The organism is Pedobacter sp. KH_004 (genome assembly GCF_057840755.1).
In genome coordinates this window covers 2,940,160-2,997,830 of the sequence record NZ_CM174519.1, presented here as the reverse complement: position 1 = coordinate 2,997,830, position 57,671 = coordinate 2,940,160, and the positions used below count along the sequence as shown (strand labels likewise).

Below are 57,671 nucleotides of genomic sequence, written 5' to 3'. Positions count from 1 at the left end.
GTTTTAAAAATTTCAATTGTACCTGGCCTGTCTGGATCACTCAGGTCCCAATGTTTTAGCATATTTTCAGCGAGCGAAAGCAATACAAAGGGGATAAGCAAAGCAAGTCTGCATTCTAGCTCGCAATGGAGTAGGACATGAGAATCTGCTTTATTGATTTGGTAATACTCAGTAGATTTTCAACCTGTTCAATTTCAATGTTAATGTTGATTTTCTGTGGTCCACGTTCACTGGATAGGGCATACCTGAGCAGCTTAGAGAGATAACGAACAGTCTCAGCTATCACTGGTGCGGATTTTCGAGTATTGTCGTAAATGTAACTTAAGCTAGTGAGCATGAAATGTGGATTAATCTGCGCCTGAAGATATGCATTTCGGGCATTTGCGAGTTCGAGAGAGAGCTAGATTAGGCTTTTGCATTTTTGATTCTGATGCCTTCTTTTGCATATCTGCCCTTTGTTTCAACATGCTGATTCGGTTTTGAAAAAGAAAAATTGTAATGCCGATTCCCATAAAATATATTCCCCGCCAGATTGTAACCGCTATAAAGATTTTATCCAAACCGCCAGTTGCAAAAAAATCTACCTCACTGACAAAGTTGAGAAGCCGGTCAGCGAAGTTGCTGGCCATTAGAAAAAGCATTATCAAGAAGGCCAGCGAGATGCATAATACAAAAATTCTTCGGTTATTACCACCAACACTGTAGGGAAACATCCAACTTGAGAGGGTATAGGCGAGGGAGATATTTAAAACGTAATGCACAACATAGTTTCCATATTGGCCATTACCCCATGTACGGTATAAAGTGAGATAATTTCGTAGGCTGCAAACAATATCCAAAATAAAGGATGCCAGCGATAAGAGTGAACTTTTATCGGAATTTAAGGAAAATAATTTTGGATACTTAAGTTAAAGTCTTCCTTTTTTGAGACGGAATTTGTAGCATTGATTTTGTTAAGCATAATAGAATCGTGAACGATATTCCAAGTTCAGCATTCTTATTTCTGTATAACATTATTTATTTTGCCAATTGAGAAAAAAAAAGGCGCTTGGAAAAGTTGAGTGAATATTCACAGAAAGAATTTACGTTTTCCTTCGGAAACGATTTTTTGGAGGCCTGTAATATTTTAATGATTTTGGAAGCTTGTCTTTCAGATAGATTATTATACTGTTTTGAATTAGTATAGCTTTCGAAGTGATGCTATTTCACTATAAAAATCTGTGCTAATTTTTCATTCAATAATTCACCTCTTAAATCTTTTGCAATTATTTTTCCTGATGGGTCGATGAGGTAACTGGCTGGAATACTGCGAACTCCATACACCTTTGATGCCTGATTATCCCAACCTCTAAGGTCGGAAACCTGTGGCCAGATAAGCCCATCATCCAAGATTGCTTTTTTCCAGCGATCCGCCTGTCCTGAATTGTCAAGCGATACGCCTAGAATTTCAAATCCATTGTTCTTATAATTCCTATAAGCAGCAACTAAGTTTGGATTTTCGTCTCTACATGGTGTACACCAGCTAGCCCAAAAATCTATCAGAAGATATTTGCCCTTAAAATCTGATAACTTGATTATTTTTCCAACCGGGTTCTGTTGCTCGAAATATGGTGCATTTTTTCCAATTTCTGTAGCCGTATGTGACATCAATATTATAGGGATAGTTTTCGCTGTTGGCGTATTCTTAAGTCGTTCCGGTAGTCTATGATAGGCTTTTTCAACGGCGTCTGTTAATCCGGATTGTGATGAAGCATGAGCCAAACTGATGACACTTAGATATGAATTTATGTTTTTATTGGCGAAATCAAGGTGAATTTTATACGATTCATCGAGCAGCTTTTGCTCTCTTAAAATAAAACCTGCCAATATGGATGAATCGACTTTTTTTTCTTTAGGCAATTTATCATATTCTTTTCTCAAGGTTGTGAACTCATCCTCATTGCTCTTTAGCATATGTCTTAAATTGGCATAAATGATATTTGATTTTGAGCCAGTGACGATCATTTTTTTTAGCGAATCAGTTGATTCCATAGTGATCTTTGAGGATTCGAGGTAAAACCGCATATAATCTAATACTTCACCTTTTTGCATTTTGACTACGTAAGGATTTCTGTTTAGATAAAGACTTGCTAGAGCAGGATATTGAATATTCCCCCGGAAACTAAATCTACCATTTTGGATGGTAGAAGAATCAGTAATTTGATTTCCCTCTACTTGATAGGTAAGGTATATTTTATCTCCATCTTTTAGTTTGTTAACATGTGCATTTACCTCATAGCTTGTTTGAGCAATACTTAAAATTGGTATCAGGCAAATAAAAGCAAAGAAAAAGAGTTTCATATAACACAATTCGAAGGTTATTTAGTTACAATAAATTAAGCAAAAAAATATTGCAATTACAAATGAAGATGCGATCTTGAAGATTAATGAATTTCTGTGTTAATATATTAAGCTTTAATGTTATACCAGGAGATTTGTTAAAAGTGCTTTTATACCAGAGAGGAAATATATTAGTAGGCACTGCAAATTATATACTTCCTTTAACAGCTTCTAGGTCTATATTTCTTTGTTTTTTGAGACGAGATCTTTAACAGTCTTGAACCGCATTACCAATCCATCATTTTAGTATCCTCGGCATGGTTACAAAAGTCGATATAAAAACTCGAGTTTAGGTCAAAAGATAAAAATGGTAATGATCCAATAAATTATAAATAACATTTGCAAGCGCTAAAAAGTCACTTGAAGCAAATTTCAGATTCTTAAACCAAATGAAAAATAGATAGAAATTTATTTATTAAACTCTTTTAATTCTTCGGGAAGCCAAACAGAATAATTTTTCTCTTTTACCAATGCTACTGCTGATGCTGAAACCGGAATCTGCCATATTCTAAAGAAATCAGATAAATCGGTCCTGGACACCTGGCTTATTGTTTTAAACCATAAATCTATTTTTTCGTCATTAGTTTTGGGATATTGATTCCTTGGCAAATCCACATAAACTTTGTTTGCGGTTTTGATCACATCCCAACCAAACTGTTCAATGATCTCGATATACATGCTGAGCGCGATCCAGGGGTTCTGTTTAAATTTATCATAACTGGGCTTGCTCCTCATATATTGCTTGATTTTATCAATCACCCCCTCTTTGCTGGGTATATTGTCCTGGTTATGATACTTGCCCAGATTTAATACCTGATCATAAATATACATGCTGTAGAGATTTACGGTTACTTCGCGGAGACCATCGAAATCAAGGTTGAGAAACTGGTGTCTGTGGCCAAGCTCATGGAAAAGTCCCCAAGATCCTTTTGTTTCTATCAGGTCTTTGTTAAGCATAATACCGGTACTTTCATCATCATTGGGTGCCACAATTTTGGCAGGCGAAGTAAATAATGCGCCAAAAGCTACTTGCTGATCAATAATGATTCTTTCTGGATAAACCCTTTTTCGATCGATCATCCTAAGATCTGCATCAGCATCCATCACCGTATCATAGAACCTCATAAGCGCGGTGGGGTTTTTGAGCTGCCTGATTCGCACCGCCGGAACAGAAAATATGATTTTATCAGTGGCCAGTTCTGCCCACGGTGCCGGGTAGTTTTTAACTGTTTCGTTCCAGGAACTGTCATTCGTAACGCCAAGCTTGAAATAAGGAACATTTACTGCTCCGATAACTTTTAACGGAATAGATTTTAATTTCGTTGTATCCGAAATGTTGACCATTAATAGCCCGCCGTAGGGAGAATAGATCTTTGTGGTATCCTGATTCATTTCGAAAGTTCTGGTCAGGTCGAATCCGATCCTTACCAGCTGATCAGCTCCACTTGCCAGGTCATCATCATGAAGACCGATCTGGGCTTTAAGTTTCTGCGATCGATATTTTTTATCTAAAATTATTTTTACTACTTCTCCGGCAGGAATATACAAACCAGTGCTATGTGGACGATAATAGATTGAATTGGGTTCAAAAAGGCCCTGAGTGCCTACTTTTACTTCAATGTTTAGCATTTTGGTAATTCTTGAAGCCGTATCTGAGACCTTTCCAGGGAAGTCTGTATATCCAGCAACTTTAGCTTTAGCTCCATATCTCTTTTTTAACTGTGATTCCTGAATATTGCCAGAAATAAGGTATGCCAGTTTTTTCTTTGGAGAAGATAACTCCAGAGGTGTTTTGGGTGTCGGGCGATAGAAGTTATCGGGAATCTGGTAGAATTGCTTTAGTCGTTTCACAATCACAGCAGTTTCATTATTGTATTCGGTACTAAAATATAAAGTAGGTTTAACGAACCAGATAAACGAGTAGTAATCTTGTGGATTCTCATTGTATCTAAGACCTAAGGAGTATTCGGGTAGGGTATTAATATGAAGATAGGGTGGAGCCTTATCCATAGAAACAAGTTTGTTGTTCCAGCTGGATCGAAGGACCATGTTGAGATTAATTATTCCAGCTTTGGCTAACAAAGCATTTATTTTTGGAAAAACTTCAGAATTGGCTTGCTCTTTTGTTCTTCCACTGGTAATACTTTCAATTGGGGAAGCAACCACAAGCATTCCACCTCCTCTAACAAATTTTTCCAAAACCAGCAATTGTAGGGAGTCTTCGAGGTTTGCTGAAAGAAAAAGGGTCCTGATATCCTTTGTTAGTTTAAGGCTTTGTATATTCTTTACCTGATAGTTATTTCCCTTCAAGTAATCTACCAGATCATGATTTTTTTGATTAAAAACGGCAATGGTTCCTGTTGCCGGTGCCAGGGTATTTTGAATCAGTTTTCTAACTGAACGATTCTCCAGAAGATGTTTTTCAAAATATGCCGGAGAACCAAGTGCCAATATCTTTCCGCTACCCAAAGTGGAAGCAACGATGGCATTTGCTTTTAGGTCGAATATGCCCAGAGCCATTGTTCCTATAATTTCAGGTTTTTCGTCAATAGCTAAAAAAGTAGAAACAAACCTTGTTGAATCTGGGAGCGGCAGATTCGATATGTCTTTTATGACGAACGATTTCAGTGTAGGTGATGTCTGGCAAATCCCTGCGGCCAGGTTTAAGTTAAATAATAGGCTTAACAGAAAATAGGAGCGTTTCATTAGTTGATTTTTTTTCTAAAATACTAATAATAAAACCTTTTAGTAAAAATCAAATAACCAATTAACGATTTTTAACATTCGATTTAGACTTCAAGTATAAATTCTCTTTAATGGTCAAATGAGAATTTTAAAACTTAAACTGACATTTTTGAGAAACATTGTTTTTGTGAGACGTTTTTCTCTTGGCTGCAATAATTTAGATAGTTTATAGCCAAAGAACTGTAAGTAGTGCTTAGACACTTTTTTCCATCCTGATAAACCAAATTATTTGGTTCCACATCCCGGATTTTATCGTAACCCAGCTTGAAAATATAACCTCTTCACCGGATACGCTAATATTAGTTGTATTTAGCTGGTGCCCGGAGAGCGGGGGAAGCGGGTCATTGGACTTCAGACTAAAAGCGCTTGTTTCGGCTATAGTTAGGGAAGACGCCGAAATATAACTTGATGTTTATAATAAAGGCTTTTTTATAAAAGCGTCCCAAAAAGCGGGCATTATATCATTATCTATGACCATAGCCCGGAGCGCTGATTTTATCGAACCAATGGTGTAATGCCTTAAAACTTTCAGCCAGTTTCTGTGGTTGTAACACCATGCAGATTTTATCATCCACGGCTGCGAACGGGTCAGCAAAAAAATTATATCCCTATCAGCAGTATGCGATAGACACTTTATTCGAAAAAATGCAGACCGGCACCGATCAGCTACGTTTGCTATTCCAGTTGCCTACGGGTGGAGGCAAAACGGTTATCTTTTCTGAAATTGCCGATCGTTTTATAAGGCAATATGGAAAAAAGGTCATTGTGCTCACGCACCGACAAGAACTATGCAAACAAACGTCGCTGGCGATGAAAAATGCTGGCGTTTTCAATAAAGTAGTAGACAGCAAAGTTAAGCGGATAGCCAAAAAAGATTATTATCACTGTTATGTAGCCATGGTCGAAACCCTTAAACACAGGATCGATGATGGTTTGATTGACACTAAAGGGGTGGGTCTTGTGATTGTAGATGAAGCTCATCACAATTCTTTTCATAAACTGCTCAATAAATTTCCGGGTGCCAGAGTAATCGGGGTAACTGCCACACCTTTTTCAGCAGATGTTTCGCGCCCGATGAAAAGCTTATACAGTGAGCTGGTGCTAGGGGAGCAGATCAATTCGCTTATCGAACAAGGCTTTTTGGCAAAGCCAAAGGGTTTTGCTTATGAGGTGGAACTAAACACGCTAAACAGGGGCATACATGGCGATTATACGGTGAGTAGCTCAGATGAGCTATATTCGTCTAAAATAATGCTCGATCTTTTGGTACACGCCTATAAGGAACATGCATCTGGTAAAAAAACATTGATTTTCAATAACGGTATATTTACCTCCCGAAAGGTATTGGAAGTTTTTCAGCAGGCGGGTTATCCCATCCGCCATCTAGATAACAGAACCGAAAGTACAGAGCGGCTTGAAATATTAAAATGGTTTAAAAAAACAAAGGGAGCGATATTAACATCGGTATCCATATTAACTACTGGGTTTGATGAGCCGTCTGTGCAGTCAGTTATCCTCAACCGTGCTACTACCTCTCTTACCCTTTATCACCAGATGATTGGCAGAGGAGCGAGACGTTTGCCCGGTAAAAAGACTTTTACTATAATAGACCTGGGCAATAATGCAGAAAGGTTTGGAGAATGGGATGCACCAGTTGATTGGCAAAATATATTTGAAAATCCCGAAATCTTTCACCAGATCTTGGCAAAGGCCAGCGATGATATCCACCAGATGCCTGCCGAAATGCGAAACAGGTTTGCCAACAGCACTGAGATATCTTTCGATGTGCTTGCCGTTTATCAAACAGCCATGGATAAAGGGGAAAAGGCAAAAACCGTGCTCCGGGATTCCATCAGGCAACATGCAATGATGTGCGCTGAAAATGCTGATACGGTGAGCCAAGCATTTCAGCTGGAACATGAACTTGATAAAGAAATCAACTGGAGGATAAAACAATACAGCAAATGCCTGGGTTCGGTAACCAAAAACTATATCAAGTGGTTGGGTAGCGACTATCGGAGCCGGTTGCACGGCCTTATTGAGAAAATCATGTCGAGGCGGGCGGCAATGCGTGCAGCAGTTTAATTTAAAGTCAAAGATAGTAAGTGGGACGATGTTTTTAAACTTAGAGTTTAAAGCTGATTAAAAGAAATTTGTACTTTTTGAAATGCTCTAAATTAATCAAAGCTATTTTTGCTCTTTTATTGTATGGGATGACTGAATTTATTGGTGTCAATTTTTTTATGCGACAAATTTTTTCAAGAAAGCGGATATGCGGATATAGTGCTTTTTTCCAAATCGTTGTAACTATCGGAATAATATTGATATAGCAATCGTTCAGAAATTGAATCGAAGATAGTGTCCCTCTTATTTGTACGTAAGTATGCTACATTCGCGATCCATGGTGTATTAGCTCTTGAAATAATATGACTGGAAATTGTGGAATTAAATCTCTGCTTTCACCTGGATTAAAACGTAAATCGATGATGATTGCTTTTGTATCGCGAAAAGTGGTAAATATCGAATCAATATAATCTTTCAGCCCAATCACATTATCAAAACTATACATTTCTGGTAAAGAAATTAGACCAATATTTCCTTTGAGTAAGGTAGCCATATGGCTAAACTCTCCCTTTGAAATTGCAGCAGCGTTCAAGGAGGATTTAAGTTCCAACTTAGAAAAATAGCGAAACTGTCTGTCTTGCAGCTGAATCGTAGTGGTAGAGTCTGTTTTACCATTGGTAAAAACAATTTGTAAATGCTCCGGTAACTTTAAATTATTTATAAGATAAAGCCTTCCCAGTTTTTGTATTTCTGAGAGACCGATATCAAACTTAGCCTCTTTTGGAGCCTTCTTTGATTTATAGACTAAAGAATCAATCATTTTGTCAATAGGAATACTATTTATAGATTTTAGAAAAGGGAAATTGCGATTGTAATACTCATAGGATTTCGCATTTTCAACACTTTTAATTACAGTTGCTTTCTCGCCTAATGGCGCGAGAGACAACGGCAACTGCGATTGGCAATTATTAACGAATATAATCTAAAATTAAAGTTTTTGCATTTGAACTTAATTTCAGTGTTGATACATCCGGTTTATTAAAAGAACACAACAAAAGAACAAATAATGGTTCTCGTATTTGGATGAATTCATTATGGCCATCGCTTAGTGGGGCTCATAATGATGATAAAGCTGTTGAAGAAAATAAACCAGATGAAACATGGGGCTGGCTAATAGCACATGGCGCAACTATTATACAAACTGATAGACTACAACAATTGCTGGAATATTTAAGATCAAAACATTTGCATCAATAATCCTAGAATAGTTTAATTAATTATATACATGCTTCGAGACAGTGGGTACATTGCATCTAAGTCAGAAGAACAATCTGTAAAAAGACATTTTGTATATAACTAAAAATATAATCATTCTCTTAATAACTTAGTAGTGTAAATTGAAATTGTGCTACTAAGTATCAGGAAAGGTTTTCTATTCGATTTAAAAAATGGCTGGTCAGGTGTGCAGTCTGTGCTCTTAATGACGATTATTTCAATAAACAAGCATTCCAAAAATGGAGCCTAGAAGTCAGGAGCAGCACATTTCGGATAATAAGTTTTTGATAAAAAGGTATTAAGTAAAATATTCGTTTTAGGAGATTTTACTTGTTTTTAAAATAGCTGAGGAGATAAGTTCACAAAGTTAATACCGAGGGGACGCCTTATCTCAATGTAGCGAATTCCAAATTCAAAGCCCCAAAACTCGCTAGAAAACCACGCGTGAGTATAATCATATGAGGTTTCAATAGTAATTCTCTTCAAACGATACTCAGCTTTGGATTGTCTTAAAGTATAATCAAATTTTTGATTTCTAACTTACTGGCAATGGTTAACACTTTCTTTGCCGTGGTTCATCTTTTTCGAACAGCATTAAATTTAGGGACGATTTTAGTCACATAGCTATTCACTACAATAATGGGAGCAGAACTAAATTATAACTTTAACGAACTTTGGACGTCCTTTTTAAAGGATTTGCCTATTGGGGCAAGCGTGTTATTGGACAGTGCAACCATTTCCTGAGTAATCCGGATGATTTTCACTCTGTTCACGATGTAGGAGCGGTGAATTTGTATAAAAAGGCGAGGGTCAAGTCTTTCTAACATGGACTTTAAGGTATGATAGATAACATATTCTCTTTCTGAGGTAGTGACCTTGATGTAATCTTTCATGCCTTCAATGGAAATGATGTCATTCTGCCTCAGATTTACAGTTCCCTTTTCATCTTTTATTGCGATGGTTTGATCACTTATTGTCTTGTTCAACAGGCCTGTCTTTTCGATTGCCTTCTGAAAACGTTCAAAGGAGAAAGGTTTCAATAGATAATCAACAGCATTTAGTTCGAAACCTTCAAATGCATACTCCTTATATGCTGTGGTAAATATTGTAGCAGGAGGCTGCTTGACTGCGTTCAAAAAAGTGAGTCCGTTGACCAGAGGCATCTCAATATCCAGAAACAGCAGATCTGCGCTGCTCTTTTCCAAAAATTCAAATGCTTCCACCGAATTCCTGAATTTTGCTTTGAGAACCAGTTCGGGAACCTGTGAAATATAATGTTCCAATACCTGATGTGCAAAAGGCTCATCATCAAGAATAATGCACGTGATCATAAGTTGATTGTTAGTTTGGCGTTGTAGGATTGATCGCTTTCATTAAGCAAAAGTTCATGCCGTTCAGGATAATACAGTTCCAGTCGTTTCTTGATGTTCACCAGACCTATTCCACCAGGCAGAGTTTTCCTTGGGAAAGATGTTATGGCCACCTTGTCGTTTTTGATCTGGAATTCAAGTTTATTGTTTTTAACGGTTAATTCCGCCCGGACCGTGCTGTCGTTTTGGATTTTATGCCTGCCATGTTTGAAACTGTTTTCAATCAGTGGCAATATAAGCATAGCAGGGAGCTGAATCTCCTGAGGGATGTTGTGCACAAAAAAAGATATTGAAGCCTCCGGATATTTTTTTTGCTCCAACTCGAAATAGCCCTCCATAAACCGTACTTCACCTTGAAGAGATACCATTTGACGATCACATTCATACAGGATATATTGCATCATATTGGAAAGCAACAAGATGAATCTGGGCGTCTCCTTCGATCCTGCAAGGCTCATGCCGTAAAGGCTGTTAAGGGTGTTGAATAAAAAGTGGGGCTGAAGCTGATTTTTTAGCAAGGTAAGTTGTAATTTTAGATGGTCACGCTCAATCTGGTGTCTTTCCTGCTGGTTTTGATAGGAGAAACGCGCAAAGGCAATGCTCGAAAAGGCAATGAAATCCGTCATGATCATGTTCCAGTCCATAAAGAATCCTGCTGATTCCCGGTCAAAAAAAATGCCAGTGGGATGATTTTGATTAAACTGAAAAAAAATCCAGGAAACGCCAATGTTATTATAAGTGGTGATAAAAATGAAAACGACCAGGGTCAGAAGGAAAAGTGCGATATAGCGTTTATTGTATAGCAGCTGTGGAACCGCCCAGCGGTAGTATGGAATCAGGTAAAGTGTAGACACAATTGCATAGAGACCTATTTCAGGAAATGGAAAAACTGCCTTTCCTACTGCCGGAAGTCTTGCATGATCAACAAGGTAGGAGTATTTATAGAGACCTACATAAAAAAGCCAGATGATGGCTTCGAATATACTTTGGAAGTTGAATACGCTCTTTTCTCTCACTATACAAAACTCGTCAAAAAATCCATTTCAATGGCAAGTTTTTCGACCAGCGTCATATTTTTCACGACGAATTTATCTGCTTGCTTCACTGATCTGGTTCAGAAGAAGATTGGTCGAACATAATGTTCGAAGCGGATCCGCTTTGCCGTTCTTTGCGATACATTAAATATCTGGCTATGAAACCTAACTATATTTTATTCGCTCTTTTTATTTTCCTGGTTGTTAACAATGCTTTGTTTGCACAGGAGGTTGTCAACGGGGGATTTGAACTGTCCAATCAACGGGGGATGGCCAGAAACTGGTTCACTGAAAATGCCGGGGGAAGTTTCCTGATCAGTTTAAGCAAAAATGAATTTCATTCAGGCAAACAATCGCTTGAAATCAATGGCGCATCGGGAAGTATAGAAGGAAGGCAAAATGGGATCGCAGCCAATGTTTACGGCTCGAGTTCAGCAACAAAGGTTGATCACGTTCAGCTTAGCGGCTGGATCAAAAGTATTGAAAAGCTGGACTCTTCGGTATCCCTGTTTATTCAGCAGGGGTCCAAGATCATTCGTTCCGGCACTGTATCACGGGTTAAAAATGGTTGGCATAAAGTGATACTAGATTATACTGTTCCCAGCGGAGAAAGATGGTACCGCTTTTATTACGGGATAGAGGTGGGCCCAGGAACAAGAGTATGGCTGGATGATATTGCGCTGATCGTAAATGGTCTGAAAATAGATGATCCCAGAAGCCTTTATCAGGAACCTACTCAAAAAAAGATTGACTGGCTTGGCCGTAGCGTCTCCGTACTCAAACAACTCGAGCTGGGAGAATCTTTCAAAGATCTATCTCCGCTAGGGGACGCGATAGGGGATGCCAGGGTCATCGGTATTGGTGAGCCAACACATGGTACCAGTGAAGTTGCAAAATTAAAGACCCGTATTTTGGATTATGTGATCAGGCAGAAAGGGATGAGGACAATCGCCCTGGAGGAATCCATAGCCACCTGCGATCAAATGAACCGCCTGCTGAATGCGGACACCCCGGCTTTGAAGGACAGTCTGTTGAGCATGCCGTTTTATAAGCTATGGAAAACCCAGGAAATGCTGGAGCTTTTCACCTGGATAAACCAATACAACCGTTCGCAAGATCATAAAGTAAAGTTTATTGGATTCGATATGGAAGATTTGGGGCTGAGGAATTCACGCAGGATGTTAAGGGAGTTTGGGGAAAAATATAATCCGGGCATCCGCCAGCAGACACTCGTTATTGACGGGGATTTGGACAGTTTGATTAAACTCAGTAGGGTCAGTATGGATAGCGAACAAACGATAAGGGCTGCGTTGCGAATTAAAAACGATTTATTACAGATGGACTCCCTGATTAATATGGAGAAAAACCGCATAGATCAGCAAACCGTATTTGAACTGAAAAGTTATGTACGGGTTTGCCGACAATGGATAGAGAATAGGTTTTTCAAGGGCAATCGGGACGAGTTTATGGCAGAGAACATCAATATCTTTCTTGATTCCCATCCAAAAGAAAAGGTTTTCCTCTGGGCGCATAACTTTCACGTGGCAAATGTGAATCTGAACGGGCAGAAAACAATGGGTGCTTTTCTCAAAGAAAAATACGAGGGTCAATATTTTTCACTGTCGATCACATCAGGAGGTGGAAATTATATGGCATCTTCCAACTATTCTCAAAAGAACTGGAAATCATATGAGATCGAACATCCTTATCGTGGAACTTATGAATATATTTTTTCCAAAATAAAGCCTGATAATTACTTTCTGAAATTTTCCGGGGAGAATAAAAAGGCAGCTCGATTATTGTTTGGTGTTCCCATGAAACAACTTGATATTGGTTATATTTACACCGGAGAAGACCATTATCAGTATCATGGAGTACTTACAAGCTCATTTGACGGTGTTGTTTTCATCAGACATTCTACTGCAAGCCATTCACTCATATTTTGACAGATAGGAGACCAAATTTGCGTATTCAAAAGATTACAGACGCATGTTCCAAATTATGCTCAATTACGATAATAAAGCTGGAACGTGGTCGGGTGTATATTATTGTTTCTTGAGATTGCTTCAAAATAATATATCCTCTGTTCATTTGCCTAAGAAATGATAATAATAAATTATCGCATTAAAACAATTATGAATACTATATTTGATTTCTATGAAATCGAAGTTTATAATTTTCTTTCTTGCAATTTGTTTGTCTATGATAGCCTGTAAAAAAGAAAATACTGATGTACCCAAAGAAGATAGTTATAAGCAATATTTTCAAGCTAATATTGCTGGTAAACCCATAAATATTGAAGGTAATATCTCTACTCCTCGAAATATTTTTCATGGAAGTTGGACTATACTCGGAAATAGCGATGGAACAAATAATGAAATGTATACCGTCAATGTACAGGTTCCGAAAGATGTGCTAAATACCAAAATTGGTTCAAAATTACAGTTTCAAATCTTTGATATTAAGACGGGAGAGTATTTATTAAATAGTAAAATAGCATTTCAAAAAGATTTTTCTACGCATATTTATTTAGTTACTGAACTCGGAACGGCCGGTTCAAAAACCTATACGACAGATGAAAGTAAGAAGGCGTTTAAAATTTCAATCCTAAAATATCAAAAACCAAAAGACGGATCCGTTCCTTTTGTCGGAGGGAATTTAAATGGTGTATTATATAACACTAAAGACTTGCAAGACTCAATTGTAATAAAAGATGCTGCCTTCGAAGTAAGATTTTAGATTTAAAAAAAGTTTTGGAAAACAAACATCGATAAGTTGTCGCAAATTCAATCCGATATTTATATAGGCGTAATGTTGTCTTAGGGGCTGTATTATCAATCAATTTGCCGCAGAGATTGTCACGTTGAGCTCGTCGAAAAGCTATTTCAGGCAATCTTGATAACTCCTTCGACAGGCTCAGAATGACATGTCTTACTTATGATAAAGCAAAAGAAAATGGAAATATGGTTATGATCGATTGATAATCAATTGCAGAATAATGAACAGTTAAGCTATACAACTGATATTTCCGCTGCCTTTTTTGCAACGGGCTGTGGCACTTTTACATAGTACCCGGTTCCATCATACGGGCGTTTACGCGGATTTGTAGTACAAGCTGTTGAACAACATCCCTGTAATTCTTCGCCGCATTCATCGCACTGCGTAATGTGCTCATTACACTCTGGATTAGCACAGTTGATCATTTTAGGCGTGGTTTTTCCACAGTTATAACAAATCGAAACCACAGTTGGGTTAACTCGGTTCACATCAACCGCGATGCGGTTATCGAAAACGTAACATTTACCTTCAAAATCCTTTCCTCCAGCTTCTTTACCATACTTGATAATGCCACCATGCAATTGATAAACATCGTTAAAACCATGATGCAGCAATAGCGCAGAAGCTTTCTCGCACTTAATGCCGCCGGTGCAATAGGTTAAAATTTTTTTGTCTTTATACTGGGCTAACTGGTTAATCTGCTCCGGGAAATCTCTGAAATTTTCAATATCAAGGGTGATGGCATTTTTAAATTTTCCTAGATTGTGCTCATAATTTGAGCGAACATCTAGAATCACTACATCTTCATCATCTTTCATTTTCATGAATTCTGTAGGTTCCAAATGTTTTCCTGTTTTCTCATTTGGGTTAATGATTGAAGTATCCCGTAACCCAGAATGAACAATCTCCGATTTATAACGGCAATGCATTTTCAGGAAAGAAGGTTCTTCCACTTCATCAATTTTAAATTCCGTTTTTGCAAAACGCTCATCAGCATGGATAGCTTTCATGTATGCCTCGCATGATTGGAGACTACCAGAAACAGTGCCATTCAAGCCCTCATCGGCCACTATAATACGGCCAACTAGATCCAGTGACTTACAAAACTTAAGGTGATCGGCGGCAAATTGTTCCGCCTCTGCTATGTAACTATAGCAGTAGTATAGTAGTGTTTGATATTTTTTCATAATGCTCTTGATACCGTTGCAAACGGCGTTTAAAGTGGGGCAAAGATAAGAAAAAAGACAATAGGTAAAAGGCTTAAGGTTTAGTGATTCCCTTCAAGCCTAAAACCCTCAACTTTTTAAAAACCGTATGCTATTCTAAATCCTTGCGTTAATTTTGTTGGTCCATCATAGGCAAAACCATAACTCACTCTAAGTACCAATCGTTGTATACCAAAGTAAAATTCCTTGTAATTTCGTTTTTCCGGTGATGATAAATACCCTCCACCAATAAATTCCTCAAGCTTCGCTTTGCGTAACAATGGCACCTTGTTTAAAAAAAAGCCCGCAAAATTATGCTCAACATGGGCTTCGAAATATTGTTGATTGGTGCTAAACTGATAGAAATCCAGGTACTGAAATTTTCTTAAATTCGGTGGGAAGATAGTAGAGATATTACCGGCAAAATGTTTGAACTCCGGATAGTAAACCTTGTCATTATTCAGAAATTTACCGGCGCCAACAAGAAAGGAAGTATAACCCCATAACCCTAAACCTATTCTATCTTGGGCTATTTCAACTTTAACAAAATCATAATCAATATCACTGCCTAAAACACCATTGAATCCTTTCTTATACAACGCGGTGATTTTAGGAAAATTAGATTCGGTATAAAACTTTCCGTCAGGGCGGGTAATGTATTTTTGCCCGATGGTGTAGGTTAAACTCGCTGTTGCGCTAAATGATTTATAGGTAGGAAAAAGCGGTGTTTCTGCATTTGGCGAAAATGGATTATTCGAGGTGAACTCCCTGTCTTTCGCATCAAAAAACCTAAAATCTGTGCTGTTTGTTAGGGTATTACTTTTACTGTAATCTGCACTTAAACTGGCCTGCAGACCGTTGAAAAGCTCTCTGGTGGTATATAGATTTACAAAGCTTTTTTCGTAAAATTTCGGGAAATTCTTTTCGTAAAGTAAGGAGTTGATGGTATTTCCCAAAGCAGTCATCGAGCCCAAGTTATTTAAATCGAAAATTCCGTTACCGAAAGAGCCACCAAAAGAGGCCCGTTTTAGTGGATCATAATAATAATTTCCGGTTAAGCTTCCGGTTAACTTTTTGTTGGAGAAACCGTATCTCAGCTCCGGTCTGACGGAATAGGAACGTCTGTTCTCGAAATCCTGGCGATAAGTTACTCCATATTTAATAGCAAATCCCTCGACGGTATTGTAAAAGATGGATTTCAAAACAGGATCAAAACTTAAGTACTGCTTATGATATCGATCATTTTTGCTATAGCCCCTTAACAATAATTTAGTGATCTTAAACTCATTGTTCTCTTTCTCCAACGAATCCAAATAAACTTTTGACTCTTTCCGCTTAGCAATACTGTCTTTTTTGATGTAGTTTACCTGTTCATCGGGGGTCAAGGGAATCGGACGATTATTGATCCAGTAAAGCGAATCTTTTTTATTTACCGCTTTAGTGATCTTTAATATCTCTCCATTGAAACGGTCTCTAGGAAACTTAGGGTCGAGATCATAATTGCTGTAAACGCCAACAAAATAGCCAGCAAGTTTAAATCCTAAAACGCTGCCCGCGAACTGAAAATTAATGTTCGTTGGCATGTAAGTATCTTTTACCTTCGTGAATTGCTGATTAATATTCAGCGTGTCAATAAAATTAATACCAGATTTCTTCGTCAGGTAAACATCGGTGTTGTAAATTCTCCAGCTTTCATCTAAAATATAAATATAACCTCTAAAAACAGGATCGTTTTCCCTTCTGGGAATCACTTGAATTTTATGAATTAATTCGCCGTTTTCTTTGGATTCGCCAACCAGTTTATAGTTGTAATAAAACAGGGCATTATCAGCAATAGGAGAAATAAAACCTCTAGAACTCAGCTTGTTTTCCAGTAGATAATTATCATAAAAATTGATGATTAAATCAGAGGCCTTATTAAAACTGAAAGCATTATTTCTACCGGCCACTTTCGAGGAAATCATTTCTTCATGAACATCATTGGGTCTGCGGAAACTAAATTTACTGTTTGATTCAGACAGGTAAAGAATCCCTTGTCGGTTCGAATCCAGTTCCATAACCTTTTGGATATCTCTGCCCATAAATTTCTTGGGTGCGCCTTTTAACCTTTGTACGCCCTTAATATAAACATTGCAGGTAAAGGCCTTTACCTCTTCCAAATGCGTTTTTCGCTGTTTTATGGCTTTTCTGATAATCTCAAACGCAGGATCTTCGGCATTACCTTTAATGGTTACATTTTCCAGGGTATAACTCTCAGATGCCAGGATCACGTCATGGGTAATGGTTTCCGATAACTTTACTTTATAATCCTGTTGTTTATAACCAACTGCTCGGTAGCTTATGATATGATCACCTTTTTCTAATTTAATGGCATATTTCCCATCCACATTTGCCGATGTTCCGGTAGTGGTATTTTTAATGTAAACTGATGCAAAAGGAACTGGTTGTCCGCCTGTATCCTTAATTGTTCCGCTAACCGTATATTGTTGTGCTATTGCCAGCTGAGTTAAACTACAAAGAAGGATGAGTGCGCAGAGTCGGGTCATGTGTATTGATTAGTAAGCTATAAATATCGAATAAGTTTTAACACTATACACATAGTGGTATGTTAAAGTTTGTTAAGTTGAATAAAAATTAAGCTTTTAGCCGTTTTGATATCCTTTATAAGGATTCAAAAGTGCAGTTTGATAAAATATCAAACGTTTGCGCCTAAATAGTTACAAGCTATTGAGCTGGTTTTTAAGTTGCCAAGGAGTTTTTTTTATAACTTTGGAAAAAAGACAAAATATTAAAAAAGCCATGTATAAAACACTTAAACCTGTTCTCCAAAAAGAACTTGAAGAAATAGAAAACGCTGGGTTGTTTAAACGCGAACGCATAATCATTACGCCACAAGGTGCTGATATTAAAGTAAGCGGCGGTGCAGAGGTGATCAATTTTTGTGCAAATAACTACCTGGGTCTTTCTTCGCATCCTAAAGTAATCGAGGCGGCAAAAAAAGCGATCGATGATCATGGCTATGGGATGTCTTCGGTTCGTTTTATCTGCGGAACACAGGATGTTCACAAGGAATTAGAAGCGAAAATATCTCAATTTTTAGGTACGGAAGATACCATTTTGTATGCTGCTGCCTTTGATGCCAATGGAGGCGTTTTTGAGCCTTTATTTAATGCTGAAGATGCCATTATTTCTGATGAATTAAACCATGCTTCTATTATTGATGGGGTTCGTTTGTGTAAAGCACAGCGCTTCCGTTATAAAAATGCGGATATGGAGGATTTAGAGAAGCAATTGATTGCTGCCAAAGATTGCAGACATAGAATCATCGTTACCGATGGTGCTTTTTCTATGGATGGATCAGTGGCGCCACTTGACAAAATCGCTGACCTGGCTGATAAATATGAAGCGCTCATCATGATTGATGAATCGCACTGCTCTGGATTTATTGGTAAAACGGGTAGGGGGACGCACGAGCATTTCAATGTAATGGATCGGATTGATATCATTACCGGTACCCTAGGAAAAGCATTGGGAGGCGCTTCTGGTGGTTTCACTTCTGGTAAAAAAGAAATTATCGATATGTTGCGTCAGCGTTCCCGTCCTTACTTATTTTCCAATACTCTAGCGCCTGCCATTGCAGGAGCATCAATAGCAGTATTAGATATGTTGAGCGAAACTACTTCGCTTAGAGATAAGCTGGAAAGCAACACTAAATATTTCCGTGAAAAAATGACTGAAGCTGGCTTTGATATCAAACCAGGTTTTCACCCAATTGTACCGGTAATGCTTTACGATGCTAAAATAGCACAGGAGTTTGCGGCAAAAATGTTGGATGAAGGCATTTATGTGATCGGATTTTTCTATCCTGTAGTTCCACAAGGCAAAGCCCGGATCCGTGTGCAGCTCTCAGCAGGTCATGAGCAACACCACCTGGATAAAGCCATTGCCGCTTTTACAAAAGTTGGTAAAGAATTGGGAGTGATTTAACTTCTATAAGTTTTATATGATTTAAGAAAGTCGCGTAATTGCGGCTTTTTTTGTTTTGAGTTCATTTTCTTTTATAATGATATTGTAAACTGATTATTTGAACCTGTTATCACTTAAAATTTTAGATTTTTTGCCGTATATTTGAAGCCATGTTGCAGGATAAAATCACACAATACTCGGAAAAGATAAATGCTTTCGTAACAGAAAAAGCTGACGAACTGGAGCAATTCCGTATCAAATATTTAGGCAGTAAAGGAATTATCAAAGAAATATTTGAAGAGTTCAAAACTGTCTCGACTGAAGAAAAAAGATCATTAGGCAAAGTTTTAAATGAGTTTAAACAACTTGCCGAATCTAAATATCAAACTTTAAAAGAATCCACAGACAGTAATAGCTTAAAAGTTGAAGATGTTAGTCTTGATTTGACCTTGCCAGGTGAAGGATTTGAAATCGGATCTCGTCACCCGCTGGCTTTGGTGCGTAGGGAGATTGTAGAAATTTTTGCTAAACTGGGTTTTACAGTTGCCGAGGGGCCGGAGATTGAAGATGACTGGCACAATTTCTCTGCCTTAAACTTCCCTGAAGAACACCCTGCAAGAGATATGCAGGATACTTTCTTCATTAAAAAGGGCGGCGAAAAAGGTGATATAGCCTTGCGTACACACACTTCATCTGTTCAGGTACGTATGATGGAACAAGGGCAACCGCCTTTCCGTGCCATTATGCCGGGGAGAGTTTACCGTAACGAAGCCATTTCTGCAAGAGCGCATTGCTTCTTTCACCAGATTGAAGGTTTGTATGTAGATGAAAATGTGTCATTTGCTGATTTAAAGCAAACGCTATTTTATTTTGTTCAGGAATTGTACGGGGAAGGTACTCAGGTGCGTTTCCGTCCGTCATATTTTCCATTTACCGAGCCATCTGCCGAGATGGATATCTCTTGTACCATTTGTAAGGGTGCAGGTTGTAACATGTGTAAGTACAGCGGTTGGGTAGAAATTTTAGGTTGTGGAATGGTAGATCCAAATGTATTGGAAAACTGTGGCATCGACTCGAAAAAATACAGTGGTTTTGCCTTTGGTATGGGGATAGAAAGAATTACCAATCTTAAGTATGTAATCAAAGATTTACGTCTTTTTTCAGAAAACGATATTCGCTTTCTAAACCAGTATAAATCTGCCCTGATTTAATCGTGAAGCATCTATTTAGTATTGTGTTCGTGTGTTTTCTGTTTGTTAGCTGCGGCAAAGAAGAAAACTTTATTCCCGACATTCCGGTTAATTATAATGTTACCCTGGTAGAATTCGGAATAAAAGCGGTAAACAATGTACTATTGGTTCCAAATAACGGAATAGCAGGTTTGGTAATTGTTAGAACTCCACTTGGTGGTTTTGTAGCTTTCGATCGTTGTAGCACGGTAAATCCCGATAGCAAATGCAAAATTATTCCCGATGATAGTGGTTTAACTGCTACAGATCCGTGTTCAGGTGCAAAATTTTCTCTTCTCGATGGTACGCCGCAGAAAGCACCTGCAGAAAGAACTTTAAAAACATATAGTGTGTCTTTACAAGGCAATACTACAATTAACATAAGAAATTAATGGAAGCTGAAAAAATTAAAGAAACAGTAAAAAAAGCTGCCAAAGAACTTTTTAGGAAATATGGTTATCACAAAACAAGTGTTAACGAAATTGCCAAAAAAGCAAGGATAGCAAAAGCAACCATTTATAAATATTTTGAAAGTAAGGAACAGGTTTTAGATAGCATCTTAATGGATTATCTGGATCAGAACCTTCATGAAATAATCAACAATAAGGTAAGTTACGGGTCTGAAGAGGAGCATCTTAAAGCGTTGGTGATGAAAACCAGCAGACTTTCTTTCACTGCCTGTAATGAATTTATTGGCTGGGATTTTGTACGGGAGAACGCCAACTCACAAGAGTTTTTGAAACATTTATCTGATCAGCTTGAAGCGCTGTTATTAGCAGCCTACTTGGAGCTTGATACCTTTAAAAACAATCCTGCAAGGAGAGAAGGTTTGGCATTTCTACTTAAAGCGAGTAAAAGCATTGTTTTCTCCTTTGCTTTTACCTCGGTAAGCGATTCTGATGTTCGCAAAAACTTTGTTAGTTTTCAAAAAGAAATACTTCCATTTTTGGTTAGGGCAGCGCTCTAGTTTTCTGAATAGTAATCCTTGGTCTTATATTTCTGCACAGTGCGTTGTGTTTTGCCATTCACTAGTTTTGTTGTAATGACAGTAACGTCATCGCCGATGCTGGAATCCTCAATTACCGAAGAAACTTCGGCAAGGACATTTTTTTTATCAACCCGGTAACTGATGGTTTGCTGATAGCAGCAACCGTTTTTTTGCTCAACGCTGAGTAGCTTATTTTTCTTATCAATACCAAACATCCCCAGGTTTTCACTTGCCAGCTTGGTTAATTCTTTACTTAATAAGAATTTGTTGTTTGTCGCCAGATAAATATCATAGGATGGACTCATGTAGATCCCCTTGCTTCCATTTCGTATCGCTAAATCTTCGTTGCCATCGAAATTAAAATCGCCAAAAATCAGCGGACTTTGATATTTTCCCAAATCTAACCAGCCTATTTTTGCATCCTGGGTGCTGGTAAGGCTAAAATCTAAATCAGGAGAGTGGAATGTTTCCAATTCTTTAGCCGATATTTTATCATATAAAATGATGGTTGCCTTGCCTCCGCATATGCCATTTTCGCATTCGGCAACAAAAATTTTTGCTTTATATTGGTCAGAACTATTATTAGCCAGAAATTTAAACTGAGCGCCTGCTTGAAAAGAAATCAGCAAAAGGCAAAAGATGAATAGGTTTTTCATAAAGCAATTTTGCCAAAAATACGCTATTGCTAAGTGCTTAAAAGTTAAAAAAGGTTAACATTCACTTTTACGGATTTTTTCGGTACTTCATAAATGTCTATTCTAATTTATTAATGATTTATCAGTATTTCTATTGATTGAAGTTTGGGAATAAATTTGCTAGTTTAGGTTATCAAACAAAACTAAAGGTAAGCCATTGTTTCAATTGTAATGCCTTAGCTAGAACTGAGGATAAGTATTGTAGTAAATGTGGGCAGGAAAGTCATGGGCATCGGTTTTCGTTGGGGCATATTTTCCATCAATTCTTTCATGGCTTTACCCATGCAGATCAAGGAATTTTTTATCTGTTAAAAGAGTTGCTGCTAAAATCCGGTACTGTAGCTAGAGAATATATTGGGGGTAAGCGAAAGAAATACTTTAATCCATTCACTTTCTTTTTAATTCTTGCTGCTCTTTTCATTTTATCGAATACTTTTTTTAGTCCTGTAAGTGTTAGCCGCAACCCTGAGATACCGGTAAGCGTTCAAAATATGCCAGATCCTGTAAAAAGGCTGAGGTAATAGAGATGATCAAAAGAGGAGCTAATGTCCGGTATTTTACCTCGAAGTACAGAAACATACTTCCATGATTGCGGTGCCGTTTTTTGCGCTGTTTTTCTGGCTTATTTATTATAAAAGCCAGTATAATGATGCAGAGCACTTTATTGCAAATGTATTGTTTGTTAGTTTTTCAAACCTGACTTTTACTTTCCTGGCTTCCCCGCTAGAAGCATTGGCTAAAAATACGCCTTGGTTACCTATTGTGCCCTCAATTGGTTTAGTTCTTCAAATTATTTACTATACTTACGCTTATAAAGGTTTTATGCAACAAAGCGGAATTGTGGGTACAGCAATGGTATTTATTCAATCGTTTATAGCCGTAGTACTTTGGGTAGCTTTAACCATGATGGCGATGGCCATTTACATTTATCAAAACAGCCATTTTATTGACTTTTTTAGCAGAATGAAATGATTGCTATTCCCACTTAAATACCTTCACTGCTATTGCATAAATTACAATTCCCCAAATAAAAAGAATCATAATCTGGAATTTCACATCCCAAAGACCAGCACCTTCAAAAGCCACCTTTCTCATTGCATCATTCAGATAAGTTAAAGGCAGCGCCCTGCTGATAGGTTGCAACCATGTTGGGAAGGCTTCGATGGAAAAAAATGTGCCTGATAATAAAAATTGGGGTAGGGTGACGATGTTAGAAATAGGAGGCACCATGCTTTCGCTTTTGGCAATTCCTGAAATGATAAAACCAAAACCCATAAATACAATGATGCCCATGGTAGCCAATATGAGCATATTGACGACTGTGACCGCACCATGAACCAGGGTGAAGCCAAAAAAGAAATGGCCCAGTAATATAATAAAAACTGCACCAATTAGTGCAAAACCTATCCTTGCAATCCCTTCGCCGATAACAATACTCGATCTTTTTACAGGTGTAGCGAAGAACCGTTTAATTACGAGGGTTTGGCGTAAACTTAAAAACACGAACGCTGTTCCGAATACTCCTGTGCTTAACAATGAAAAGCCTAACTGACCCGGCAAAATAAAATCGATGGTTTTATATTCACGCCCGGTGATGGTGCTTTCTTTTATTTCTGCAACGGTAGGCTTTAGTGTTTTATCATAAAAAACATTATTCAGTACCGATTTTAAAATGCCGCCTTTATCTCTTGAAGCTGATGTATATACCACATTCACGGAGTATGCTGCGCTGTTCACTTTTTTGTGAACATCAATCATGGCATCGATATTTCCCTTCTCCAGTAATTTATCAAAATCTTCTTTCGATTTATCTTTCACCAATCTGATCATGCCCGTCTTTGCAAGCATTGAAATAACCGGATTATCGACGTCCGATCCTGGATTCACCCCGACATCTATTCTGGTTCCACCACCGCCTAAAAATCCAAATACCAAAATAAAAATCAAAGGGAAGGCAAGGGTAAAAACCACCGCAGATGGACTGCGCATAATGGAACGGAAACTTGCTTTTGCTAATGCTAAGGTGGCAGTAGTGTTGCTGTATTTTTTCATTTACTATTGATGATTAATAGTGATTTTACTTTCTTTCTTAAACCCGATTGATTGGCAGCTCCCGATTAAAATCGGGACTAAAGGGTAAAGCGGGGAGTAACATTAATTTGATTGCTGTAATTGCTTTACAAGAAAATAATATTTTTATTCTCTCCACTCTTTTCCAGTCAGGTTGATAAAAACATCTTCCAGATTGGCTTTCTTAACCTCCTTTTTACGCTCGAAGCCACTATTCACCAATTGGTCAATTAAATTATCTGGTGTATCCAAGGCAATTATCTGTCCTCGTTCTACAAAAGCCACACGATCGCAAAGCTGCTCAGCCTCGTCCATATAATGTGTTGTGATGACTACTGTAGTTCCGGCATCTCTGATCTCCGTGATTAAGTCCCAAAGATTTCTCCTGGCCTGCGGATCCAAGCCCGTGGTCGGCTCATCAAGAAAGATGATTTTTGGCTGATTGATCAGCGTTGTTGCAATGGAAAACCTCTGTTTTTGACCTCCAGATAAAGCTTTGTATTTCGCTTTTGCTTTATCCTGAAGATTTACTTTCTCCAGCATTTCCATTGGTTTAATATTTGCGCCATATAAACCAGCAAAAAGCTCTATCAACTCAGTAAGGTTCAGGTTTGGGTAATATCCTGCCGCCTGTAACTGCACACCAATAATCTGCTTTATTTCCTGTGGATTTTTATCAACTGAAAAGCCATCAACTACAATTTTTCCTGAGGTTTTAGGTCTTAGGGTCTCAATGATTTCCAGCGTTGTTGTTTTACCAGCACCATTGGGTCCAAGTAAACCGAAAATTTCGTTTTCATAAACTTCAAAACTCAATCCCTGAACGGCTACGAAATCATCATACTTCTTTATCAGATCTGTAACCGTGATGATGGCTTTTTTTGTTTCCATGCTGCGAATGTAAGGAGCTTTAAATGAATTAGAAATGAATTTTTAAGAACTTTTTGTAAAATGTTTCCAGGATGATGAAACAATCCAGTGCGGGTTCCGTTAAAAGCAAATCTGCGAATCTTCAGCTTTAATTTGAGCCGCAGATTCGCAGATTTTAATATTTCGCTTTAGTCTTTACGCTTTTGTCTTTCAGCTTGAAGCTACCAGGTTAACTCACCTTTCATTACGTTTACAAAATCATCAAATAAGTAGCGAGAATCATGTGGACCTGGAGAAGATTCTGGGTGATATTGTACCGAAAATGCTTTCTTTCCTTTCACACGAATACCCTCAATAGATTTATCGTTCAGGTTTACGTGTGTAATTTCTACTTTATCTGAGTTTCTCACTTCATCCGGGATTACACCAAAACCATGGTTTTGAGAAGTCACTTCGCAATGATTTTTGATAATGTTCTTAACTGGATGATTTAATCCTCGGTGGCCGTTAAACATTTTCATGGTGCCGATTCCGTTTGCTTCAGCCAATAATTGGTGACCTAAACAAATACCGAACAATGGTTTGTCTTCTGTTAATATTTCCTGGATTGTTTCTACTGCATAAGGCATTACTGATGGATCACCAGGGCCATTTGAGATAAAGTAACCATCCGGACTGAACTTTTCCATTTCAGCAAACTTAGTTTTAGCTGGGAAAACCTGAACATAGATATCACGGTTTTCGAAGCTGCGAAGAATGTTTTTCTTGATACCAAGATCAAGAGCAGCAACTTTTAAGCTAGCCTCTGGATTTCCGTAGAAGTATGGCTCCTTTGTGCTTACCTGAGAGGAAAGCTCTAAACCTTCCATAGAAGGTACTTCTGATAATTTCTTTTTCAATTCATCAAGATCTGTAATTTCTGATGAGATAATGGCATTCATTGCGCCTTTATCACGAATGTGACGAACCAAAGCACGTGTATCAATATCAGAAATGGCCACTAAATTGTCATTCTGGAAATAATCCTGGATAGATTCTGTAGCTTGTTTACGACTGTAAACGATGTTATAGTTTTTACAAACCAAACCTGCTATTTTAATAGAGTCAGATTCAATTTCCTCTCTCTGGATGCCGTAATTACCAATGTGGGAATTAGTAGTTACCATAATCTGGCCAAAGTAACTTGGATCAGTAAAAATCTCCTGGTATCCTGTCATCCCGGTGTTAAAACAAATTTCGCCAGTAGTGGTGCCAATTTTTCCAGCAGCTTTGCCGTAAAAAACTGTGCCATCGGCCAGTAATAAAATCGCAGGTAACTTGGTGTAGTTAGTCATGGTAATTACAATATGGATTTTGATTTAAAAAAGAGTTGAAAAAAGGATGTCTCTCGGCAATCGAGCCGTATTTGCTTGGGGCAAAAAAAGATGAATAAATCCCTTTCATTTCGGGGTACAAAGATAGGGTTTCACATTGTAAATGTAAAGAAAAATATGAAATAGGTTTGAGGTATAAAGTGGAGAGCGTAAAGCTTAAGGCAGAACTACTGTCCGGCTTTCATTTCTCGCAGCTTTGGTCTTTTCGCTTTGCGCATCGGCCTGTTTTTAAAGAAAAAACGATACTTTTGAAACAGCAAAATAAAACCAATGTCAGTACATAAAGAAATCAAAAGAATAACCACGCACATTTTGCAGGAAATGAAACAGCGTGGTGAAAAAATATCAATGCTTACGGCTTATGATTATTCCATGGCTACCATCTTAGATGATGCCGGATTGGACGTACTACTGGTTGGAGATTCTGCTTCTAACGTAATGGCCGGGCATGAAACAACCTTACCCATTACGCTAGATCAAATGATTTATCATGCCGCGTCGGTTATCAGGGCTGTTAAACGTGCTTTCGTAGTAGTCGATCTTCCTTTTGGTTCTTACCAGGGCAATTCTAAAGAAGCCTTAAATTCTGCGATCAGAATCATGAAAGAGTCGGGTGCACACGGTGTGAAGCTGGAAGGTGGCGAAGAAATTATCGAATCCGTTCAACGCATTATTACAGCCGGGATTCCGGTTATGGGGCACCTGGGTTTAACACCTCAATCTATTTATAAATTCGGAACTTACACCGTGAGAGCCAAAGAAGAGGAGGAAGCAAACAAATTAAAATCTGATGTATTGGCGCTTCAAGCAGCTGGTTGTTTTAGTATTGTTTTAGAAAAGATTCCTGCTGCACTTGGTAAGGAGGTTTCTGAAAGTTTACATATTCCAACTATCGGTATTGGTGCAGGTTCGTATTGCGATGGCCAAGTTTTGGTGGTTAACGATATGATTGGTTTAACCAAAGGTTTTAAACCACGTTTCCTGCGTCAGTATCTAAATCTATACGAGGAAATTTTAGGCGCAGCACAATCCTATATCCGCGATGTAAAAGCTAACGATTTCCCTAACGATAAAGAACAATATTAGTTACAGGTTATGGGTTGTAAGTGATGGGAACATGACTTATAACTTAAAACTTATAACTCACAACTGATTTATGCCAATCACTGAAAAAGACATACTTTTTGAAGATAACCATCTCATTGCCATTAATAAAAGAGCAGGAGATATCGTTCAGGTGGATGAAACCGGCGATGAACCTTTAGATGAACAGGTTAAAAAATACATTGCTAAAAAATATAATAAACCAAACGGTGCCTTTTTAGGCGTGGTGCATCGTTTGGATAGACCGGTTAGCGGCGTAATACTGTTTGCTAAAACCAGTAAGGCTTTAGAGCGCATGAATGCTGCTTTTAAAAATCGTCAAGTAAAAAAGACTTATTGGGCGGTTGTAAGAAACAAACCCGAAAAAGAAGCTGCTACGCTAATTCACTGGCTGATTAAAAATCCCCAGAAAAATGTAGTCACTTATTATAAATCTGAAGTAGCCAATAGTCAAAGAGCCGAACTTTCTTACCGCTTAATTGGAAATTTAGATGGTTATTATCTTTTAGAAGTTGATCCAATTACGGGCCGATCGCACCAAATCAGGGTTCAGTTATCTTCGATGGACTGCCCGATTGTAGGGGATAATAAATATGGTTATCCACGAGGCAGTCGCAAAGGAAGCATTTGCCTTCATGCACGCAGGTTACAGTTTTTGCACCCTGTAAAAAAGGAGCCGGTAAACATTTTTGCGAAGTTACCTATTGATGGATTTTGGGAGCGTTTCGAAAATATGTAATTCAGTACTGGTATTTTTTTTCTGTTTAACATCACCAAATCCCCATGATATTTTATCATCATTTCTAAAAGCAGCTCAAAGCTTCATTAGGAAGTTTGAAATGTTTGGCATTGTTTTTTGCATAGGTTATGGAAAGCAAAACCAATTATAAAAAAAAACAATTTTGTCAATTGCGGCAGTTGGCTTATTAGCTGCAACGCTTGTTTCATGCGAAAACACAACAAAAACTACGAAGAGTAGCGATGGTTGTTCATGGAGATACAACAGTAAAAACAACAGTTAAAACCGAAGAAGTAAATTCTGATGTGCCGTCCTTTTCTAGTGATGAAGCGAATAAGGGTTTAGGGAATAGGCTAAGCTGAAAGATAACATCTCGGCGCATTAAAAAGCAAAAACGAAACCCACGTTAAGGCTTTAACGACAAAATATTCTACCTGGGCTCAAACAGCATCTACCTGGGCAACCAAACTGAAACCAGATGAAGTTCAAAAATATACCGACTACATGACTAAAGTTAGCAAAGAGTGGGGAGCTGCCGCACAAGAAGCAGTAAAATAAACGACTTTCGTAAATAAACAATGGGCTTGTGAAAGCAAGCCCATTGTTTATTTACAATCGGTTTTATTAAAAACAAGAGACTTACCAAAGCCCAGTTTTCCTAAGTCTTTAAATTGAGTTTTTCCATCAACTTCTTCTACATCTCCAAAACCTTCAACTAACTGGTTATTTTGTTTTAACCATACCACTTGACGGGTAGAGGTAGTCCCTTCAGATTGAAATGTATAATCGGCAATAATGGTATCACCTTTGACTATTCCAGAGATTACTCCGTTATTTTTATCCTTTTCGAAAAGATTATAAGATAGCGATCCGGTTACTTTTTCATCTTCTACATTTAAAGATAGATTTGCCGTATCTCTGTTTTTTATGGATTGATAACATTGCTTTGACTGGTCAATTTCTTTAGAACTGGCCGATGTTGAATCTCCGGCATCGGAATCGGTATTTTTAGACTGGCAAGCCGCCATTAAACAAACGGCCATGCTTAGCATAGGGATTAATTTTTTCATTTCTTAAGGATTGATGAGTAAGTTAACGCAAACAGCCTGCCAAGATTTGATGAGGAATAAATTTCCAGTAAATAAAAAACCCCGCTTTAGCGGGGCCATCTAAACAATTAAACAAAGTTTTTACCATTTATAAGTTCCAACGGCACCTTTATCCAAAGTACTCGTTACTATTTTTCCATCAAAACGAATATTAAAGGTTGCTTCGTTATTATTGTTATTACAAACGATCAAGATTTTTTTACCATCCGGTGTTTTAAAGGCTACGTTTTGAAGGTTATTTGTAATGTTTGAAGCTATTCGTATAGAACCGGCCGGAACAAATTTAGCCGCATGAGCAATAACATAGTAAGCAACATTTCTGCTAATTGCAGGTGCAATGGTAATCGCCCCTAAACAAGATGTACAGCCGCCCTTATCGGTATGTGGATTGTAGTTCGGATCGGCAGCCAAATTCCATTCTAAAACATTCCTGCTCCAGTTACGGGTAGCGCCGATTATCAAGGTTGAAACATGCCATTTCAAATCCTCTCCAAAATTACTTGGTCCGCCAACCCATTGCTCTGTGAAATAAACATTCTTATCTGGATGCGCATTATGAACTTGTGTTAGCGCAGAGATTGGCCCCGCATATAAATGAAATGCCGAACCGTCGATATATTTCTTGGCATCAGCATCATTTAAAACAGTAATGGGGTATTCTGGCTTATCGGCATTGTGATCATAAATAATGATTTTTGTAGCAATACCACTGCTTTTAAATATCGGTCCTAAAGCGGTTTTAATAAAGCTGGTCTGCTCTTCTGCCGACATGTACATACTTGGGTTGTTTCCAGGATGTAGGGGTTCATTTTGCGGCGTAATGGCATCAATTGTAATGCCTTCGGCTTTCATTGCCTGGATGTACTTAACTAGATACTTCGCGTAAGCTTGATAATATTCTGGTTTTAAACTACCTCCAATAAAACTTTTATTGGTTTTCATCCAGGTAGGAGCAGTCCAGGGAGAGCCTAAAATCTTTATCTTCGGATTGATGGCGACAATTTTTTTTAAAATCGGGATTAAATCCGTTTGTTCTTTTGCAATGGTAAATTTTGTCAATGCTTCGTCGGTTTCGCCATCACCCAAATCGTTATAAGTAAACGGGTAGGCACTTAAATCGGATGCGCCAATGCTTACCCGGATATAATTTACAGAAATCGCATCATCAGCTGAGGCGAAAAGTTCATGTAGCAGTTTATCTTTCGCGGCTGCTGGCAGTGCATTAATTAAAGTTGCGCTTCCACCCGTTAAGGTATAGCCAAACCCATCAATTTCCTGGAAAGTTGTATTCTGATCCACTTCGATAGTAGGATTAGAATTTGTGGATTCGCTGAAGTTTAGCGCCACATTCTGTTTGCTCAACAGCTGAGACTGGTCTCCCTTGGTCAGCCAAAAACCCACTTCTGTTTTAATGGGATCGGAATTTGTTGGCTTTTCTTGATTGGCTGTAGTGGTATTTTTTCTACAGGCACAAGCTGCAAAGAATAGACTTACAGCAAGGCTAATATTGTAGATAGATTTCATTAGCTTTTCGGTTTTTATAAAATAGGGTAGGATGATATAAAGGAGCGAAGCTTTTGTAGGCTCCGCCCTTTAAATTTGATTTGTGTGTGATAAAATTTTCTGATCAACGCTCGTCCATAGAAGTGTGCTGATCAAATGCGCTACCGTTCTTCTAGCGAATATTCGGATTTCTATCCCATTCTGCCTGAGGGATTGGGAACAATAATTTTCCCGCAGCAACATTATAATTTAGGTTAGCGCCGCTACCATTTTTTTGATTGTTCATCACTGCAACAGCTCTATTTGTTCTTAATAAATCGAACCAGCGATGACCTTCAAAGGCTAATTCTAAACGTCTTTCTTTTTCGATTGCTAAACGCATATCAGCCTGGCTTGCAGCTGGAGTAACACCTAACTTCACACGATCGCGAATTTCATTTACAATTGGAGCTGCTGCGGACCATCCTGATGCGCTTAACTCATTTAGGGCTTCTGCCTTTAATAATTTAATGTCGGCCAAACGAATAATATAAGAGTTAGCCAAATCATCATTTCTGTATTTGTTAATGAAAGGATAATTGGACTTCGACCAATAATCATCAGACCATCCCTCTGTAGATACGTTTCTAAAACTAATACTCGAATTTTTACGGATCACATCACCTTCGGTATCAAACGCAGCCACTAAATCATTTGTTGGTGTACAAAAACGTTTCCATCCTGTGCCGACAATAACACCGGTCATCCAGTTACCACGACCAGAAGGACCACCCCAGCCATCGTACTGCATTTCCCAGATCGACTCGCTATTGTTTTTATGTGCGCCATCAAACAGTTGATCAAAAGAACCAATTAATGAATAACCTCCATTGATGGTTGCATCAGCATATTGCTGAACCTTTGTCCAATCTGGATTAGGTTTTGAAGCGTAAACTTTAGCTAATAATGCGTTTACGATACCTTTTGTAATGATTCCTTTGTTTGGAGCGCTTGCGCGTACCAGTGGCAAGGCATATTCTAAATCTTTAATAATTTGAGCATACACTTCCTCAACAGAAGAACGGGATTTTTGCATTTCTTCCAAAGTAGTTGGCGATTTTAGTACTAAAGGAACACCGCCCCATAAGCGTACTAAATGGAAGTAAAAATAAGCCCGCAAAGTAGCCGCTTCTCCCAAAATCTGACCTCTTCTACCACTGGCATCTAAAGCTGGATCCTGAATGTTAGGTACATTTTCCAGCACTTCATTTGCATTTTTAATGTTCGAATATAGTCCACTCCAATCCCGGCCAACGTTTCCATTAGTGGAGTTTGTGGTGAATAAATCAATTTGAATATTAGCTGGGTTATCGCCGCCTGCATAAGCATTATCAGAGGTTACATCGCCATTTACCATGTAATCCCAAATATGGTAGTCATTATACATGCCTCCATAAGTACCCGAAATAAGTTTCTCTGCTCCAGCAGCTGTTGTAAACGCCACATCGCCAGTAACCTGGTTAAATGGTTGTTTATCAAGGAAATCTTTTTTGCAACCGCTTTGCATCGTAATAGTCAATGCTGCTGCAGCTACTAATGAATATATTTTTAGTTTCATTTTCTTAATTCTTAAAATCCAATATTAACACCGAACAATATACTTCGAGACTGAGGATAGGTACCAAAATCAACACCCATTGAAGGACCATTTGCCGAATTCACATTCACTTCCGGATCTAAACCAGAATATTTCGTGAAGGTTAATAGGTTGTAACCTGTAGCAAACAAAGTAATTTTACTCATTTTTAATTTTTCTAAAACTGATTGACCAAAGCTATAAGAGAGCGTAGCCGTTTTTAAACGTAAGTAAGAGGCATCTTCTACAAAGCGACTAGAGGTTAATGAATTTTCTGAACTGCTTCTCAATGATTTTGGAACTGTAGTAATTTGGCCGGGTGTTGTCCATCTATCCAAAACTGTAACAGATTGGTTTTTAGAATCGAACATTCCTTCTAAATCGATTCTTGATGCATTAAACAATTGGCTTCCCTGCACACCTTGGAAAAAGATATTCAGATTCCAGTTTCCGTAAGTTAAATTATTGGTCATTCCATAGATAAACTTAGGTTGGGCAGAACCGATAAAAGTTCTATCACCTGGATCAGCAGAACCAGTTACACCATTGTTATTGGTATCAGCATACATCGCCGCACCAGTAGCCGGATTAACACCAGTGAATTGATATCCGTAAAAGCTTCCTAATGGCATTCCTGTAACCACTCTAACGGCTGCATCACGCTCATAAATACCCGCAAAATCCAAAGATTGTGTTGTAGAACCTAAATCGGTAACCTTGTTACGGTTAAGTGAGAAATTTAAGTCGGTAGTCCATTTGAATTTTTCACGATCGAAGTTTTTGGTGGATAAAGTGAATTCCAAACCCTTATTTTCCATTGCACCAACATTATAAGCCTGGCTTCCAAAACCCGACGATGGAGGCAATTGAACATTGATCAATAAATCGTTCGTTTTTTTCAGGTAAGCATCAGCGCTAAAGGTAATTCTGCTTTTAAACATGGTTAAATCCAAACCAATGTTGGTTTGAGTCGTTTTTTCCCAAGTTAATGCATTATTAGCCGGATTTTGAAGATTGTATTCGCCTTGTGCATTTACGCTGTATAGTTTTAAGTAAGCGTAATCTCCAATACCTTCATCGTTACCCACTTTACCCCAACTCCCACGAAGTTTTAAATCATCAATGGTTTTGTTTTCTTTCATAAAGTTTTCACCAGAAATTCTCCATCCTGCAGAAACCGAAGGAAAATAACCGAAACGGTTTTCTTTAGCAAATCTTGATGAACCATCGGCCCTGAAATTTGAGCTGAACAAGTATTTGCTATCGTAAGCATATGTTACACGTGCCAAATAAGATTGTTTGCTCCATTGCGCACGTTGTGGAATAGTTAAAGCTACAGATGGAGCAGTTGGATTGCCTGTTGCATCATAAAAACGGGTAGATTCATTGTTGTTGTATTTCCAATCTGATGATTGAATCGTATAACCGCCGGTTGCTGTAAAAGCATTTTTTCCAACGTTTTTAGTGTAGTTTAAAATATTTTCATTCAACCAAACACCTTCTCTGGTTGTATTATCACGTACAACACCTCTTTCCTGGCGACCGTAAGTAGTCAGGAAATTATCTGTAAAATAACGATAGAAATTTCTGTTATTATTGGTGCTAATGGTAGATTTCAAATATAGATCTTTTGTAAAATTCAATTGTGCACCGAAAGCTCCAATAAATCTAAAATTTCTATTTCTGTTATCAGAACCGAATGCTAAAGCCAGAGGATTGTCCCAACCACCTGCATTCGGAATGGTTGTGTATTGACCGTTAGGTGCAAAAATACCAATGGTAGGAGGGGTTGTTAGTGCGCCCAAGATAACACCACCACGAGAAACACTGCTATTATCGCCAACATCGATAGAGGTGCTGGATGTTAACACTGCATTTCCAGTCAATTTTAACCATGGTGTGATGTTCTGCGTAGCATTAAAGTTAGCCGTCAAACGATCTAATTTCGCTGGTGCAACAACACCTTGATCTTGCTGGTAGCCAGTAGAGAAATAGTATTGACCACTTTTAGTACCGCCAGAAAGTGAAATCTGATATTGATTTTGTTTGCCCGTTCCGAAGGTTTCTTTTTGCCAATCGGTATTATTTGTGCCTCCAAAAGAGGTGTAGCCTAATTCTCTCATTAAACCAACATATTGATCGCTGTTTAACACTTCTTGTTCTTGCCAGAAATTAGAAAAACCTGTGAAAGCATTGAATGCTACTTTCAATTTACCTGCAGAACCTTTTTTGGTGGTAATCAAAACCACACCGTTTGCACCGCTTGAACCATAAATGGCAGCAGCAGATGCGTCTTTCAAAATCGTCATCGACTCAATGTCGTTTGCATTTACAAAACTTGCATCTCTCGAAGTTACTCCGTCAATAACATATAGCGGGCTATTGGATGCAGTAATTGAGGTATTTCCCCTAATGCTGATGGAAATTCCCGCACCAGGTTTGCCTGATTGAGAACTCACCTGCACACCAGCCGCACGACCTTGGATGGCTTGCAACGGGTTGGTGATTGGCTGATTTTCGAGATCTTTTGATGATACCGAAACAACAGCCGTGGTTAAATCTTTCTTTGTAGTAGTACCATAACCAATTACTACAACTTCGTTTAACTGTTGATTATCATCAGATAACGTAACGTTAATTGTTGTACGGTTATTTACTGTTTCTTCAACGGCTTTAAAACCGATAAACGAAAACTCTAATGTTGAATTTTGTGGAGCAGATATGGTATATGTTCCATTATCTGCGGTTGAAGCACCTTGGTTAGTTCCCTTAACTTTTACAGAAACTCCAGGCAGGGGCAGACCTTTTTGATCTTTTACCAGCCCTTTTATAGTTACATTCTGTGCCATACTCAAAGAGATTCCGCATAGAATACATACCATAAGCAATGTAAACTTTTTTCTCATAATTTTTGCTCTTGTTAATTGTTATAGGATGTAAAGTTACTATTCATTTAATGTTAAAAGCAAGTTTTTGATGGATTAAATTTCATGTAAACTACTGATAGCTAGTTCTTTGTGTTGTTTTTGATACGCTTGAGTACCGGACCTAAAATTTAGGTTTTTACGTTCATTATCAGCACTTAAGCAATTAGACTAAGCATGGTGTCAGCGGGAAAATGATACGCTTAAATACCTTAACTATTTGTTAAGATTTTGGTGTTAGTACAGCAGGATATTAGCGGAATTCGACGTCGATTTACTCAATGACCAATTGGCTCCACCCATTTTTCCCGCCTTTTTTGAGCGTTTTCTTCCGGTCATCCATCACTTTTTTGATTCTTGTACCAAAGGTCCAGCAGGTGCTTTGCCTAATGGAAAGCAATTCGGAAAGTTTGTGAGAAGAGATTTTTCCTTTTGAAGAATAGATCAGGAAGATCATGTAGAAGGCTTTGTTGATCGGAATTCTTGTATTGTGAAAAATGGTGTAAGTAGTAACCGATTCTTCATAGCCGCATTTGCTACAGCGGCGACTGTGTAAAATATGGCCGGAAAAATAATGGTCGTTGCTGCATTTACGGCAATGATAGCCTTTGTTCCATTTCAGTTCCGCTAAAAATTGATAACAGGTTTCCTTGTCAGGATAAATTTTGCTGAATTCCTCAAAGTCGACCTCGGTATTCATCACCCGATCACGCGTTACTTTCTCTACACTGGTTTGAAGTTCTTCATTATCCTGTTCCAGCAGTACATTCATTCTCGAAATTTCTTCAGCCTGTTTTTGCAGTAAAGCGTTCGCTTCTTCTAAGGCATGGTTTTTACTTTCGATGATGATTGATTTATGGTAAACCTCCCGCGTGCGTTCTTCTACTTTAGTTTCTAGTTCTTGGTTGACAGTGTCTTTCAACTTTGCATTAACTGCCATCTGTTTGATGATTTTTTGCTGTGCTTTATCCTTCTTTAGCTTCAGCAACCGAACTTTATCGCCAATGGCAAACGATAGAAAAACCATTTCCAATACGAAACAAAAGCTCAAACTATAATAGCTTACTACTCCAAAATTCAGCCAGCTAAAACCTAGCATGATCAGAAATTTCATTGCAAAGCCAAGAAACAAAAAGCTATAGCCCAATACAAAAAAACGTGCCGGCTGATAACCATTTTTATAAATATAGATACCAGTAAAAAATGCAACAGCCAATGGAATAGCCTCAATGAATTTGAAGCTGAAAAGCGTTTGGTCGAAGAGGTAACAGTAAGCAAAAAAGATTAACCGAACTACAATTACACCAACAATGAGCTGATTTAATTTCGGTGCTTTGGCTTTAACAAACAATAATTCTCGTGTAAATAATAAGGCAAAAATGCTGGTTGCACATAGTGCGAACGCATAAGCCACTTGGTTCCATACCGGAGAATTTGGCCATAAGTACTGATAAGCAATACCGTCACTGCTCATTTCGAAAAAGCCAACACTTAAATTATAAAGAACATAATATAAATACTGTTTCTGCCGAATGGCGATGAACATAATGAGGTTATAAAAACTAAAGACCAAAATCATCCCATAGAATATTCCAAAGTAGAAATACTCATCCAGGGCATAAGAGATAAACCATTCGGCTGATCTTAACACGATAATTACATCCGAAATCTGAGAAGAACTAATTTTGAAATAATAAACCTGAGCGTCGTTACCCTCATTTTGAACGGGGATTTCAAAGTTTTTATGGTGGATCAGGCGTTTATTAAAAGCGTTTGCATCACCAAGATTTTCGATTTTATAACGCTGATCACTTTGAGGAATATATGCCGTAATCTGATCAATCGTTTGATCAAAAAATTCTAACAAGAATGGCTTCCTTGCCTTTTCATTGTTCTTGATTTTAATCCTGAACCAATAAGTTTTGTTTAGATTTTTAGTTTGTGGTGTGCTGGATATGCTTCCTTTGAATTTCTGATCGAAATTTTTACTTTTTATCTGTTCAAACGTAAACTCGTTTTTTGCATCTTCAAAAAATTCTATTTCGTTAAACGTGAATATATGCTGCGGAATGCTGTCATTTACCTCCACAATTTTTTGCGCTTTTAAGCCCGAAATGGCCAGCAGCAAAGTGGTAAAGGATAATAAAAATATTTTCTTCAGAAACGATAATTGCATTACTACAAAGGTAACGATTTGCTTAAGCAGTTAGCAATAAGCGTATCAGTGCAATTTCATTTTAAAAAATAAGAGAAATGCTTGTGCCTTTACTTTCCTCAGATTGAATTTCGACTTCAATATTGTGAAATTTGGCTATACTCTGCACAATTGCCAAGCCTAAGCCGAAACCATTTTCCTCCGTATTCCCCCGTTTAAAGCGGTCGAAGGCGTTTGTCAATAGTTCTTTATCCATGCCCACGCCGCCATCACTTATGGTCAGTTTGTAATGATGATGCAAAGTTTCGCCTGTAATGTTAATAAAACTACCGGCCACATTATATTTTATTGCATTATTAATCAGGTTGTTCAATAATATATGGATGAGTGCTTTATTGCCCAAAAACTTGAAATCTTGTGTAATGGATAAATCATAGCGGATATTCTTATCTGAAATTTTATCTTCCAGATCTTCATAAATATCAGTTATCTCTTGTTTCAGACTAATTTCTTCAGCTTTCAAATATTGATTATTCTCCACTTTGGATATCAATAGCAGACTGTTGATAATCACCTTTAATCTATTTAGCGTTTTCAGGGAAGCATAGACTTTGTTTTCATGCTCTTCCGGAATATCTGGTGTATTTAGCATATTCTCGAAACGAGTGCTTAAAACAGAGATTGGCGTTAATAACTCATGAGAAACATTGGCTATAAACTGCTTTTCTAAAGCAAACAGCATACTAATTTTTCTCATCAGAGAATTTATACTGTTGTCTAAAATTTTAAAATCATCGGTGCTGGTTGGAATGTTATCGTAATTGTAATGAGTAGGATCGTTTACCAGGTTTATCTTTTTATCGATAATGGTATAAAAAGGTTTTAGCAAATAATTGGAAAAGAAATAATCGGTCATTAAAGTGATGATCAATGCAGCGAACAAAACCATCAACATATAAAATCTAATGGTATTTTTAATCGACGAAAGCGCTGTCATCGATTCCCCTATTTCTAAATTGTACCAATTGGTGTGGTATGAAAATTTATAATTCAGAATTCTGTACACCTCAACATCGCCTTCAATTTCACGTTTTTCAGTAATTATTTTAGCTGAAGCTTTTTTTTGGTTATCTGATATATCTGTTAAGACGATGAATTCTTCTTTTAAAATATTGTAATCGGTAAAAGATTGTTCTTTGTTTAGCAGGCTGTCAATCTCGTTTTCGTTGAGGTGCTCAATAATTCGATTCTTCTTTTTTATTAACCGGTTATCAAGTTGGTTAAAGGCAATGTTATCTAAGGAGAACAGTATAATCCCTCCCAATACCACAATGATTGCAATTTTAGTGATGGCATTATATAAAGAAAACTTAACCTGTAACTTCATTTGGTTGGTTCAATGGTTCAATGGCTAATTTGTTTGATTGGTGTACTTGTGAAATAGGCTTCAAATATGCTTCAAACTTCCTTCAACGGACTTCACTCTCCAGACTTAATCAACAATTGATCCTATAACCAATACTTCTCACTGTTTCAAACCAATCTATCGGGCTAATCGCAGTCAGCTTTTTTCTTAGGTTTTTTACATGCACATCCACAAAGTTCGAATCAGAATTGACTTCTAGAATATCGCCCCAAACATGCTCAGTTAAACTCATCCTTGAAACTACCCGATTTTTATTTAGCACCAGATAATTGAAAATTTCGAATTCCTTTTTGGTGAGGTTTAGCCTTTCTTCGCCAAAAGAGACCGTTCTATTTTGGATATTCAACAAGAAATCGTGAATGTTGATTTCATTTTTCTCTAATTTGTGCTTTCTTCGGGTGATGGCATGCATGCGGGCTAAAAGCTCATTCAGAGAGAAGGGCTTTGGTAAATAATCATCTGCACCTTCATCCAAACCTTTAATGCGGTCGTCTACTGCGCTTCTGGCGGTCAAAATAATCACTGCGTCATCACGGTCTTTTAGCCCTTTTAACTGTTTTAAAACCTCAAAGCCATCACCATCGGGTAAGCCTAAGTCAAGTAAAATGAAATCATAATTGTTTACAAAAATCTTTTCCTCGGCGGATGACTTTTTCCAGGCATGCTCTACAATGAAACCCTCTTTGCTTAGAAATTCATCCATTTCGAGCGCCAGGCCTTTTTCATCTTCAACTATGAGTACGTTCATATGAGTATTAAGTATTTAGTAGCAAGTATCAAGAACGTTCGCGAAAAATGCTGTTCCAATAATTATTTTAATGGTTTTAAACCCTTTACCTCAAATCCTTCAGCGTTCCACCTTATTAGTAACTAAGTTAATATTTTTTAAAATGGTCTGGCAGGCTCCTTCTATTTCCTCTTTGGTGATGATTAAGGGAGGGGCGATACGCATAGAATTACTGCAATGCAAAAACCAATCTGATAATACGCCATCCAAAATACAGGCATCTATAATTTTTTTGTTGATTTCGAAGCTTTCAAATTCTACAGCTAGCATTAAACCTTTGCCTCTGATTTCTTTAATGGCTTTATGTTTCAGCAACGACTTGAAAAGTTGACCTTTTTCTTCTACTGCCTCTACTATATTATTGTCTAACAATGTTCTTAAGGTAGCCAGGCCTGCTGCACAGCAAACCGGATGGCCACCAAAGGTTGTCATGTGGCCTAATATTGGCGTGTGCGAAAGTACCGACATGATTTCCAACGAACTGATGAATGCACCAATGGGCATTCCCCCACCAATTCCTTTAGCTAACAGTAAAACATCGGGAACAACGTTATAATGTTCAAAAGCAAACATTTTTCCGCTTCTGCCAAAACCGGATTGGATTTCATCGAAAATCAACAGCGTTTTTGTTTCGGTACATTTTGCTCTTAAAGCCTGCATGTAATTTAGATCGGCAACGCGAATTCCAGCCTCACCCTGAATAGGTTCGATAAAAACGGCGGCAATATCTTCAGTGATTTTATGTAAATCGTTAACATCATTATGCTGAATAAAGCTGACGTTTGGTAAAAATGGTCCATATCCTGAAGAATAGAAATCGCTCTCCATTAAACTTTCGGCCCCTTGAGTGCTACCATGATAGGCATTTTTACAGGCGATAAATCCTGTCCGGCCTGTATAACGTTTAGCCAATTTCATTGCGCCTTCAACCGCTTCTGTTCCTGAATTTAAAAAGTAAGTACAGCTTAAATTTTGCGGTAAAATATCGGCCAATGCCTTTGCAAAATTTACCTGTGGCGTTTGCACATATTCTCCATATACCATTAAGTGCATGTAAGTTTCGGCTTGCTCTTGTATGGCCTTAACCACGTCTGGATGGCAATGGCCCACATTACTTACGCCAATACCGGCAATAAGATCCAAGTGTTTTTTATTAGACGAGTCGTAAATATACACGCCTTTTGCCCTTACAAATTCGAGCATTAAAGGTTCTGGAGAGGTTTGTGCATTGTGTTGTAAAAACAACTGACGTTGGGTAAGCATGGCACAAAAGTACGGATTTGCAGTAGGCTTTAGAACAAAAAAAGACCTGCATTACTGCAAGTCTTCATTTTAATTTCTTGGTCCGCCTTTGAAGCGATTGAGCAACTCTCGCTTAAAGCCTTCTTGGGCTCTGTAAAATTTCCCAACCACTTTAATCGGTAGATTAGACTTCAAACGATTATAATATTTTTTATCAAGGTTAAGATCTCTTTGTTTAAAATCAAACTCGCTGGTAATTAAACTTTGTACCTGGGCGTCGCTTAAATTATCAATTTCAGTAGTTTTCCTGTAAGAGATCATTTTTTGCATCCTTTCCTTACGTAAAGCATTTTGCTCTGCTTGCATATCGTTATAAATCGGCCAGAATATTTTAGCTTCTTCGGGCGATAAATCAAGTTTTTGAGTGAAAAAAGCAATTTTCAATGATTCTATCTCCTCATTTTTTGGCCTTTGTGCTAAAAGGGTAGTGGGTAATAAAAACATTAAAGCAACGAATAATAAATTCTTCATTTCTAATTAATTATTTAATTCATGAGTTAAATCACTCGAAGAGAAATTACTCAATATGTAGTTTTCCATTTCTGTATCTGAGGCAGAAGTAGTTTTTGAAGCCGTCGTATTTTGTGCTTCTAAATGTTCTATAATTGTACTTTCATCTATATCATACAACATTTGCTCGCTTGAAAGATCGGCCGGTTGGGTTTGAGCAACAGGAATAGAACTGCTGTTTTGATAAAAATAAGCACCAAATGAAGCAATTAAAACAAAGCAGGCTGCACTGGCATATTTAACCAGACTTCTTCTCCAAAGCGGAACAATTTTCGCAACTTTTTGTGGTGCTTCAGCTGCAATCCTATCCGAAATTCTGTTTTGTAAGGTGTCAAAATAATTTTCGGGAACAGCGAAGGTGTTTGCTGCTTTGGGCAGTTCCGTTAATCTGATATTGATTTCAATACGTTCCGTTAAATCTTCAAAGTAATCCTGCGGAACTGCAAAGTCGCGATTATTGGCCTTTTCTTTCAATCCATCTAAAAAAATGTTTGAATGCACTATCTCCTCTACACTGTCGAAATAGTTATTCGGAACAGTAAAAGGATTGTTTTTGCCCATTGCTGCTAAGCTTGGTGCATCCTTTTTCCAATCGTTATCTTCTATATTTTCGTTCATCACAGATATATGATTGAATTAAGATGAAAAGGTTTAATAATCAATTTCATCATTTGTAATAATTGCTTCAATTTTTTTTGCTGCGATATGGAATGATGCTTTTAAGGCGCCAACTGATGTGCCTAAAACTTCCGAAATTTCTTCATATTTCATATCATCAAAATATTTCATGTTGAAAATGATCCGTTGTTTTTCGGGTAGGGTAAGAATAGCTTTTTGTAGTTTAAGCTCCAATTTATCGCCATTAAAATAGGAAGAGGCAACCAGATTATCAGCCAATTCAGATGATACTTCATCCAATGGCGTGTTATTTCTTTGCTTCTGCTTATTTAAAAATGTAATGGATTCATTGGTAGCGATGCGATAGATCCAGGTATAAAGTTGAGAATCACTTCTAAATTTATCGAGGTTTTTCCAAACCTTTACAAACACCTCTTGTAATAAATCATCGCAGTCATCGTGGTTGAGCACTAGCCTGCGAATGTGCCAATAAATTTTCTGCTGATATTTTTTTAATAACAAGTTAAAAGCTTCATTTCGGGTTTTCTCGACGGCAAAAAGGGCAAGAATTTCTGAATCTTCAACTTGTTTCATTTATTTTTCTAGGAGAGGTTTTTTTTGGAAGGGAGGGTACGAATGGTATAAAAGAAAATGTTAAATAGGAAATTGTAAATAGGGAATAGGTGTTCAGAAATTACTTTGCATTAGCAGATTTCCTATTCCCCATTCTCTATTCTTTTTTATGCTAAGGACTTTATGCTTTTTTTCTGCCGATCACTTTTTGAACCGCTTCAACAATGTTTACAGCATCTAAGCCATATTTCGACATCAATTGATCTGGTGTTCCGCTTTCTCCAAAAGTATCGTTCGTAGCTACAAATTCCTGTGGTGTAGGTAATTCAGTAGTCAATAAGCGGGCAACACTTTCGCCCAAACCACCAAATTTATTGTGCTCCTCGCAAGTCACCACGCAGCCTGTTTTCTTTACTGATTTTAAGATCGCTTCATCATCCAAAGGTTTAATGGTGTGGATATTGATAATTTCCGCATCGATACCTAGTTCTGCTAATTTTTCGCCAGCTTCGATTGCTTTCCAAACCATGTGGCCGGTTGCAATAATGGTTACATCAGTTCCTTCGTTGACCATCCAGGCTTTACCAATCTCAAATTTTTGATCAGGATCTGTAAATACCGGAATTACCGGACGACCGAAACGCAAGTAAACCGGACCTTCATATTCCGCAATGGCCATAGTTGCCGCTTTGGTTTGATTATAATCGCAAGGATTAATAACTACCATACCTGGCAACATTTTCATTAAACCGATATCTTCTAAAATCTGGTGTGTTGCACCATCTTCACCCAAAGTTAAACCAGCGTGAGATGCACAAATTTTAACGTTTTTATTTGAATAAGCTACCGATTGACGAATCTGATCGTAAACACGACCTGTAGAAAAGTTAGCGAAAGTTCCGGTAAAGGGAATTTTTCCACCAATCGTCATACCCGCTGCTATACCGATCATGTTTGCTTCGGCAATACCAACCTGAGTAAAACGCTCTGGAAAATCTTTGATAAAAGCATCCATTTTAAGCGATCCAACTAAATCGGCACACAATGCTACAACGTTTTCGTTCTTTTTCCCTGCCTCATGTAAGCCAGCACCAAATCCCGAACGTGTATCTTTTTTTTCTGTATAAGTGTATTTTTTCATTATATCTTAGATATGAGATTTTAGACATCAGATATGAGACTCACATCTCACATCTCACATCTCCAATCTGATTTAATAATCCCCTAAAGTTTCTGGTAATTGCGCTAAAGCTGAAGCCAATTGCTCATCATTTGGAGCCGTACCATGCCATTTATGTGAGCCAACCATATAATCTACACCTGCACCCATTTGCGTGCTCATTAAATTTAAAATTGGTTTGCCTTTTCCGGTTAACGTTTTTGCATAATGTAAACCTTCAACAATAGCTTGCATATCGTTACCATCAGTATTAATTACATGCCATCCAAAAGCTTCGAATTTTGCTTGTAAATCATCTAAAGCCAAAACTTTACTTGTCGGTCCGTCAATTTGCTGGCCATTGTAATCTACCGAAGCAATTAAATGATCAACTTTGTTGAAAGGGGCAAACATAGCGGCTTCCCAATTTTGTCCTTCTTGCAATTCACCATCACCTAATAAAGCAAAAATGTGAGAATGATCACCATTTAGTTTTTTAGCTAAGGCAGCGCCAATAGCCACTGATAAACCCTGACCTAATGAGCCAGAGGCTATACGGATTCCCGGTAAATGCTCATGTGTGGTTGGGTGACCTTGCAATCTTGAATCTAATTTACGGAAAGTAGCCAATTCACTTTTATCGAAATAACCAGCGTGTGCCAATGTACTGTACCAAACTGGTGAAATATGTCCGTTAGATAGGAAGAACAAATCTTCTCCTTTACCTTCCATCGTGAAGTCTGTTTTGTGGTTCAATACTTCAAAATATAAAGCGGTAAAAAAATCTGCACATCCTAGCGAAGCGCCCGGATGGCCAGATTGGCAGCCGTGAACCATTCTTACGATATCTCTTCTGATTTGCGAAGCAATATCTTCTAGCTCTTTTATTGTATGTTTCATTAAAATAAGAGGTTGTTGTTACATAGCAAAGTTAATATTTTAACTGCTATATCATAATTAGTTATTGATTAAATCGAGTACTTGCTGAGTAGCGTTTTTGGTGTCAACTTTTTTGATGATGTGGGTAATTCTGCCATCACCATCAATAATGAAAGTAGTTCGAACCGTTCCCATATATTTTTTCCCATACATGTTTTTTTCTGCCCAAACCCCATAATCAGTTACAATTTTCTGATCAGTATCTGCCAGTAATGTAAAAGGCAGGTTATGTTTAGTTACAAATTTCTGATGCGATTTTTCGTCATCGACACTCACACCCAAAACCACTATTCCCTTAGCTTGCAAACCCTGGTAATTGTCTCTAAAATCGCAGGCTTCGGCAGTGCAACCAGGTGTATCGTCCTTGGGATAAAAATAGAGTACCACTGTTTTGCCTTGGTAATCGCTCAACGAAACCGCGGTTCCGTTTTGATCTTTGGATGTAATTGAAGGTGCTTGATCGCCTTCTTTTAATTCGGCCATATATAAATGATTTGAGATGTAAATTGACTATTTTGAGATTGCAATTTAAACAGTTTAACCTGTTATAGTGTTCAATGAATGTTAAAAGATGACATTATTAGGTAGTAGCTTTTAGATTTTGCCGGAAATTCACCTAAATATTCACTTATTAATTCTTTGTTTTGGAGCGCAGATTCTGTAGGCTACACATACATTCTTCCCATGTTGCGCTTGTACGCTTCGCATCGTCTGTAACCCTCCTTACCGCAGTGTACCGCTACACCCGGGGCTAAATAGGTACTGTTTTGAATGTGTCAGACTGCAAGATCGCAGCGTTCCAAATCAACTTCAACTAAGATTGATACAACTATTTAAAAAATGAAATGGCATAACGCTTCACATTATCTTTTCCGTCTGTTACCACCAACTCAAAAGTGTGTTTGCCAGATGCCGTTCTATCATCAAAGCTGTGCCATAGGGTTGCTGTTTTTGTATCAAATTCCATTAAAACCCATTTGCCATCAATGTAGCCACTAAAACTTTTTATTCCAGAAAGATTATCACTGATTCTGAAAGTCATTTTTGATAATCCTGCCATACTTTTTCCATCGGCAATATTAGTAGGGACAATTCGGGGCGCAATTGTATCAACAGCAATATAAAAACTGCCAAAATTTTTTGGTGTCGCTTTTAGATAGCCGTTATCAAACGAGCCGCCTTGCGATGAACCACCTGTACTTACTATCAAAGCTTTATCACGTAAATTTTCGGGAAGGGCATCGGCTTTTATCCATAAATTAAACCCAATATGTAACGGGGTAAATCTGTTATGAATTTGCTGTATGGCAGAATAAGCGTTTCCAGCTGGTTTGGGCAATTTTTTATACACAAAATTTAAGTCGTTATATAGAGTGCCTTGCGGAATAACCACTTTGATTTCATCGCTATTAAATTCACTGGCTTTATTATAAGGAAAATTTAAACCCGCCGGGATAATAGGAGCAGCGAGAGACGCTGTTCCGGCATTTACCGTAAATGGCAATGTTGATGCGTTTCCTTTTGAATCGGTTATGATATATCGAAGCTGGTGAGTTTCGCCATCATTGAAGTTAATTCTTCCGCTATTCACCAACCCGCTATAAATTTTCAGGGGATTTCCCGGGTCGACAAAACTTTTTTGAATACTTCTTTTCGTATTGATATAAGTTGGATAATCGATGTGTGAGTTAATCGCTTTGCTGTTCTCAAAAGAAAAACGTTCTAAAGCAGACGTATAGATCATTTTGCCATCAAGTTCCAATTGAATAGAATAAACACCATTTGTACCAGATAAACCATTGTGCCTATCGGTTACCACAATGCCAAAACCAACTTCGCCGGTTAAACTAACCGGAGCAGTTGCTTTGTAACTGCCAGCTGCACCACTAATGCCAATGGCCTGTTTCGGTGTAGATTCGTTAAAGTTTTTTCCATTTAAACGGTAAACATATAAACCATGAATTACCGGCGGGATATTATCAGGAATGTTAATGCCGAAAAATTGCGGGTTTATGGTTTCTTCTGTTTTGGTATCTCTAATTTCAAAATGTAAATGCGGCCCTCCGGAACTGCCTCGGTTACCCGACCACGCAATTACTTCGCCCTTACGAACAGGGATGAGTGTGGCTTCAGGAAAGTCATCAATCTCGAATGATTTTTTTTCGTACTCCAAATCTTTTACAATGGTTGCTATTTTTGGAGAAAAGCGTTGTAGGTGGCCATACACAGTGGTAAAACCATTTGGATGGTTGATGTAAAGTGCCAAGCCGAAGCCACTATTTTGAACTCTAAGGCGGGAAATGTATCCATCTGCAACCGCATAAACCGGATACCCTTCGCGTTGATTTGTCCGGAAGTCGATCCCAGAATGGAAATGATTGCCACGAATTTCACCAAATGATCCCGCCAGGGCAGGAGGAGTAATATCCAAAGGTTGTCGAAAATCGGTTATAGGGTATTTATTGGAGCTAAATATTTGTTGCGCCTGCGCGAAATGAGCTAATAAAGAAAAACAAATAAGGAAAGCGGTATGGAACAAGTTGCGGATCGGGATTTTTACCATTCTTTATTTTACATCAAAATTCAACAGTTGCTTGTCTTCTAACCATGCTTCCAGCTTATCGCCCTGATTAATTTTTCCTACCCCTTCAGGGGTGCCTGTAAAAATTAAATCGCCTTTTTTTAAGGTAATGTATTGTGAAACGAAACTGATTATCTTTTCGAACGAGAAGAGTAAATCTTTGGTATAGCCTTTCTGACGCGTTTCGCCATTGATCTTCAACTCAAAGTTTAAATCATATAAGTTTTCAAAATCAGATTTCGGCAAGAAGATACTGATTGGGGCAGAGCTATCGAAACTTTTTGCAAGTTCCCATGGCAAACCTTTTTCTTTGTGCTTACTTTGAATGTCACGGGCTGTAAAATCAATTCCTAAACCAATTTCGTCATAATAATTTGCCGCAAATTTGTCAGCGATATGTTTACCCTCTTTACAGATTTTTAACACCACTTCTAATTCATAATGAATATCGTTCGAAAATTCTGGCAAATAAAAAGGTTTGTTATCCTTCAATAATGCCGTATCGGGTTTCATGAAAATTACGGGCGTTGTAGGAATGGGATTATTTAATTCTTTTGCATGTTCGGCATAATTGCGACCAATAGCGATGATTTTCATACTAGATTAATTTTTTATGAGGTATTTTTTTCGGAAAAGGTTCCAGAAGAATCAAAAATAGAAAAGAAATCGTGGTTATAAAACAGAGATGCGTTTTACCTGGCTTTCTGAGCCCGCCATTACTCTTAAAAAATAGATGCCAGCATTTAATCGGCTCGGGATATTAAAGGTTCTGGTTTGTTCACCTGCATTCAGCCTCTCATTGGCAAGCGTAACCACTTCATTGCCCAATAAATCAATAATTTTAACCGTCGTCTGGGTACCGTCTTTTCCTATTGATAAAATGATATTCAGTTGATCTTCAACAGGGTTAGGGTAAACTTTAACTATGGTGAGTAGTTTATCTTTAGTTGAAGCAATATTTGTGGACTTTGTGCTTCCAGAATAAGTGTTGAACATTCCCGAAGTACCTAAGGTACCAAACAACGGTCGGTAAGGCTGAATATTTGCTTTAATCTCTGGGACTGTGCTTGTTTTTTTAACTCTGTTTTTTAAGCTGATGTGAATACTATCAGTCTGTTGCGCCCAAGAATTAACACTGCACAACAAAGCGACGCATAAGATGCATGCAAGTTTTGTGAGCAACGTTAGTGGGTAGAGTTTCATCAAATTTGTTAAGCAAATGTATTAATTAAAAACAAAGAAATTAAACATTTTATGGTTCTGTTATAATTTAACACAATTTAACAATTAATTTTGTTTTTCATAGTGTGAAAATTACACAATATTATGGTTGTTAATTTGTTATAGTTAGTTTACTTTTGACGCACTAAAAATATCAACGAAGTGTCAGATCATAAAAATGTCAACGCGTTAACAGCCGGAGGAGTTCTGGTAAGTTTGGGAATTGTGTTCGGCGATATCGGTACATCACCATTGTACACGCTTAAAGCAATTTTTAAATCAGTATTTGATGCAGGGCAACCCATCAGTTCGGATGTAGTATTGGGTGCACTTTCATGCATCATCTGGACTTTGACGCTCCAGACCACCATAAAATATGTAATTATAACCTTAAGGGCGGACAATAGAGGTGAAGGCGGAATTTTCTCGCTTTATTCTCTGGTTCGCAAAAAAGCGAAATGGTTGGTTATTCCTGCAATCATCGGCGGCGCCGCTTTGTTGGCAGATGGAATGATTACCCCAAGTATTACGGTAACTTCGGCCATCGAAGGTTTAAAACTAAATTTTCCAACGGTTCCGGTATTGCCGATTGTAATAGGAATTATTACTTTACTGTTTGTTATTCAGCAATTTGGAACCAATTTGGTAGGGAAGCTTTTTGGACCTATCATGTTTTTCTGGTTTGCCGCATTGGGCATTACAGGTATATCTCATGTGATGGATGATCCATCTGTGTTTAAAGCATTAAATCCTTACTACGCGATTCATTTACTTGTTACCAACCCAAGTGCGTTGGTGATTTTGGGCGGCGTATTCCTATGTACTACGGGTGCTGAGGCACTTTACAGTGATTTAGGGCATTGTGGTAAAGATAATATTCGCATCAGTTGGATCTTTGTAAAACTAACCCTTATTTTGAATTATTTAGGTCAGGGAGCGTGGGTACTGAGCCACCCGAATTATAATCCTAGAAATCCATTGGAAAATCCTTTCTTCCAATTGGTGCCCCAAAATCTGGTTATTTATATGGTTATTCTAGCCACGACAGCAGCTGTTATTGCCTCGCAAGCCATGATTTCAGGTTCATTTACCTTAATTTCTGAGGCAGTAAGGTTGAACTTGTGGCCAAAAGTTAAAATCAATTATCCTAGTGTTCAAAAAGGACAATTATATGTTCCATCTATCAACTGGTTACTTTGTATAGGCTGTATTTTAATTGTGCTTTATTTCAAAAGATCGGATGATATGGAGGGTGCCTATGGCTTAGCGATTAATCTTACCTTCTTGATGACAACGGTTTTAGTAGCCGTCTATATGCTAAGGAAAAAATTTCCTAAATACTTGATCATTATTTTCGTTGGCGTTTACACTATCATTGAACTGACATTCTTAGTAGGTAACATGGCTAAGTTTGTTCATGGTGGATGGGTAACGCTGTTGATTAGTTGCGGTTTGTTAAGTGTAATGTGGACCTGGTACAACTCTCGCAAAATCAAAAACCGTTTTGTTAAATATGTAGAAATCGAAGATTACTATCAGATATTAAGTGAATTGAGTAATGATGAAACGGTTCCAAAGTACTCCTCACAATTGGTTTACCTCACCAGTGCAAATTTTAAAACAGAGATAGAATCAAAAATCATTTACTCTATCATTCAAAAGGAACCAAAACGTGCCGATGTTTATTGGTTGGTTCACGTGGATGTTATGGATGAGCCTTATACATTAGATTATAAAGTAGAGTTCTTGATTCCTGGAAAGCTTATCCGTATTGATTTCCGCTTAGGTTTCAGGATAGAGCAACGGGTAAATTTGCTATACCGTAAAGTAGTTGAAGAGCTGGTGAAAAACGGAGAAATTGATATCACGAGTCAATACAAATCTTTAAATAAGCATAAAATTGCGGGTGATTTTAGGTTCGTACTATTGGAGAAACACCTGTCTAAGTTTACAAAATTGAGTTTTTATGAAAGACAAATCATGGACTATTATTTTCTGTTAAAGAAAATGAGTTTATCAGAAGAACGAAGTTTCGGTTTGGATAGCAGCTATGTAGATGTAGAGAAAGTGCCTTTAATTTTTGTAACTCCTGACGATATTGAACTCAACAGATTACCGGTTTAACCCATGAGAACTGCAATTTTAATACTCGGTATTTGTCTTTTTATCTCCGGTCCGGCTGCTAAAATCTACCACCTTAAGTCTGGTAATACTTATATGATTGCCTCTGCATTAGGATTAGTGATGATTACGGCACTGGCTTTTATTAAGAAAAAAGAAAATTAGATTTACATTGATTCCTAATCAGGTCAGTAACCCATTTTATTCAAACGAATGAAATGGGTTTTTTATTGAAATTTGTCTTCATCCCATTTTTTAGGGTTATTCAAGATATAATCGGAGATAGTATTATCGGCATTTTCATCCCGGATTATATGTTCGTAGTAATTCCTCTACCAGAATTTTCCCATACTTTTGCTATCTAGTTTGAACAGGTCTAAGCAAGAGTTAGAAACAATTGTTTATGCTCCAACTACAACATCGGATATTGTCGGGGCAACCCTTACGGTTGCCCTTATTTCACTTTCTTTTTGGGCAACCGCAAGGGTTGCCCCGTCAACTATTTCATCAGACAAAACTATTATTCCATGCATGTGATTCGGCATAATTTGAAAAACATCAAGCTCGAAATTCAAGAATCTTTCAGCTAAATTATGCCACTCATTGTATGCAATCATTCAAAATCATCTCGCCGTCAGTTACTTTTCCAAATCTATGTAACCTATCTTCGCAACAGATTGTAATGAATAGGCGCCTGCGCTAGAATAATCAAATCCTTTTAACCTAATGGAACGGCGATGATGTACTAAAGGATCATATCTCATTAAACTTCCTGTGCCAACTTGCTATGCTTATATCCGTAAGCGAAATACACCACCAAGCCAACAACCAGCCAGATACCAAAGCCGATCCAGTTGGAAATTCCCAATTCGCACATCATGTATAAGCAGCTTACAAGGCCCAGAACCGGAATCAGAGAAAGGTTATGTGTAATGCAGTAATAGCAGATAATCAGACAAATGATCAGGAAAATCCACATCGGTATTTTGTGTTTGAAAAGGCTCCAGCCACTCTCATACTTTTTTTCGAATGAAATTTTTGAAGCGGTGATAAATTGTTCGTAACGATCTCCGGGTAATGCGCTCAAATAAGACTCCGCGTCAACTTTTTCCGCCAGCATAATCTGTGGAGCCGCATTTTTTACAATTTCTTCTCTTACAACTTTTAGTTCTTCTCCGTTTAAGGAAGTCACAAAATTGACTGTGGTAACGGTTTTAGGAGAATTTAAAAGGAATGCTTTTGTTTCCTTACCGTATTGTGTGAAAGCGAATGCTACTGCTGCAATAAAAGCAATCGGCACAATAAATTTGCTGTTAACGTAGGGAATTTTAAACTTACCACGTTGAACATCCGGACGGTTTTGCAATACTAAAACTCCGGCACAAACCAATACAAAAGCAAATAATGTTCCTATCGAACAAAGATCGGTTACAATGGTTAAGTTCATGAATAGCGATGGAACAGCCACAACGAACCCGACTACAATAGTTGCGAAGGATGGGGTTTTGTATTTAGGGTGGATTTTCGAAAAAGATTTTGGTAACAATCCATCGCGACTCATGCTCATCCAAATACGTGGTTGCCCCATTTGAAATACTAAAAGTACACTCGCCATTGCAAAAACAGCACTAACGGCAATGATGCCACTCATTAGTTTTAAATTGATTTGATCGAAAACGAATGCCAGTGGATCGCCAACGGCAAGCGTATCAGATTTTACAATTCCAGTTAAAACCAGGGCAATAGCAACATATAAAATGGTACAAATGATAATTGCCCACATCATTCCACGGGGCAAATCACGTTGCGGATTTTTACATTCTTCGGCTGTTGTAGAAATTGCATCGAAACCGATATAGGCGAAGAAAACTGCAGAAACACCTTTCAAAACACCTGAAACTCCATTTGGCGCAAAAGGGTTCCAATTGTTGGTATCAACATAAAATATACCAACTGCAAGCACCAATAGAATCACAGCTAGCTTCACCACAACCATTGCATTGCTGGCATTACGGCTTTCTTTCATTCCACGGTAAATTAACCAGGTAATCAAAATAATAATTCCCAGGGCGGGAATGTCTGCAACCAGGTGGAAGCCTCCAATTTGTGGAGCGGTTAACCAGGCGTTATTCGCTAAAGCTGTAGCAGAATCCAAATCATTAAGATTTTTGCCTGCCGCCGATAAAGCTTCAGCAATTTTATGTCCGTTATAGGCACTCAAATAATCCATCGTTGCCCAATCGGGAACATGGATGCCGTTGATATTTAAGAATGGTATTTTTATAGAAGAGAGTAATCCGGTAAAGTAATCAGACCAAGAAATGGCTACCGTGATATTTCCGATCGAGTATTCCATGATGAGCGACCAGCCAATAATCCAGGCCACCAACTCGCCAAATGCTACGTAGGAATAAGTGTATGCGCTACCCGAAACCGGAACCATTGAAGCAAATTCTGCGTAGGCAAATGCCGCAAAACTACAAGCAACAGCAGTAAAAATAAACAAAAATATCACCGCCGGACCACCATCTGCACTGGCTTTACCAATGGTACTAAAAATACCAGCGCCAATAATTGCAGCAATACCAAACGCAGTCAAATCTCGTACCCCTAATGTTTTATGAAGCGTATTTTCATGATCACCATAGCCGCTTGCCGCATCTTTTAAAATTTTGGAGATAGATTTTTTTCTAAATAGCTTTTCGAACATTTTGCCTGGTTGTTGTATTCTTCAAACTTAAAAAAATATCAGTTAAAAACGTTTAAAGCGAGATATAAATTTCTCTACATTCATTTTCGAAGATCTTTTGAGGTCAAAAAAGGTCTTGATAATCTATAAAATCCTACAACTTTTCTGTTTCCAAAGTAAAAATACCACTCTTTTGTAATCTCGATGTGTTTATTGCCTGACAGGTAATTTGGCCCCACGATAAAATACTACTTTTGCCGCACTATTCAGTGATGGTTTCCATTATCCATTCCAATTCTTTACAATGACATCTTCTATTACACAACGACCGGCGATAAAAGAAAAAAATCAAGGCATAGCCACAATTCTGGCATTCACCCTTATTCCGCTCTCTGGTTTTGCCACAGATATTTACATTCCATCATTGCCTACAATGGCAGGCGAAATGAACATCAGCAGTGTTCAGGTTCAGTTGACATTAAGTATTTTTCTGATCAGCTACGGCGTTGCGCAGCTCTTTGTAGGGAGTTTGCTGGATAGTTTTGGACGTTACAAAATTGGGTTATACAGCCTATTGATATTTGCGGCGGCGAGTATAATTATCGCCATAACGCATAACATTTACGTTATTTATTTAATGAGAATTGTTCATGGTTTTTCTGTGGGTGCAGTAGTTGTGGCTAAACGAGCATATTTTGTAGATTTATTTACAGGCGAGAAATTAAAGCATTATTTGAGTCTGTTTTCCATTATCTGGTCTACCGGGCCAATTATAGCGCCGTTTGTGGGTGGCTACTTACAAACGTCTTTTGGCTGGGAATCTAACTTTTACTTCCTTGCTGGGTTCGCTTTAGTTTTTGCCTTGTTGGAATTTTTGTTTAGTGGAGAAACGCTGACACATTTTACAGATTTCCAACTGAAAAAGATTAGCAATATTTATTTAAGTATGGTAAAAACAACCAGTTTTACACTTGGTATCGTGATGCTTGGCCTTGCCTACTGTATGGTAATGGTTTATAACATGACCGGACCATTTATTATTGAACACGAACTGCATTATTCGCCGGTTGTTGCAGGTTATAGTTCTTTGGTTTTAGGCTTCGCGTGGATGGTTGGAGGTTTTATAGGAAAAGCAACAATCAATAAGCCGTTTTTTAAAAGATTAATGCTCAATTCGCTACTTCAGGTGGTGTTCGTAGCTTTAATGATAGTCAGCTTAAATTTTGTATCAAATTTATTTTCACTGATCTTTTTCGCTTTCATTATTCACATTGGAGCTGGTTTTACTTTTAATAATTATTTCACATTCTGCCTAAGCAAATTCCCTAAAAATGCGGGTATAGCAGGAGGTTTAACAGGCGGAATCACTTATGTAATCGTTTCCTTTCTGAGTTATGGCATCGTGAATTTGTTCCCGGCAAAAGATGAGCGGAATTTGAGTTTCAGTTATTTAGTGATGATTGTGATTTCTTTAGCGATAATGGTTTTGATTATGAGAACCAGAAAGAAGGATGAGATTACTTCTTAGCTAATTAGTATTGTGTTTGATCAGCGGGATGTTTATACGCTTTATTTTTCTCCCGCAGATTACGGAGAAGTCCGCAGATTTTTTTGCTTTGGCAGAGATGATGTTCAACAGATGATTAAAATTTGACTATTAATATGTTGCTCTGCGTTAATCTGTGAGATCAGCGGTAGATTTATCTTAGTTTGCTATAGCGTTTTAGCGAAACGGTTACAACGATAATCAGCGGGAAGTCTATACGCTTTATTCCCTCCCGCATATTACAGAGAAGTCCGCAGAATTTTTTGCTTTGGCAGAGTTGATTTGCAACGATATGACTAAATTTTGTCTATTAACAAGTTGCTCTGCGTTAATCTGTGAAATCAGTGGGAGACTTAATTTAATTCTGTAGCATATGCCTTTGATATCCAACATAGCAGCAAGACACGACAACTATATCTGCTAAGCACTTAGCTCTAAAACAAAAAAAGCCGTAGCGAAATGCCACGACTTAAAATTCGAATGGAAACTCAATCTATCCCAATTTCTCTAGCTCTTCCTTTACAAAAGCAGCCAACTCTTTAACATATTCTGCACTAAAATCAAACTTGATTCCTGCAGTTTCGTAAATCTCATTCATTGGTTTGGTATAACCTAGAGAAAGTGCAGCCAAATACTGTTCTAGCGCTTTTTCAGGATTTTCCTTGTAGTTTTTCCAAACTGCAATGGCACCTAATTGCGCAATTGCATATTCAATATAGTAAAACGGAACCTCAAATAAGTGCAACTGTTTCTGCCAAACATTACCAAATTGTTGATCCAAATCTGTCCAATCTGCGAAGCCTGCACCAAAACGGTTGTAAATCTGCTTGAAAGTTACTTCACGATCAGCCGCAGTATGATTTGGGTTGGTGTAAATCCAATGCTGAAACTGATCAATTACTGCAACCCAAGGTAAGGTTTTTAAAACATCAGCCAATTGCTCTTTTTTGGCACGAATCAAATCTTCCTCACTATCAAAATAAACATTCCAATTATCCATTGAAATCAATTCCATACTCATTGATGCCAGTTCTGCAACTTCAGATGGACAATGCTTAAAATCATTTAATTCTAAGTTTGCCGTTAGAAAAGTATGAATGGCGTGGCCACCTTCATGAACCATGGTGGTTAAATCGCGAAGAGAATTGGCCGAATTCATGAAAATAAATGGTGCACCGGTCTCCGCCAACGGATAGTTGTATCCACCTGGCGCTTTACCTTTTCTGCTTTCTACATCAAAAAGATTATTGGCTTTCATTGTAGCTAGCTTTGTACCCAACTTTTCATCAATGGCATTAAAACAGGAGATACTTTTATCAATAAGTTCAGTACCGTTGTTAAAAGGTTTCAATGCAGGTTTGCCGCTTACACTAACCTCCATATCCCAAGGTCTTAGCGTTTCTAAACCCAAAGCTTCGCGACGTTTTTCGGCTTGTTCCTTTAAAATTGGAACGATTTCCTTTTCTATCGCATTGGCAAAATCGTAGCAATCTTGTGGTGTATAATCAAAACGGCCTAAGGCCTGAAACATATAATCGCGATAGTTTGCAAAGCCAGCATTCAAAGCAACCTGGTTACGCAATTTAATCAGTTCATCAAACAGGATATTTAAATCATCTTTATCGATTAACCGGCGCTGTTGAATGGTTTTCCATGCATTCTCCCTCACCTCGCGATTTAAATCCTTAATAAAAATAGAGGCCTGTTCCAGTGTATATTCCTGCCCATTGATTTCAACACTCATCGCACCAGTAATGCCTTGATATTTCTGTTGTTTAACTTGTAATTGAGTAAAAAGTTCAATGTTCTCCTCGCGATAAATTTCCAAAGCCTTTTTAATCGCTCTGCTATAAACGAAGAACTTTTCTTTGTCCAAATCATCCATAAAAGGGCTGTCGACAAACTTCTTATTCAGTTCATTTGATAAAGGAGAAATTTTGGGTTCAATTTCCTCTGCAAAATACTGGAAGTTTTTAACCAATTCTTCATTTGCCGTATCACAACTCATTTTAATATATCGCCAGGCGAAATCTTCTTCTAAAGCAGCCTCCAGTTCTGAGCGATCTTTTAACCACTTTTCCAACTCATCAACATTGTTGATTTCGCGGTTTTGTAATTCGGTAAAAAGTGGGGATAAGCTTTCCCAAGTGATGGCTAAATCTTGAGGAATATATGTTCTGATTTTTTTTTCTACAATCATGTTTTTATTAATTATTGAATTTTCAATGAGTAATTGATAGAATGGTTTAAAGCATATTGCAGAGCATTCTATCATTCAAAACTCATTCATTCTATCATTTATTGTTATTTGGTTCTAATGTAAGCGTCGATTAAAAAGCAAATAGCAAACACTACTGATGCATATCCGTTTAAAGTTTGAAACGCTCTGTTTACTTTACTAATATCATTTGGTTTTACTAGCAGGTGCTGATAAATCAGCATCGAACAGAAAAATGCGATCCCAACATAATAAACCCAACTAAACTCGGTAAAAAACACGGGTAGGATCACACAGATTGCGGAGAGCACATGCAATAAAACCGACACATTAAGTGCATTTTTTATGCCAAGTGCAGATGGTATAGAGTGTAATTTTTCTTTACGGTCGAAATCTTCATCCTGTAAGGCATAAATAATATCAAAACCACTTACCCAAAAAAGCACAGTTAAAGAGTATAAAACCGGCACTAAAGCAAAGTGCCCGGTTACTGCGATATAGGCGCCAATAGGGGCTAGTGATAACCCTAAGCCTAAAACAAGGTGACACAATGCCGTAAATCTTTTGGTGTAGCTGTAAAATAACACGACAAAAAGCGCCACAGGCGATAGATAAAAGCAAAGCGGATTAATAAAGTAAGTGGCAACGGCAAAAAATACGCAGTTTGCAATTACGAAAATTAATGCCTCGTTAGCAGATACTTTTCCCGCCGGAATATCCCGCATTTGGGTTCGTGGGTTTTTGGCATCAATGTTTCTATCCAAATAACGGTTAAACGCCATTGCGGCATT

The 57,671-nt window shown here is 37.9% G+C and carries 48 protein-coding genes and 1 pseudogene (2 of these 49 only partly in view); 15 read left to right on the top strand and 34 right to left on the bottom strand.

Going from position 1 to position 57,671, the window contains the following annotated elements; genetic code table 11:
* From AC3ITD_RS12985 to AC3ITD_RS12970, 4 genes and pseudogenes are all read right to left on the bottom strand, one after another.
* On the bottom strand, window positions 1–62 hold the beginning of the coding sequence (locus tag AC3ITD_RS12985; RefSeq protein ID WP_489360269.1) for a hypothetical protein. Its footprint begins 178 nt before the window's first position; the window shows 62 of its 240 coding nt (coding positions 1–62); the start codon lies at window positions 60–62; its stop codon lies off the left edge, out of view.
* Window positions 63–115: 53 nt separating this feature from the next.
* Window positions 116–358: pseudogene (locus tag AC3ITD_RS12980) on the bottom strand (histidine kinase); the annotation flags it as partial.
* Between the two features lie 842 nt (window positions 359–1,200).
* Window positions 1,201–2,340, bottom strand: a complete 1,140-nt coding sequence (locus tag AC3ITD_RS12975; RefSeq protein WP_489360267.1) for a redoxin domain-containing protein — start codon at window positions 2,338–2,340, stop codon at window positions 1,201–1,203.
* A 447-nt stretch (window positions 2,341–2,787) separates the two neighbouring features.
* Window positions 2,788–5,085: a M60 family metallopeptidase gene (locus AC3ITD_RS12970; RefSeq protein WP_489360265.1), complete on the bottom strand. Its 2,298-nt coding sequence runs from the start codon at window positions 5,083–5,085 to the stop codon at window positions 2,788–2,790.
* A gap of 594 nt (window positions 5,086–5,679) precedes the next feature.
* On the opposite strand from AC3ITD_RS12970, the gene AC3ITD_RS12965 reads away from it, so the two are divergent.
* The gene (locus AC3ITD_RS12965; protein ID WP_489360263.1) at window positions 5,680–7,209 is read left to right on the top strand and encodes a DEAD/DEAH box helicase; all 1,530 of its coding nucleotides are present in this window, start codon (window positions 5,680–5,682) and stop codon (window positions 7,207–7,209) included.
* Window positions 7,210–7,510: 301 nt separating this feature from the next.
* Here the strand turns inward: AC3ITD_RS12965 and AC3ITD_RS12960 are convergent, their stop codons facing one another.
* Complete coding sequence (locus tag AC3ITD_RS12960) at window positions 7,511–8,008, bottom strand: hypothetical protein (RefSeq protein ID WP_489360261.1); 498 nt, start codon at window positions 8,006–8,008, stop codon at window positions 7,511–7,513.
* Window positions 8,009–8,175: 167 nt separating this feature from the next.
* On the opposite strand from AC3ITD_RS12960, the gene AC3ITD_RS12955 reads away from it, so the two are divergent.
* The gene (locus AC3ITD_RS12955; protein ID WP_489366676.1) at window positions 8,176–8,445 is read left to right on the top strand and encodes a DUF4996 domain-containing protein; all 270 of its coding nucleotides are present in this window, start codon (window positions 8,176–8,178) and stop codon (window positions 8,443–8,445) included.
* 674 nt (window positions 8,446–9,119) lie between these two features.
* Here the strand turns inward: AC3ITD_RS12955 and AC3ITD_RS12950 are convergent.
* Together AC3ITD_RS12950 and AC3ITD_RS12945 are read right to left on the bottom strand one after the other, a co-directional pair.
* Window positions 9,120–9,794, bottom strand: a complete 675-nt coding sequence (locus AC3ITD_RS12950) for a LytR/AlgR family response regulator transcription factor (protein WP_489360259.1) — start codon at window positions 9,792–9,794, stop codon at window positions 9,120–9,122.
* A complete protein-coding gene (locus tag AC3ITD_RS12945; RefSeq protein ID WP_489360257.1) occupies window positions 9,791–10,849 on the bottom strand; it encodes a sensor histidine kinase in 1,059 nt (352 codons plus the stop codon). Before AC3ITD_RS12945 ends, AC3ITD_RS12950 begins: the two co-directional genes overlap by 4 nt.
* Before the next feature lie 176 nt (window positions 10,850–11,025).
* Between AC3ITD_RS12945 and AC3ITD_RS12940 the strand changes: the two genes are divergently transcribed.
* Both AC3ITD_RS12940 and AC3ITD_RS12935 read left to right on the top strand, forming a co-directional pair.
* A complete protein-coding gene (locus tag AC3ITD_RS12940; RefSeq protein WP_489360255.1) occupies window positions 11,026–12,813 on the top strand; it encodes an erythromycin esterase family protein in 1,788 nt (595 codons plus the stop codon).
* 211 nt (window positions 12,814–13,024) lie between these two features.
* A complete protein-coding gene (locus AC3ITD_RS12935; protein ID WP_489360253.1) occupies window positions 13,025–13,606 on the top strand; it encodes a DUF5025 domain-containing protein in 582 nt (193 codons plus the stop codon).
* Window positions 13,607–13,878: 272 nt separating this feature from the next.
* On the opposite strand, the gene trhO is transcribed toward AC3ITD_RS12935, so the two are convergent.
* Together trhO and AC3ITD_RS12925 are read right to left on the bottom strand one after the other, a co-directional pair.
* Window positions 13,879–14,832, bottom strand: coding sequence for an oxygen-dependent tRNA uridine(34) hydroxylase TrhO (gene trhO / locus AC3ITD_RS12930; protein ID WP_265800976.1), 954 nt, complete (start codon window positions 14,830–14,832; stop codon window positions 13,879–13,881).
* Between the two features lie 116 nt (window positions 14,833–14,948).
* Window positions 14,949–17,396 carry a DUF5686 and carboxypeptidase regulatory-like domain-containing protein gene (locus AC3ITD_RS12925; RefSeq protein ID WP_489360250.1) on the bottom strand — a complete coding sequence of 816 codons (2,448 nt, stop codon included), beginning with the start codon at window positions 17,394–17,396 and terminating at the stop codon, window positions 14,949–14,951.
* A 253-nt stretch (window positions 17,397–17,649) separates the two neighbouring features.
* Between AC3ITD_RS12925 and kbl the strand changes: the two genes are divergently transcribed.
* The 4 genes from kbl (at window position 17,650) to AC3ITD_RS12905 (ending at window position 21,012) form a co-directional block, all read left to right on the top strand.
* Complete coding sequence (gene kbl / locus AC3ITD_RS12920; protein WP_489366674.1) at window positions 17,650–18,837, top strand: glycine C-acetyltransferase; 1,188 nt, start codon at window positions 17,650–17,652, stop codon at window positions 18,835–18,837.
* 149 nt (window positions 18,838–18,986) lie between these two features.
* Complete coding sequence (gene pheS, locus AC3ITD_RS12915) at window positions 18,987–20,027, top strand: phenylalanine--tRNA ligase subunit alpha (RefSeq protein WP_489360248.1); 1,041 nt, start codon at window positions 18,987–18,989, stop codon at window positions 20,025–20,027.
* A gap of 2 nt (window positions 20,028–20,029) precedes the next feature.
* The gene (locus AC3ITD_RS12910; RefSeq protein WP_489360246.1) at window positions 20,030–20,437 is read left to right on the top strand and encodes a Rieske (2Fe-2S) protein; all 408 of its coding nucleotides are present in this window, start codon (window positions 20,030–20,032) and stop codon (window positions 20,435–20,437) included.
* Window positions 20,437–21,012, top strand: a complete 576-nt coding sequence (locus AC3ITD_RS12905; protein ID WP_489360244.1) for a TetR/AcrR family transcriptional regulator — start codon at window positions 20,437–20,439, stop codon at window positions 21,010–21,012. The genes AC3ITD_RS12910 and AC3ITD_RS12905 overlap by 1 nt, the downstream gene beginning before the upstream one ends.
* On the opposite strand, the gene AC3ITD_RS12900 is transcribed toward AC3ITD_RS12905, so the two are convergent.
* On the bottom strand, window positions 21,009–21,689 hold the full coding sequence (locus AC3ITD_RS12900; protein WP_489360242.1) for an XAC2610-related protein: 681 nt from the start codon (window positions 21,687–21,689) through the stop codon (window positions 21,009–21,011). The two genes, AC3ITD_RS12905 and AC3ITD_RS12900, sit on opposite strands and share 4 nt — an antisense overlap.
* 137 nt (window positions 21,690–21,826) lie before the next feature.
* Between AC3ITD_RS12900 and AC3ITD_RS12895 the strand changes: the two genes are divergently transcribed.
* Together AC3ITD_RS12895 and AC3ITD_RS12890 are read left to right on the top strand one after the other, a co-directional pair.
* Window positions 21,827–22,249: a DUF3667 domain-containing protein gene (locus tag AC3ITD_RS12895; protein WP_489360240.1), complete on the top strand. Its 423-nt coding sequence runs from the start codon at window positions 21,827–21,829 to the stop codon at window positions 22,247–22,249.
* A 64-nt stretch (window positions 22,250–22,313) separates the two neighbouring features.
* Window positions 22,314–22,700 carry a hypothetical protein gene (locus AC3ITD_RS12890; protein WP_489360238.1) on the top strand — a complete coding sequence of 129 codons (387 nt, stop codon included), beginning with the start codon at window positions 22,314–22,316 and terminating at the stop codon, window positions 22,698–22,700.
* A gap of 3 nt (window positions 22,701–22,703) precedes the next feature.
* On the opposite strand, the gene AC3ITD_RS12885 is transcribed toward AC3ITD_RS12890, so the two are convergent.
* The 3 genes from AC3ITD_RS12885 to carA form a co-directional block, all read right to left on the bottom strand.
* The gene (locus AC3ITD_RS12885; protein ID WP_489360236.1) at window positions 22,704–23,780 is read right to left on the bottom strand and encodes an ABC transporter permease; all 1,077 of its coding nucleotides are present in this window, start codon (window positions 23,778–23,780) and stop codon (window positions 22,704–22,706) included.
* Between the two features lie 144 nt (window positions 23,781–23,924).
* Window positions 23,925–24,689 (bottom strand): ABC transporter ATP-binding protein, encoded by a 765-nt coding sequence (locus AC3ITD_RS12880; RefSeq protein ID WP_265800962.1) that lies wholly within the window; start codon window positions 24,687–24,689, stop codon window positions 23,925–23,927.
* Window positions 24,690–24,889: 200 nt separating this feature from the next.
* Window positions 24,890–26,002 (bottom strand): glutamine-hydrolyzing carbamoyl-phosphate synthase small subunit, encoded by a 1,113-nt coding sequence (carA, locus tag AC3ITD_RS12875; RefSeq protein WP_265800960.1) that lies wholly within the window; start codon window positions 26,000–26,002, stop codon window positions 24,890–24,892.
* 309 nt (window positions 26,003–26,311) lie between these two features.
* Here carA and panB point away from each other — a divergent pair, with 309 nt between their 5' ends.
* On the top strand, window positions 26,312–27,127 hold the full coding sequence (gene panB, locus AC3ITD_RS12870; RefSeq protein WP_265800958.1) for a 3-methyl-2-oxobutanoate hydroxymethyltransferase: 816 nt from the start codon (window positions 26,312–26,314) through the stop codon (window positions 27,125–27,127).
* Between the two features lie 70 nt (window positions 27,128–27,197).
* Window positions 27,198–27,884: an RluA family pseudouridine synthase gene (locus AC3ITD_RS12865; RefSeq protein ID WP_489360233.1), complete on the top strand. Its 687-nt coding sequence runs from the start codon at window positions 27,198–27,200 to the stop codon at window positions 27,882–27,884.
* A gap of 605 nt (window positions 27,885–28,489) precedes the next feature.
* On the opposite strand, the gene AC3ITD_RS12860 is transcribed toward AC3ITD_RS12865, so the two are convergent.
* From AC3ITD_RS12860 to AC3ITD_RS12780, 17 genes are all read right to left on the bottom strand, one after another.
* On the bottom strand, window positions 28,490–28,954 hold the full coding sequence (locus tag AC3ITD_RS12860; RefSeq protein WP_265800956.1) for a hypothetical protein: 465 nt from the start codon (window positions 28,952–28,954) through the stop codon (window positions 28,490–28,492).
* Between the two features lie 120 nt (window positions 28,955–29,074).
* A complete protein-coding gene (locus AC3ITD_RS12855) occupies window positions 29,075–30,517 on the bottom strand; it encodes a glycoside hydrolase family 30 protein (RefSeq protein WP_489360230.1) in 1,443 nt (480 codons plus the stop codon).
* 151 nt (window positions 30,518–30,668) lie between these two features.
* Window positions 30,669–32,093, bottom strand: a complete 1,425-nt coding sequence (locus AC3ITD_RS12850; protein ID WP_489360228.1) for a RagB/SusD family nutrient uptake outer membrane protein — start codon at window positions 32,091–32,093, stop codon at window positions 30,669–30,671.
* Between the two features lie 11 nt (window positions 32,094–32,104).
* On the bottom strand, window positions 32,105–35,017 hold the full coding sequence (locus AC3ITD_RS12845; protein ID WP_489360226.1) for a SusC/RagA family TonB-linked outer membrane protein: 2,913 nt from the start codon (window positions 35,015–35,017) through the stop codon (window positions 32,105–32,107).
* 292 nt (window positions 35,018–35,309) lie between these two features.
* Entirely contained in the window at window positions 35,310–37,211 is a 1,902-nt protein-coding gene (locus AC3ITD_RS12840) for a 7TM diverse intracellular signaling domain-containing protein (RefSeq protein ID WP_489360224.1), read from the bottom strand.
* A gap of 61 nt (window positions 37,212–37,272) precedes the next feature.
* Complete coding sequence (locus AC3ITD_RS12835; RefSeq protein WP_489360222.1) at window positions 37,273–38,577, bottom strand: sensor histidine kinase; 1,305 nt, start codon at window positions 38,575–38,577, stop codon at window positions 37,273–37,275.
* Between the two features lie 109 nt (window positions 38,578–38,686).
* Complete coding sequence (locus tag AC3ITD_RS12830) at window positions 38,687–39,364, bottom strand: response regulator transcription factor (protein WP_265800950.1); 678 nt, start codon at window positions 39,362–39,364, stop codon at window positions 38,687–38,689.
* Between the two features lie 99 nt (window positions 39,365–39,463).
* Window positions 39,464–40,666 carry an aspartate aminotransferase family protein gene (locus tag AC3ITD_RS12825; RefSeq protein WP_489360219.1) on the bottom strand — a complete coding sequence of 401 codons (1,203 nt, stop codon included), beginning with the start codon at window positions 40,664–40,666 and terminating at the stop codon, window positions 39,464–39,466.
* A 69-nt stretch (window positions 40,667–40,735) separates the two neighbouring features.
* Window positions 40,736–41,176 (bottom strand): hypothetical protein, encoded by a 441-nt coding sequence (locus AC3ITD_RS12820; protein WP_265800948.1) that lies wholly within the window; start codon window positions 41,174–41,176, stop codon window positions 40,736–40,738.
* 6 nt (window positions 41,177–41,182) lie between these two features.
* Window positions 41,183–41,833, bottom strand: coding sequence for a hypothetical protein (locus AC3ITD_RS12815; RefSeq protein WP_265800947.1), 651 nt, complete (start codon window positions 41,831–41,833; stop codon window positions 41,183–41,185).
* A gap of 33 nt (window positions 41,834–41,866) precedes the next feature.
* Window positions 41,867–42,427, bottom strand: coding sequence for an RNA polymerase sigma factor (locus AC3ITD_RS12810; protein ID WP_265800945.1), 561 nt, complete (start codon window positions 42,425–42,427; stop codon window positions 41,867–41,869).
* Window positions 42,428–42,587: 160 nt separating this feature from the next.
* A complete protein-coding gene (locus AC3ITD_RS12805) occupies window positions 42,588–43,547 on the bottom strand; it encodes a transketolase family protein (RefSeq protein WP_056851843.1) in 960 nt (319 codons plus the stop codon).
* 72 nt (window positions 43,548–43,619) lie between these two features.
* Window positions 43,620–44,465 carry a transketolase gene (locus AC3ITD_RS12800; RefSeq protein ID WP_056851842.1) on the bottom strand — a complete coding sequence of 282 codons (846 nt, stop codon included), beginning with the start codon at window positions 44,463–44,465 and terminating at the stop codon, window positions 43,620–43,622.
* A gap of 57 nt (window positions 44,466–44,522) precedes the next feature.
* The gene (gene bcp, locus AC3ITD_RS12795) at window positions 44,523–44,987 is read right to left on the bottom strand and encodes a thioredoxin-dependent thiol peroxidase (protein WP_265800944.1); all 465 of its coding nucleotides are present in this window, start codon (window positions 44,985–44,987) and stop codon (window positions 44,523–44,525) included.
* 346 nt (window positions 44,988–45,333) lie between these two features.
* Window positions 45,334–46,935 (bottom strand): M23 family metallopeptidase, encoded by a 1,602-nt coding sequence (locus AC3ITD_RS12790; protein ID WP_489360215.1) that lies wholly within the window; start codon window positions 46,933–46,935, stop codon window positions 45,334–45,336.
* Between the two features lie 135 nt (window positions 46,936–47,070).
* The gene (locus tag AC3ITD_RS12785; RefSeq protein WP_489360213.1) at window positions 47,071–47,682 is read right to left on the bottom strand and encodes a fumarylacetoacetate hydrolase family protein; all 612 of its coding nucleotides are present in this window, start codon (window positions 47,680–47,682) and stop codon (window positions 47,071–47,073) included.
* Window positions 47,683–47,757: 75 nt separating this feature from the next.
* Window positions 47,758–48,288 (bottom strand): T9SS type A sorting domain-containing protein, encoded by a 531-nt coding sequence (locus AC3ITD_RS12780; protein WP_265800940.1) that lies wholly within the window; start codon window positions 48,286–48,288, stop codon window positions 47,758–47,760.
* A 180-nt stretch (window positions 48,289–48,468) separates the two neighbouring features.
* Here AC3ITD_RS12780 and AC3ITD_RS12775 point away from each other — a divergent pair, with 180 nt between their 5' ends.
* Complete coding sequence (locus tag AC3ITD_RS12775; protein WP_265800939.1) at window positions 48,469–50,430, top strand: KUP/HAK/KT family potassium transporter; 1,962 nt, start codon at window positions 48,469–48,471, stop codon at window positions 50,428–50,430.
* 3 nt (window positions 50,431–50,433) lie between these two features.
* Window positions 50,434–50,592, top strand: coding sequence for a hypothetical protein (locus tag AC3ITD_RS12770; RefSeq protein ID WP_265800937.1), 159 nt, complete (start codon window positions 50,434–50,436; stop codon window positions 50,590–50,592).
* A 236-nt stretch (window positions 50,593–50,828) separates the two neighbouring features.
* Here AC3ITD_RS12770 and AC3ITD_RS12765 read toward each other — a convergent pair whose 3' ends face one another.
* Window positions 50,829–51,044, bottom strand: a complete 216-nt coding sequence (locus AC3ITD_RS12765) for a hypothetical protein (protein ID WP_489360210.1) — start codon at window positions 51,042–51,044, stop codon at window positions 50,829–50,831.
* A gap of 146 nt (window positions 51,045–51,190) precedes the next feature.
* Window positions 51,191–53,137: an amino acid permease gene (locus tag AC3ITD_RS12760; RefSeq protein ID WP_489360208.1), complete on the bottom strand. Its 1,947-nt coding sequence runs from the start codon at window positions 53,135–53,137 to the stop codon at window positions 51,191–51,193.
* A gap of 283 nt (window positions 53,138–53,420) precedes the next feature.
* On the opposite strand from AC3ITD_RS12760, the gene AC3ITD_RS12755 reads away from it, so the two are divergent.
* Window positions 53,421–54,644 (top strand): MFS transporter, encoded by a 1,224-nt coding sequence (locus AC3ITD_RS12755; RefSeq protein WP_489360206.1) that lies wholly within the window; start codon window positions 53,421–53,423, stop codon window positions 54,642–54,644.
* Window positions 54,645–55,155: 511 nt separating this feature from the next.
* Here AC3ITD_RS12755 and AC3ITD_RS12750 read toward each other — a convergent pair.
* Together AC3ITD_RS12750 and AC3ITD_RS12745 are read right to left on the bottom strand one after the other, a co-directional pair.
* Window positions 55,156–56,862, bottom strand: coding sequence for a M3 family oligoendopeptidase (locus tag AC3ITD_RS12750; protein ID WP_489360204.1), 1,707 nt, complete (start codon window positions 56,860–56,862; stop codon window positions 55,156–55,158).
* Window positions 56,863–56,966: 104 nt separating this feature from the next.
* On the bottom strand, window positions 56,967–57,671 hold the 3' portion of the coding sequence (locus AC3ITD_RS12745) for a UbiA-like polyprenyltransferase (protein ID WP_489360202.1). Its footprint extends 153 nt past the window's final position; 705 of the gene's 858 nt are visible here — the last part of the coding sequence; the start codon falls outside the window, past its right edge; it ends in the stop codon at window positions 56,967–56,969.

Coding starts and splice junctions, on each gene's coding strand:
- trhO (WP_265800976.1), bottom strand. CDS start 14,832: ATGAAAAAATATCAAACACTACTATACTACTGCTATAGTTACATAGCA.
- kbl (WP_489366674.1), top strand. CDS start 17,650: ATGTATAAAACACTTAAACCTGTTCTCCAAAAAGAACTTGAAGAAATA.
- AC3ITD_RS12925 (WP_489360250.1), bottom strand. CDS start 17,396: ATGACCCGACTCTGCGCACTCATCCTTCTTTGTAGTTTAACTCAGCTG.
- AC3ITD_RS12905 (WP_489360244.1), top strand. CDS start 20,437: ATGGAAGCTGAAAAAATTAAAGAAACAGTAAAAAAAGCTGCCAAAGAA.
- AC3ITD_RS12850 (WP_489360228.1), bottom strand. CDS start 32,093: ATGAAACTAAAAATATATTCATTAGTAGCTGCAGCAGCATTGACTATT.
- AC3ITD_RS12960 (WP_489360261.1), bottom strand. CDS start 8,008: ATGATTGATTCTTTAGTCTATAAATCAAAGAAGGCTCCAAAAGAGGCT.
- AC3ITD_RS12825 (WP_489360219.1), bottom strand. CDS start 40,666: ATGCTTACCCAACGTCAGTTGTTTTTACAACACAATGCACAAACCTCT.
- AC3ITD_RS12780 (WP_265800940.1), bottom strand. CDS start 48,288: ATGAAACTCTACCCACTAACGTTGCTCACAAAACTTGCATGCATCTTA.
- AC3ITD_RS12855 (WP_489360230.1), bottom strand. CDS start 30,517: ATGAAATCTATCTACAATATTAGCCTTGCTGTAAGTCTATTCTTTGCA.
- AC3ITD_RS12830 (WP_265800950.1), bottom strand. CDS start 39,364: ATGAACGTACTCATAGTTGAAGATGAAAAAGGCCTGGCGCTCGAAATG.
- AC3ITD_RS12890 (WP_489360238.1), top strand. CDS start 22,314: ATGATTGCGGTGCCGTTTTTTGCGCTGTTTTTCTGGCTTATTTATTAT.
- AC3ITD_RS12900 (WP_489360242.1), bottom strand. CDS start 21,689: ATGAAAAACCTATTCATCTTTTGCCTTTTGCTGATTTCTTTTCAAGCA.
- AC3ITD_RS12970 (WP_489360265.1), bottom strand. CDS start 5,085: ATGAAACGCTCCTATTTTCTGTTAAGCCTATTATTTAACTTAAACCTG.
- AC3ITD_RS12880 (WP_265800962.1), bottom strand. CDS start 24,689: ATGGAAACAAAAAAAGCCATCATCACGGTTACAGATCTGATAAAGAAG.
- AC3ITD_RS12840 (WP_489360224.1), bottom strand. CDS start 37,211: ATGCAATTATCGTTTCTGAAGAAAATATTTTTATTATCCTTTACCACT.
- AC3ITD_RS12885 (WP_489360236.1), bottom strand. CDS start 23,780: ATGAAAAAATACAGCAACACTACTGCCACCTTAGCATTAGCAAAAGCA.
- AC3ITD_RS12950 (WP_489360259.1), bottom strand. CDS start 9,794: ATGATCACGTGCATTATTCTTGATGATGAGCCTTTTGCACATCAGGTA.
- AC3ITD_RS12965 (WP_489360263.1), top strand. CDS start 5,680: ATGCAGATTTTATCATCCACGGCTGCGAACGGGTCAGCAAAAAAATTA.
- AC3ITD_RS12760 (WP_489360208.1), bottom strand. CDS start 53,137: ATGTTCGAAAAGCTATTTAGAAAAAAATCTATCTCCAAAATTTTAAAA.
- AC3ITD_RS12770 (WP_265800937.1), top strand. CDS start 50,434: ATGAGAACTGCAATTTTAATACTCGGTATTTGTCTTTTTATCTCCGGT.
- carA (WP_265800960.1), bottom strand. CDS start 26,002: ATGACTAACTACACCAAGTTACCTGCGATTTTATTACTGGCCGATGGC.
- AC3ITD_RS12975 (WP_489360267.1), bottom strand. CDS start 2,340: ATGAAACTCTTTTTCTTTGCTTTTATTTGCCTGATACCAATTTTAAGT.
- pheS (WP_489360248.1), top strand. CDS start 18,987: ATGTTGCAGGATAAAATCACACAATACTCGGAAAAGATAAATGCTTTC.
- AC3ITD_RS12800 (WP_056851842.1), bottom strand. CDS start 44,465: ATGAAACATACAATAAAAGAGCTAGAAGATATTGCTTCGCAAATCAGA.
- AC3ITD_RS12935 (WP_489360253.1), top strand. CDS start 13,025: ATGAAATCGAAGTTTATAATTTTCTTTCTTGCAATTTGTTTGTCTATG.
- AC3ITD_RS12785 (WP_489360213.1), bottom strand. CDS start 47,682: ATGAAAATCATCGCTATTGGTCGCAATTATGCCGAACATGCAAAAGAA.
- AC3ITD_RS12860 (WP_265800956.1), bottom strand. CDS start 28,954: ATGAAAAAATTAATCCCTATGCTAAGCATGGCCGTTTGTTTAATGGCG.
- AC3ITD_RS12940 (WP_489360255.1), top strand. CDS start 11,026: ATGAAACCTAACTATATTTTATTCGCTCTTTTTATTTTCCTGGTTGTT.
- AC3ITD_RS12765 (WP_489360210.1), bottom strand. CDS start 51,044: ATGATTGCATACAATGAGTGGCATAATTTAGCTGAAAGATTCTTGAAT.
- AC3ITD_RS12815 (WP_265800947.1), bottom strand. CDS start 41,833: ATGAACGAAAATATAGAAGATAACGATTGGAAAAAGGATGCACCAAGC.
- bcp (WP_265800944.1), bottom strand. CDS start 44,987: ATGGCCGAATTAAAAGAAGGCGATCAAGCACCTTCAATTACATCCAAA.
- panB (WP_265800958.1), top strand. CDS start 26,312: ATGTCAGTACATAAAGAAATCAAAAGAATAACCACGCACATTTTGCAG.
- AC3ITD_RS12755 (WP_489360206.1), top strand. CDS start 53,421: ATGACATCTTCTATTACACAACGACCGGCGATAAAAGAAAAAAATCAA.
- AC3ITD_RS12865 (WP_489360233.1), top strand. CDS start 27,198: ATGCCAATCACTGAAAAAGACATACTTTTTGAAGATAACCATCTCATT.
- AC3ITD_RS12845 (WP_489360226.1), bottom strand. CDS start 35,017: ATGAGAAAAAAGTTTACATTGCTTATGGTATGTATTCTATGCGGAATC.
- AC3ITD_RS12750 (WP_489360204.1), bottom strand. CDS start 56,862: ATGATTGTAGAAAAAAAAATCAGAACATATATTCCTCAAGATTTAGCC.
- AC3ITD_RS12805 (WP_056851843.1), bottom strand. CDS start 43,547: ATGAAAAAATACACTTATACAGAAAAAAAAGATACACGTTCGGGATTT.
- AC3ITD_RS12820 (WP_265800948.1), bottom strand. CDS start 41,176: ATGAAGAATTTATTATTCGTTGCTTTAATGTTTTTATTACCCACTACC.
- AC3ITD_RS12810 (WP_265800945.1), bottom strand. CDS start 42,427: ATGAAACAAGTTGAAGATTCAGAAATTCTTGCCCTTTTTGCCGTCGAG.
- AC3ITD_RS12835 (WP_489360222.1), bottom strand. CDS start 38,577: ATGAAGTTACAGGTTAAGTTTTCTTTATATAATGCCATCACTAAAATT.